The sequence below is a fragment of the Stenotrophomonas sp. YJH_SMC_20 genome (assembly GCF_059367845.1).
Genome location: NZ_JCAFRG010000013.1, coordinates 1 through 56,256, shown reverse-complemented (window position 1 = coordinate 56,256; position 56,256 = coordinate 1). Strand labels below are relative to the sequence as shown.

Here is a 56,256-nt window from a genome sequence, read left to right as displayed (position 1 = left end):
GTGGCACGGCGTGGCCTGGCTGGCGGTGGTGTGTGCGGGCGGCAGCCTGGCACTGCGTTTGAAGTAGGGGGGTGTTCGGCAGGGCTTGCAGCCCTGCACCTGCTGGGAGCCGGAGCCACAGCAACATCAACATCAACAACAACAGCGGGGTTCCTGTAGGGAGGCGGGGTGGCTCCGGTTGCGGGGGACGCCGTGAATCCCCAGTCCGGCCCAGCCGCTGGCGGCTGGGCGTTCGGGCGCTTGCGAAGCAATGCTTCGCAAGCGAAGCGCCCTCACCCATGGGGGCTCGGTCGCGCCTTGCTCGTGTGCGCTGTCCTGCGCACACGGCAAGACCGGGGTTGGGCGTCCTGCCCAACCCGCCCGAGGCATGCCTCGGGCCCAAGCCGCTCACGCCCCCGCAACCGGACCCACCCCGCCTTCGACAGGTTCCTGCGGTCTGTTGGAATGGCTCTTGGGGTCAGATCCGTTTTCCGGAGGAAAACGGATCTGACCCCAGATTGATTTCGATATCTGACAGAAGTGTCGACCAAGGTCGACACCTACCAACCGCCATCGGAATCTGTCAGAGGTGGGGCGGTGTCGGAGTGCGGGGTGTCAGCCGCATGGATGCGGCTGCCAAGCTTACAGGGACGTACTTGCAGCGTCCCCGCATTCCGACACCGCCCCGCCATCCCACGGAAAGCCCGCTTTTGCTGTTGAGGTTGCCGGCCAGCGGCCGCCACTACCGTGGGTGCAGGGCGCAGCCCTGCCGGACAACCCCCTAATCGTGACCGCTGTCGTCCAGGCTGATGATGCCGCGCCGCAGCGCCTGGGTTACCGCATGCGTGCGATCACCCACGCCGAGCTTGTCCATCAGGCTCTTCATGTGCGCCTTCACCGTCTGCTCGGAAATCTGCATGCGCTCGCCGATGCGCTTGTTCGACAGCCCTCCGGCCACGTGCCGCAGTACCTCGGTCTCGCGCGGTGACAAGCGATCTTCCACTACATGCGCGGCGATGCTGGCCGCCACGGCCGGGGGAATCGGTGCGCGCCGGCCACCGGCGACCATGCGGATGGTGTCGACCAGTTCATGGCGCAGCATGTCCTTCAGCAGGTACGCGCTGGCGCCGGCCTGCAGCGCCCGCACCGCACGTACGTCACCACGGTAGGTGGTCAGCACGATGATGCGCGCGCGCGGATCCGTCGCGCGGATCCGCACGATGGCTTCCACACCATCCAGGCGTGGCATCTGCAGGTCCATCAGTACCACGTCTGGCTGCAGCTGCTGATAGCGCGCGATGGCTTCCTCGCCATCGGCGGCCTCGCCGAGCAGGCGCAGGTCGGAATGGGCGCCCAGCAGCGCAGCCAGGCCGTCACGCAGCAACGGGTGATCATCGACCACCAGTACGCCGATCGGGGTAGGGGATTCAGTCATGGCTCGTTCTACTCCAGGGCCAGCGCCAACGCGATGGGCGGCGGTGATACAGGCGACGGGCGGGAACCGCCAGCGCGACCTCGGTACCCAGCCCGGGGCGGGTCCACAGCTGCAGTTCCGCGCCGAGGCGCTGGGCGCGCTCACGCATGCCCTGCAGGCCCCAATGGCCATGGCCGGCGTTCTCGTCGGCAATGCCGGCGCCGTCGTCGCGCACGTGCAGCAGGAAACAACGCGTGCCATAGGACAGTTCCACTTCAATGGCACTGGCATTGGCATGGCGCAACGCATTGCGGATGGCCTCGCGCCCGATCAGGAACACCTCTTCGGCCGCGTCGGCCTGCAGCGGTGGCGTCGCGCCTTCCACGGTCAGGCGCAGGGGATTGATGCCATGCCCGGCGTATTCGGCGTGCACGTCGGCCAGCGCCGAAGCGAGGTCGCGGCCCGCGAACGGCGCCTCGCGCAGCGCATTGACCCGCTCGCGACCCTCGGCCAGGTTGCGCTCGGCCAGCTGCATCGCTGACTCCAGCTGGCTGCGTACCGGTTCCGGTGTCTGCGCTGACTGGCTGATCGCGTGCAGGCGCAGGATCAGGCCCTGGCTACCCTGCAGCAGGGTGTCGTGCAGGTCGCGCGCGATGCGTTCGCGCTCGCCGTTGCGTTCCTGCAGTCGGGCGCGGAACAGTGCGGCCAGCTGCCCGCTGCGGATGCGTACCGCCAGCACCAGCAGTGCAAGCACGGCGGCGGTGCACAGCAGCTTGAACCACACGGTCTGCATGAAGGTGGGAGCGATGCGGAAGCTGCGGCTGGCCGGTGCGGTGCTCCAGATGCCGTCCTCGTTGGCGGCTTCCACCTCGAACCGGTAGCTGCCGGGCGCGAGGTTGGTGTAGTACGCACGTGTGCTGCTGCCAGCGTCCTGCCAGCCGTCATCCACGCCCGACAGGCGGTAGCGGTAGCGGTTGCGCTCCGGACGTGCCAACGACAGCGCCACGTAGTCAATCTGCAGCTGGCTGGTGCCGGCCGGGAGGCGCAGGCCATCGCGTAGCGGCGCGTGCTCGCTGCCATACAGCACCTCGCCGATGCGCACGCTGGGAGCCATCGTATTGACGTGCGAGCGGGTGGTGTCCAGCCAGGCCAGGCCCTGGTTGGTGGCCAGCCACAGCAGGCCGTCGTCGGCCAGGGCGGCGGTAGCGATCGGTCCGCTCTGCAGGGCGATGCCGGGCATGCCGTCGATGGCATCGAACAGGCGTGGCGTCACTGGCAGACCGGTGCGCAGGGCACGGCGCAGCAACCCGCTTTCCATCCGTACCAGGCCACGGCTGCCGTTTAGCCACAGGTGTCCATTGGCATCGGCGACCATGCCGGTGATGCCCTCCAGGACACCGGCCATGTCGGTGCGCACCGGAACGAACCGGCCGTTGCCCAGCCGTGCCGCCAGCCCCGCTTCGCCGGCGACCAGCAGAAGGTCCCGGTGGTGCAGCATCGCGGTGACCGGCCCTACCGACAGGCCGTTCCCGGCGTCGAAGGTCTCGGTGCCGTTCGCACCCAGGCGGCGCAGGCGGCCATCGGCATAGCCGAGCAGCAGCTGGCCATCGGCATCCAGCGCCAGCGATGAGCAGGCCTGCTCGGGCAGGCGGATTTCACGCTGCCACTGGTCATGCTGGTAGTGCAGCACCCCGCGTTCGCCGGTGCAGACCCAGGCCTGTCCGTCATCGGGGAACAACAGGGCATGCAGCGGCTGCCCGGTGAACGGCGCCGGCAGCGGGATCAGTGTGGTGTGGCCGGCGACCGTGCGTGCGAGGTTGACCCAGTCGAACTGCCAGATCGGCGTGGGTGCCTGGCGCGCGGCGGCCTGCAGCTGTGTGGCGCTGCCATCAAGCAGGGTGCGCCGCAGGTCGTAGGGCTTGAGGTCTTCGCCATAGCCATACACGCGGCCATCACTGGCCCGCACCAGCGAGCGGTACGGATCGCTTGGGCCCACCGCCAGGGTGTGGACGCTGCGTGCGCGGAAGCGGTTGAGGCCGAGATTGGTGCCAATCCAGAGATTGCCTTCGCGATCGACGATGATCGGCACTGCCGATGTGGCGGTCAGTCCTTGCGGCGAATCGAAGCGTTCCATGCGCACGGCCCGGGTGCCGTCGAAGGTGATGCGGGCGACGCCGCCATGCGGGCTCATCGTGGCCCACAGCGCGCCATCGGCAGTGAACTGCAGGCGCGCAGCAACCAGTTCCGGCAACCGCCGCGCCTCACGTTCGCTGTCTGCCAGCAGACCCTGCGCGTTGGCCAGCGGCGAGGTGCCGCGCACCCGGTCGGCCAGCCACACTTCACCCTGCGGGCTTTCGGCCAGCGTCGCCATCTGCGAGACCGCGATGCCGGTGTCCTCGAACGCGGTCTGGCCCGCCGCACGCATCCAGATCTTCAGGTCGGCCAGCACCCAGAACCTGCCCCGGCTGTCGTGCAGCACCCACTGCACACGGCGCTCTGGCAGGCCGGCAGCGGCCGGCAGTGGCTGCCAGCGATGTCCGTCAAAGCGGCGCAGCCCGCCATTGATCGCCGCCCAGAGCTGGCCCTGGCGATCCTGGCTGAAGCGTGGGACCACGCCGACCGGCACCCCCTGCTCGCGGCCGTAGCTGCGCAGCTGCCCATGCGTGAACTGGCTGATGCCGGCCTGGAAGTAGCCGATCCACAGCGCACCGCCGGCGGCATGCGCCAGCGTGACCATGTTGGTGGACGGGAACTGGCTGCCGGCGGGCGCCGCCTGCCGTTCGAAGCGACGGCCATCGAAGCGGTACAGGCCCGAGCCGGTAGCCAGCCACAACAGGCCCTCACGGTCCTGGGCAATGTCCCAGATATCGCCCGGCGCGCCCTGACCGACACGCCAGGCGGTGTGTTCGTAATCGGGCAGCCCGCCGCTCACCGGCGGGCGCTGCACGGCAAAGGCGGGCAGGGAGGTCAACAGCAGCAGGCACGTCAGCAGCGTCGGCAGGCGACGCACGGACGGGAAGGGGCGGCCACGCATGGCGCGCATTCTGGCAGGTGTGGGGCAGTCCGGGGTGACCCGAACGGGGTAGGCGGCGTGCGCCGGCGTCGGCTATCACGCCGGCATGCCCTCCGGAGCCCCGCCATGCAGCGCCTGTTCGTGATGTTCCCCGACCGCGGTCCGGGCATCGGCCTGCTGTGGTTGCGGTTGTGCCTGTCCGCTGCGCTGTTCACGCCCGGCATGCAGGCGGGCGGGTGGTCGGCGTTGTGCCTGCTGGCAGTGCTGATGCTCATGCTGGGTGCGTTGACGCCGCTGGCGGCGCTGATGGCGGCCGTGGGCATGTTCGCGCAGCAGGCGCCGTGGCCGCAGGCGGCGCTGCCATTGGCGCTGTTGATGCTGGGCCCTGGCGCCTATTCATTGGATGCGCGGTTGTTCGGGCGCCGCCTGCTCGGCCGTCGGCCTCCCCCATTCGGGTAGGTGCTGGCCTCGACCGACGGGGGTAGGGCATCACGCAGGGGTCACGCACCATGGGGCACCCCTTCGCGGCGTCCCGCATGGCCACCCTCTTCCCGCCTGATCCGCCCGCCGCTTCACTGGCACCGCAACAGGCCGCCGCGTTGCAGCGCGCCCTGCGCTATGTCGATGAGCATCTGTCGCAGCCGCTGCGGGTGACCGAGCTGGCGGCGGCCGCCTGCGTCAGCCGCTTCCATCTGGTACGCCTGTTCCGCGCCGGTACCGGCGCCAGCCCGCTGCGCTATGTCCGCCGCCGTCGCATCGAGCGCGCGCGCCAGTTGCTGCCGGGTGCGCAGCTGCCAATGGCCTGCCTGGCCCAGCAGCTGGGCTTCTTCGACCAGAGCCACTTCGTCCGCAGCTTCCGCGCGGAGACCGGCTGCAGCCCCGGCCAGTACGTTGCCGGCGATGCCGCCCTGTTGCATCCCCTTGATCGTGTTTCCAACGGAGTCCACCCATGAGCCTTGCCACCGCCACTCCCGCCCCGGCGCTGCTGTCGCCGACCGACCACGCCCTGGTGCTGATCGACTTCCAGTCGCAGATGGCGTTCGCCACCCATACCATCGACATCTCCGCGCTGCGCAACAACGTGTCGCTGATCGGCAAGGGCGCCAAGGGCTTCAATGTACCGGTGGTGCTGACCACAGTGGCCGAAGCATCGTTCTCCGGGCCGATGTTCCCGGAACTGCCGCAGATCCTTCCGGGCCAGACGGTGTTCGATCGCACCTCGATGAACACCTGGGAAGACCAGCCTGTGATCGATGAGATCAACCGCATCGGCAAGCGCCGTCTGGTCATCGCCGGCCTGTGGACCAGCGTCTGCATCGTCGGCCCGGCACTGTCGGCGCTGGCGCAGGGCTTTGAGGTGTATGTGATCACCGATGCCTGTGGCGATGTCAGCGAGGAAGCGCACGAGCGTGCGATCACCCGCATGGTACAGGCCGGCGCGGTGCCGATGACCAGCGTGCAGTACCTGCTCGAACTGCAGCGCGACTGGGCACGGGGTGAAACCTACGACCTGACCACCGGCATTGCGCGCGACCACGCCGGCGGCTACGGCATCGGCATCCAGTACGCCAAGCGGATGTTCGGTGCGCAGGAAGGCGGGCACTGAGCATGGGTGCCGGCCATGGTCTCGACCTGGCCCTGCTGATGCTGCGCGTGGCGGCAGGAGGCTTCCTGCTGCCGCACGCGCTGGGCAAGCTGTTCGGCTGGTTCGGGGGGCCGGGGCTTTCCGGCTTCGCCACCGAGCTGCGCGGTTTCGGGCTGCCGGCAGTGGCACCGTTGCCATTGCTGTTGGCCTTGCTGCAGGTGTTGTCCGGGCTGGCCGTGCTGCTGGGGTGGCAGACCCGCATCGCTGCGCTTGCGGCGGCTGCCTTCATCGGCTTCACCGTGCTGTTGGCCCTGCCCAAGGGCTGGTTCTGGATGCGCGGCGGCAGTGAGTACCCGTTGATGTGGACCACGGTGCTGCTGGCCCTCGCGCTGGCCGGCCCCGGCGCCTGGGCGCTGGACGGCCAACGCTTTCCGGGAGAATTCGCATGAGTCACGATCCCCTCGATCACGACCGCCGCAACGTGGTGCTGGCCAGCGGCGCCGCTGTTGCGCTCGGCCTGGCAGGTCGCGCCGTTGCCGCACTCGATTCCACTTCCAAGGAGCGTCGCATGAGCACGCTGGTCATCCGCAATGCCCGCATCACCACCCTCGACCCGCAGCAGCCGCATGCGCAGGCGCTGGCTGTACAGGAAGGCCGCATCGTCGCCGTCGGCAGCGACGAGGAGATCATGCGCGGCTGGGGCAATGAAGCGACGCTGATCGACGCGCAGGGCCGGCGCCTGCTGCCCGGCCTCAACGACAGCCATACCCACCTCATCCGTGGTGGCCTGAACTACAACCTGGAACTGCGCTGGGACGGCCTGCGTTCGCTGGGCGATGCCCTGGACATGCTGAAGGCCCAGGTAGACCGTACTCCCGCGCCGCAGTGGGTCCGCGTGGTCGGTGGCTTTACCGCCGCGCAGTTCAACGAGAAGCGCCTGCCGACGCTGCAGGAGCTCAACGACATCGCACCGGATACGCCGGTGTTCCTGCTGCACCTGTATGACCGCGCACTGCTCAACCGCGCCGCGCTGCGCGCCTGCGGCTACAGCAAGGACACACCGGATCCGCCGGGTGGCCAGATCGTGCGCGATTCGCTGGGCAACCCGACCGGGCTGCTGCTGGCCAAGCCCAACGCGCTGATCCTGTACGCCACGCTGGCCAAGGGCCCGCGCCTGCCGATCGAGTACCAGGCCAACTCGACGCGCCACTTCATGCGCGAACTGAACCGGCTTGGCATCACCTCGGTGATCGACGCCGGCGGTGGCTTCCAGAACTACCCCGAGGACTACCAGGTCATCGAGCAGCTGCATCGCGATGACCAGCTGACGGTGCGCATCGCCTACAACCTGTTCACCCAGAACAAGGGCAGGGAAGTGGATGACTTCCGTGGCTGGAGCGAGATCCTGCAGCCGCGCCAGGGCGATGGCCTGCTGCGCCACAACGGCGCGGGCGAGATGCTGGTGTTCTCCGCCGCCGACTTCGAACTGTTCAACGAGCCGCGCCCGGAACTGCCGCCGGAGCTGGAGCCCGAACTGCACGACGTGGTGAAGCTGCTGGTCGAGAAGCGCTGGCCGTTCCGCATCCACGCCACCTACGACGAGAGCATCACCCGCATCCTGGATGTATACGAACAGGTCAACCGCGAGGTGCCGTTCGATGGCCTGCACTGGTTCATCGACCACGCCGAGACCATCACTCCGCGCAATATCGAGCGCATCCGCGCGCTGGGTGGGGGTATCGCCGTGCAGCACCGCATGGCCTACCAGGGCGAAGCCTTCGTCGAGCGCTACGGCGTGCAGGCGGCGCGGCACACGCCGCCGGTCAAGCGCATGTTGGCCGAGGGCGTGCCGGTGGGCGCAGGCACCGACGCCACCCGCGTGGCCAGCTACAACCCGTGGGTGGCGTTGTCCTGGCTGGTGACCGGGCGCACCGTGGGCGGGTTGGCCCTGTATGGCGAGGAAAACCTGCTCGAACGCGAGCAGGCGCTGCGCCTGTGGACCCAGGGCAGCGCCTGGTTCTCCGGCGACGAAGCAGTGAAGGGGACATTGAAGGTTGGTCAGCTGGCCGACTTCATCCTGCTCTCGGCCGATTTCTTCCGCGTCGACGACGCGCAGATCGCCGACATCACCAGCATGCTGACCGTGGTCGGCGGGCGCATCGTGCACGCCGACGGCGATTATGCTGGGCTGGCGCCGCAGCTGCCGCCGGCGATGCCGGACTGGTCGCCGGTCAACCGGTTCGGTGGTTACCACGTTGGTGGTGCCGCCACCGGATTGGCTGCTGCCCATCGCCACCATCACGGTGTGGCCTGCAGTACGCATGGTGCTCACGGTCATGCCGCGCATCACGCGGCGCCGACCGATGACCTGGCCGGGTTCTGGGGCGCGATGGGATGCTCGTGCTTCGCGTTCTGAGCCTGGCGCTGCTGTCCATGCCCTCGCTGGCGCTGGCCTGCGAGGGCGGGCGCTGCAGCGACGCGGGCAACGGCGAGCTGCAACTGGACGCATCGCTGCGCCTGCGTGGCCTGTACTACGATCCGACCCGGTTCGGTATCGGCGGCGGCGAAGATGGCTATGGCCTGCTGCGCGCACTGGCTTCGGCCACCTATGTGGAGGACGCCTGGCAGGCAAAACTGCAGCTGGGCGTGCATGCCGAGAATGGCAAGGCAGGCGGCCCGGGCCGCACCGACCGTGGTGCCTTGGACGTGCAGCAGGCGTACTGGCGCTGGCAGCGCGGTGGCTTCCATGTGCAGCTCGGCCGGCAGGAAGCCGGCTATGGCAGCTCGCGGCTGTTGTCGGTACGCGATGGGCCGAACATCCGCCTGGCCTTCGATGGTGCGCGCCTGGGCTGGAAGGGGCGGCTCGGCACGCTTGACCTGATGGCCCTGCGGCCGGTCGAGAACCGGCCGGGTGCCTTTGATGATCGCAGCGAACACGGTGCGCACCTGTGGGGTGCCTATGCCACCGCGGCACGCGGGCAGGGCGTGGGACAGTGGGATCTGTACCTGCTGGACTATCGTCGCGAAGGTGCGCGCTTTGCGGCGGGCTCGGGAACCGAGCGCCGGCAGACACTCGGTGCGCGCTGGTTCGGCCAGTCAGGTCTGCTGGACTGGAACAGTGAGCTGGTGGCGCAGGGCGGTGAACTGCGTGCCGCCACCGGCCCACTCGACGTCCGTGCCTGGACGCTGGCGACCGACACGGGCTGGCGCTGGAGGGAGCGGCCGCTGCAACCGCGGCTGGGGCTGAAGGCCGACATCGCCAGTGGCGATGGCAACCTGCACGACCGGCGACTGGGCACCTTCAATGCACTGTTCCCGAAATCGGCCTACTTCAGCGAGGCCAGCCTGCTGGCCCCGGCCAATCTGATGGACCTGCAGCCGACCCTGGCCCTGCGCCTGCACGACGCGGTGACGACGGAACTGGGCGTACAGATGGCCTGGAAGCATCGTCGTGCCGATGCGGTCTACACCACGCCGGCGCCGCTGGTGGCGTTGCCGGGCAGCGCCGGTGGCGCGCGCCGCATCGGCACCCAGTACAAATCCGAAACCCGCTGGCAGGCCAGCGAACACTGGCAATGGCAGCTGCAGCTGGCCTGGGTCGACGCCGGTCCTGCACTGAAGCAGGCTGGAGGCCAGGACACGCTGTTCGCCTCGATCGTTGGAGCATGGCAATGGTGAACGCAACCGCGTCGCAACCCCCCGTACAGGACGCAGGTGCCTGGTCCCCGCTGAAGATCCAGATGTTCCGTTCGATCTGGCTGGCAATCCTGGCCAGCAACATCGGCACCTGGGTCAATGATGTAGCCGCCGCCTGGGTGATGGCCGAACGCACCGGTTCGCCGTTGATGGTGGCCCTGGTGCAATCTGCCACCACGGTGCCGATCGTGCTGCTGGCGCTCGCTGCCGGCACCCTGGCCGACATTGTCGATCGCCGGAAGTACCTGCTGGCGACCCAGGGCTGGATGCTGCTGGTGGCCGCAGCGATGGCCGCGTTGACCGCGATGGACCTGCTGACCCCGCAGTTGCTGGTGCTGCTGACCTTCTGCATGGGCTGTGGTGCGGCGATGGCAATGCCCGCGCAGGCCGCCATTGTCTCCGAGCTGGTACCGCAGCCGATGCTGGCCTCGGCGGTGGCGCTGAACTCGATCGGCATCAACATCGCGCGCTCGATCGGCCCGGCCATTGGTGGCGTGATCGTGGCGCAGCTGGGTGCGGTGTGGGCATTCGGCTTCAACGCCATCACCTTCGCCGCGATGCTGTTCGTGGTGTGGGGCTGGACGCGTGATCCCAAGCAGTCCAGCCTGCCACCGGAAGGTTTCGGTGCCGGCTTGAAGGCGGGCCTGCGTTACGCCAGCCGCGCCGGGCGGCTGCAGGCGGTGCTGATCAAGTCGGTCGGCTTCTTCTTCTTTGCCGCGGCGATGAACGCGCTGTTGCCGGTGGTGGTGCGTGGGCAGATGCATGGCGGGGCGGGGCAGTACGGCATGCTGCTGGGCTGCATCGGCATCGGCGCAGTGGGCGGTGCGCTGCTGCTGCCGAAGCTGCGTGCGCAGCTGGATCGTGACCTGTTGGTACTGCTGGCGACCTTGTCGCTGGCCCTGAGCCTGGTCGGGCTGGCGCTGACCCGCAGCTGGTACGTGCTTCCGGCGGTGATGCTGGTCAATGGATTTGCGTGGATCACCGTGCTGTCGTCGCTGCAGATCGCTGCGCAGACTGCGGTTCCGGCATGGGTACGTGCGCGTGCGCTGGCGCTGTACATCATGGTGTTCTCTGCCGGCATGGCCGCCGGCGGCCTGAGCTGGGGCGCGCTCGCACAGCGTACGTCGCCGGAGCTGGCGTTGCTGGTGGCTGCCGCAGGTGCGGTGATCGGCGGATTGCTGGTGTGGCGCGTGCGCATTGCTGGCACCGAGGATCTGAACCTGCGTCCGGCCGGGCACTGGCCGGCGCCGGAACTGTCGGTGCCGGTGTCGAATGATCGGGGGCCGGTGCTGGTTACCATCGAGTACCGCATCGACGATGCTGACCGTGCCACGTTCCAGGCGCAGATGCGCGCGCTGGGCACGATCCGTCGCCGCGACGGTGCGGTGGTCTGGGGTGTGGTCGAGGACGTGGCCAGCCCGGGCATCCACTTGGAGTATTTCGTGACCCCGTCGTGGCTGGAGCACCTGCGCCAGCACGAGCGCATCACCGCGGATGACAAGGCCATCCAGGAAGTGCTGCGGGAGCTGCATCGCGGCGAGCGCGCCCCCGTGGTGCGTCACTTCGTGGGAGGGCATGACCCGCTGCCAGCCGCCGTGCCGCATCACCACACCGACATCTGACCCGCCGGTGGTAGAGCCGGCCGCTGGCCGGCTGCGCGTGATCACGATGGATGATCGGGTTGCCGGCCAGCGGCCGGCACTACCGAAGGAGCGGCGGCGCCCTGGGGCGCCACCGCGGGACATCATTTGCGCGCGAACGCCAGCAGGTCGGCGTTGAACTGGTCGGCGTGGGTGATGGTCAGGCCATGCGGCGCACCGGCGTACACCTTCAGTTCGGCATCCTTGATGATCTGCGAGGACAGCTTGGCCGAGGCATCGAACGGCACGATCTGGTCGTCATCGCCGTGCACGACCAGCGCCGGCACGTCGATCTTCTTCAGGTCCTCGGTGTAGTCCACTTCCGAGAATTCGTGCACGCAGTCGTACTGGCCCTTGACGCCACCGAGCATGCCCTGCAGCCAGAACGCATCGCGCATGCCCTGGGTGACGTTGTTGCCATCGCGGTTGGCACCGAAGAACGGTGTGGTCAGGTCCTTGAAGAACTGCGAGCGGTCACCGCCCGTTCCCTTGCGGATGCCGTCGAACACCTCCAGCGGCGTGCCGGCCGGGTTGGCATCGGTCTTCAGCATCAGCGGCGGCACCGCGCCGACCAGCACCACCTTGGCCACGCGCGCGCTGCCGTGGCGGCCGACGTAGTGGGCCACTTCGCCGCCGCCGGTGGAATGGCCGACCAGGATCGCATCCTTCAGGTCCAGCGTCTCGAGCACTGCAGCCAGGTCATCGGCGTAGGTGTCCATGTTGTTGCCGTCCCAGGTCTGGCTGGAGCGTCCGTGGCTGCGGCGATCGTGGGCGACCACGCGGAAGCCGTTCTGGCCCATGAACAGCATCTGCGGATCCCAGGCATCGGACGACAGCGGCCAGCCGTGGGCGAAGACGATCGGCTGGCCGGTACCCCAATCCTTGTAGAAGATGCGGGCGCCGTCGGCGACGGTGATGAAGTTGCTCATTGTGGTTTCCTTGGCGGAAGGGAGGGACGGCCCCGGCGTGGATGCCGGAGCCTCCGGCAGTACAGCGCAGCGCCAGAGCGGCGACTTGCACGGCTGTGCTGGATTGCGCCGGATGTGACGCATATCGCTCTAGCACGAAGCCGTTCCGGCATTGACGATGGCGGCTGCCCTGTCGAGGAGCCTGCAATGTCGAATGCGTTCTGGAGCCTGTGGGTGTGCCTGCTGCTGACCACGGCGGCGCACGCCCGGACCAACGTCTACAAATGCGTGGACGGGCCGCATCCTGTCTACCAGCAGACGCCGTGCCAGGGGCGTGCGGAATGGCGCTGGGAGGTGCCGCCGGAGCCGCCTTCGACAGGTGCGACCGTGGCCAAGCCAGCGAGCCCGGCCTCAAGCCGTCCGCGTGTGGTGCAGCAGGGGCGTGCGCGGGCCGCTCTGATACCCATCAGCACCGATCCCGCCGCCTGTGAGCACGCGCGGCAGCAACGCGGGAAGGCGCTCGCCCAGGCCAAGCGCCTGGACTTCGTACAGCGGCGGCAGCTGGATGATGCGGTGCATGACGCGTGCCGTTGAATCCAGGTACCAGAAACGAAAACGGCGCCCAAGGGCGCCGTTGAGAGCAGATGCCAGGTGCCGGACCTCAGCGACCGTCGCTGGCCGTCGCCGGTGCCGGCGAGGGCACGCTGTCCGGCTTGGGCAGGCTCAGCTCCGGGTTGCCCTGTTCGGCCTGCAGGATCTGGATGCGGCGCTGCAGGGCGTCCAGCTGGCTGTTCGTGCTCTGCACGTCGCTGCTCAGGCTGACTGCCTGCTGCTGGGCCTGCTGCAGGGCCGCGCTGACCTGGGCCGACTGCGCCTGCTGCTGTTCCATTTCCTGCTGCAGGGTGCGCAGGCGTTCCTCGTTGTAGGCCACCAGGCGCTCGGTATAGCGCTTGCCGGCTTCCAGGCGGGTGGTGTCGATGTAGACCTGGGCAAGCTGCTCGGACTGTTGCGCGAAGGTGCGGTAGACACGCTCGGCGTTGTCGACGGCGTCAGTCTTGATCACCCGCCAGAAATTCTTCTCCTGGAACAGGGCGACGTAGTAGGTCAGGGTGTTGGCGTTGAACAGCAGGCTGGCGCCGTAATTGCCGTTGTAGGTGGTGCGCAGCTCGGTCAGCTGGCGGGCATCCATCAGCTGCTTGAGCTCGTCAACGGTATTGCGCACCACCGGTGCGCTATGAGCGGCCGGCTCTGCGGCAGCTTCGCGGTCGCCACGGGCAGCCATCGCCGCCGGTGCCACCAGCATCATGCTCACGGCCAGCAGTGCCGCGCCGTACGCGCGCCGGGCGAAGACCGCGCCCCCTGAAGTTTCTCGCATGTCTAGACCATCCACGGATGAGTGTGGGTTGAGATGAAAGTGGTTCCCCGCCGGGAGTCTAGCATGTGCGCGGGCGCCGCCAAGGGCGCCCGTCACGGGTCAGTAGACCAGCTGTGCGGCGCTGCACTGGATCGACTGCACGTTGACGTCGGTGCGCCCCAGCTCCAGGCCCAGCACGCTGGCCAGCAGGTTGGTCAGCAAGGTGCCGACGCTGTTGAGGACCGGGCGCAAGGCGGACAGGATCGGCTTCAGCAGCGTGCACAGCAGGCCACTGCAGCTGACCGTGCCATCGGGGTTGGTGACGCCGGTGCCGCCGGTGCCGTCAAGGAACCCGGCCGGCGCGGTCTGTATGTACGAGGCCAGGTTGTTGCGCACGCAGCCGTTGTAGTCGATCAGGTTGCCCAGCAGGCTGTCGCAGCGGTTGATCAGCAGGCCGCCCACCAGCGAGCCGAGCAGTCCATCGAGCACGCCCAGTCCTTGACCGGTGACCGTCACCTTGAACGCATCCCAGACCGGACCGTCCTTGTGGCAGGTGGACAGGTTCAGCAGGCCACAGGCGTAGGGCAGGCCTCCTGGTACGGTCCAGCTGTTGAGCGGGGCCAGTTGCCGGCTGGCGTCGCCATCGCGCAGCAGTGGAATCAACTTGTCCACCTCATACCGGGTGTTCGGCGGGAAGGTGGCCTGCAGGTAACGGTCGGCCAGGGCCTTGGCTGTGTCGTTGGCACTCATGCCCTGCTTGGGTGAACTGAGCATGCCCGACAGCACGCGCAGCAGCTCATTGACAAGGTCGGATACTGCGTTGCCGAGAGCAAGTGGATTGATGCGCGTCGAGCCGGTTTCGCCAGCGGCCAGGGTGAGGTTCTGCGAGCTGGTCAGGGCCGGCAGCGTGATCTTGTCGTTGATCAGGGGTTGTCCGAGCAGTTTCAGCAGCTGTTCGTTGTTCAGCGTCGCGTCGCAGACATTGTTCTTCGAGAAACGCTGCGATGGATCGACGTTGCCGACGCAGGCCCGCAGGACCGACGAATCCACCTGGATGGTGGCCCTGGGTGGATTGGCGCCACACTGGATTCCGGTCAGCGTTCCCATTCCGTTGGCGACATCGACATGCAGCGGCAGGTGCAGGCGCGTGCCCAGCAGGTTCAGAAGTGGCCCCAGTGCGAACAGGTTGTTGCTGTCCACGTCTGCCACCAGCCTTACCTGCGCGTTGTAGGCGCGGCTGCCGACACCGCCGATGGCGATCGATGGCGGCTCGACCACGCCGGCCTGGATCTTGATGCCCAGCAGGTCCAGCCCCTTGACCGCCACGCCGTTGCCATCGTTGGCGATGGAGATCGCAGTGTTGATCAGGTTGAGCACGTTGATCTGTGACTCCAGTGCACTGCCGACCGTGCCGTCGGGCGAGACGACTTCGGCGAAAAGGCCGCCGCCGCCGGACTGGCTGCCCAGCACGATGTTGAGCTTGTTGATGTCCAGCTGGGTGGCAACCAGGTCGGACAGGGCGCGCAGCTGCACGCCCACCGTGGAGTCGCGGCCGACCACGGTGGCGGTGGCGTCGACCAGCTGCGCCAGCGAAACCTTGTTGACCGACAGAAGCCGGTTGAAGTCAGCCACGCTGAGGTTGGCGCTGACCGGGATGTTCAACGCCTTGAGCAGGCCCGATGGCGTGATGTTGGCCTGGGCGAGGCCGTCATAGGAGAGCACGGTCGCGTTGGTCACATCCAGGCCGACCAGGCGCAGGGTCGACAACAGTACCGAGTCGCCATTGGTGCGCAGTAGCTGCGAACCGACCGCGAACACCGCAGTCGGTTCGGAACGGCGGGCCACGGCCTCCACGCTGACGGTGGGCAGGGTGGTGTTCTGCCCGAAGAACGGCAGCACGCTGCGCTGCGCGACGACCTGCACGGCGTTGCGCGGGTTGCTGGCATCGATGGTGGTGACGAAGCGGTTGGCGGTGGTGCGGTTGGCGCTCCAGTTGCCGCAGCGGATCTGCAGGCTCCCTTCGAACGTGTTCTGGGTGAGTGCGCTGTGCCGCGCAGCGCTGTTGTCGCTGTTGTCCGAGGTGCACAGCTCCAGTCGTTGCGCTCCGGCCAGTGCGGCCAGATCAGCAACTTTCTGCGCATCGCGCTTGGCCCAGAACAGGTAGCCGATCTCGATCAGGCCCAGCATCGCCAGCAACGCCAGCATGACCAGCATCATGGTGATCGACATGCCGCCCCGTGCGCGGCTGAAACTGAACTGGCGTGGGCGTTTCATGGCCTACCTCAGCGTCCGGATGAGGATGATCCCTTGGACTTGGCGACATCGGTCTCAAAAAAGTCCGGGATCTCGTGTTCGAAGCTCTTCATGTAGCGTGCGTAGCTCAGCGTCGCCTGGTCGCCGAGGATCGGCAGGTGCTGCCCGGCCTGCTGTCCGGACGCCTGCAGGCGGAACAGGTTGCGCGCGGTATCACCGATCTGGCTGCGGCCGGGTCGCGCGGTTGCAGCGTTGCCGTCGGTGATGTCCACTGCAGCAGGCGCCGCCTGCGGCACTGGTGCGGCCCGGGCCGCCAGGTCCACGGCGGGCAATGACTCGGACTGCAGCGGCTGCGCAGCCGGCGCTGCCGGTGTGCTGCGGCCAAGCATCTGTCCGGTGAGCGGCTGTTGCTGCGCCTGCACTGCGGCGGCCGGCAGCAGGCAGATCAGAGCGGGCAGCAGGCGTCGGGCCAGGGGCGTCGCGGTCATGGTGTGTTTCCGTTCGGGTGGTCGTTGGCGCTGAAGCGTTCCAGCATCGAGGGCGGCAGGCGCTGTGGATCGCGTTCGTCGCGGCTGTCGCGGCGCGGTTCCGCCGCCAGTCGCGTGACGCCGCGCGGGTTGTTGGTGGCGTCGCTGTCGACAGCGCGCACAGGGGGCGGCACGACCGCCGCAGCAGCCGCTGCGGCCTGGCGCTGCTGCAGGCGGGCCCGGATCTGCGCCGCCTGCTGCTGGATGCTGAGCCGGGTGTCCTTGTTGAGGTTGGCCTGCTGGGCGAGGCGCTCGGCGGTGGCGGTGTCGCCACGCAGCACCGCCCACAGGGCGAGGTTGGCGGTGGCCTTGGCATTGCCTGGGGACAGTTCCAGGGCCTTGGCCAAGGGTTCGCGCGCGCGCTCGAACTGCCCGGCGCGCAGCCTCGCATAGCCCAGATCGCCGAGATAGCTGGTATTCAACGGTTGCAGTTGGGTTGCCCGTGCCAGCGCCTGCTCGCTGCCGGCGTCATCGTCTCGGCGCGCGGCGATCAGGCCGAGCCCATGCGCGGCTGCGGCGGCCTGGGGGCCGCTGGAAAGCGCGCGGTACAGTGCGATCGCGGCATCGGCCTGGCCGGTCTCTCGCAGCGCATCGGCCTGCAGCAGCCGCAATGCCGGCGGGTCGCCGTAACGCTGGCGGAAGGCGTCGACGTGGGCGAGCGAGGCATACCACGCGCCTTGCTGCTGCATGCGCTCGATCAACTCCAGGTACGCATTGCGGCTGTCCTGCGGTGCCGGTTCGGGCGCAGCCAGGCTGGGCGCGCGCAGGTACTTCGGCGTGGTCGACCCACAACCACTGGTGATGGCAGCGAGGGCAAGCAGCAGGCAGGAGGTGCGCAGGGCAGGCATCAGGGCGATCCCATCTTGGACAGGGTGGTGGCCAGCGCGACCAGCGCCGGCCCAGCGAGGACCAGCATCAACGCTGGCAGCAGGGTCAGCATCATCACCACGGTCATCTTCACCGAGAGCTTGCCGACCTTTTCCTCCAACGTGTTGCGACGCTGCTCGCGCAGGCGGAGGCTGAACTGCCGCAGCGGCTCCTGCACCGCACCGCCATGGGCATGCACCTGCAGGATCAGCTGCATCAGGCTGGTCAGGTCATCGTCGGCATAGACCTCGCTCAGCCGCCGCAGGGACTGCGCGCGCGTGCGGCCATGGGTATAGGCGACATTGGCCTCCTGAAGTTCGCTGCCGAGTACCGGCAATGCATCGCGAAGCTTGTCGCCGAGCGTCTGCAGGCTCTGGTCCATGCTGAAGCCTACGCCCTGCAGCAGGCGCAGCAGGTCGATCAGCAGCGGTAGCTCGGTTTCGACTGCACGCCGGCGCCGCTTCACCCAGGAAGAGAGAACGAATTTGGGCAACAGCAGTCCAGCGGCCAAGGCACCGATGATCACCATGATCCTGGCCAGCCCGGTGACGCTGCTGAATGTCAGCACCAGTGCCAGCACCAGCACGGCCAGCAGCAGGCGCAGGCCGAGGTAGATGGCCGTACCGCGACGGGTGTTCCACCCGGCCAGATCCAACAGCAGCCGATCTTCATTGGCCAGCAATGCCGTTTCCAGGCGGCCGCCGCTGAGGGCACGGCCGAAGCGTTCGAGCCAGCCCAGCGAATCGTGCCGTGCAGGTTCGGTGTCACGGGACGTCTCGCGCGGCTGCAGGGCGGTCTTCAACGTGGCCGTTGTACGCTGCTCACGATGGCTGCGTATCCAGCCGCCGATACCCAGCAGGGCGATGCCGGCAGCCAGCACGAGCAGGGAGAGGGCGAACCAGGCGCTGGCGCTCATCGGTCGTCTCCGGCTGGGCGGGGGTTCATAGCGATTTGGCCAGGCGATACAGCAGGAAGCCGCCGACAAGCTCCATGCCCAGTGCAAGCAGCAGGATCTTGTGGCCAAGCGGATCGTGCAGCACCGGCTGGAAGAAGTCCGGGCTGGCGATCGCCATCAGCACCGCGCACGCTGGTGGCAGCAGGCCCAGCACCCACGCAGACATGCGTGTCTCGGAGGTCGTCGCCGAAAGCTCCTGCTGCGCCTGTTCCAGGTCGCGCATGAAATCACCCATGCGCTGCAGGATCTGGTCGGAGCGCCCGCCGATGCGCACGCTGACACCGATCACCACCGACAACACCTTCAGCACGTCCATGCGATAGGGTTGCGCGGCCTGCGCGAGTGCACGGTCCAACTCCATGCCGCTGCGCGCAAAGCGCACCGTGGTGTCCAACAGCCCGCGCAACGGCGCGCTGGTCTGCATCGACGCAACCTGGAACGCGGCCTGCAGGCTGTTGCCCAGTGCAGTCAGCCGCACCAGGTTGTCGAGGAAGTCCGGCAGCTGATGCAGCAGTTGCGCACGCAGCTTCGTGGTCCGCCGCATCACCCACAGCCAGCAGCCAAGCAGGTACAGCAGCAGGGTCAGCGGAAACATCCACGCGGTGCCCAGCCGCGCCATCGCTACCACCGACAGTACCAGCCCCGGTACCAGCAGCATGATGGGGATTTTCCAGCCGGTCTGCAGCCCTGCGCGCTGCAGCAGGCCATCCAGCGGCAGCACGCGGCGCCCGGTGCTGGCGGGCCGCGCCGGATCGTTGGCAGCGGTGACGGACGGCCCGGCGGGTGCCCCGCCCGTGGCGCTTCCGCGCGAAAGCTGCTGCTCGGCGTGCCGCATTGAAACCTGGCGTTGTTCACGGCTGCTGGCCGTGCCCCACAGCCAGGCTGCCAGCGCCAGCAGCACCGCGATGATGCTCAACATGCCCAGCAGCGCGCCGGTTCCCATGCTCAGAAGTCTCCGTAGAGCGATTCGCGCAGCTGTTGGCGGAACGGCTCCAGCTTGTGCGAGTGTGGATGGAAGCCCAGCCCGACCCAGCGATCGATCTCTTTGCCGTTGCCGTCGATCTGCAGTTCGTGGCGGAACATTTCCTGGGTGGTGATCAGGTTGTCGCTGACACCGGTGATCTCGGTGATCGATACCAGCACGCGGCGGCCGCTGCCCAGGCGCGAGATCTGCACGATGAAGTCGATGGCACTGGCGATCTGCCGGCGCAGGCTGTCCTCGCTGCCCTGGAAGCCGGCAAATCCAGCAAGCATCTCGATCCGGTACAGGCAGTCGCGTGGTGAATTGGCGTGGATGGTGGCCATCGAACCGTCGTGGCCGGTGTTCATGGCCTGCAGCATTTCCAGCACCTCGGCGCCACGCACCTCGCCCACCACGATGCGATCAGGGCGCATGCGCAGGCTGTTGCGGACCAGATCGCGGATGCTCACCGCGCCATGGCCTTCGGCGCCACCGATGCGGCTTTCCAGGCGGACCACATGGGGGTGGTTGAGCGAGAGTTCTGCGGTGTCCTCGACGGTGATCACGCGCTCGTTCGCGGGGACGTAGCTGGCCAGGGCGTTCAGCAGCGAGGTCTTGCCGGAGCTGGTGCCGCCGGATACCAGGATGTTGCAGCGGCCCAGCACCATCGCCTTCAGCAGGGCGTGCATCGGTTCGTCGAAGGTGCCCTTGGCCAGCAGTTCATCGGGAGTGAATGGATCCTTGCGGAACTTGCGGATGGACACCATCGGTCCGTCCACGGCCAGCGGCGAGATGATCGCGTTGAGACGGCCACCGTTGGGCAAACGCGCATCGACCATCGGGTTGGAGTCATCCAGGCGGCGCCCGAGCGGGGCCAGGATACGTCGCAGGATGCGCAGCAGGTGCGTATCGTCGGTGAATCGCTGGGTGGCCCGCTTGAGCTGGCCACCCTGGGAAACATGCACATCCTTGAAACCGTTGATCAGGATGTCTTCGATGGACGGGTCGTGCAGCAGGTCGTCCAGCGGGCCAAAGCCGGTCAGCTCCTTGACCAGGCCGTCGGCGACCACCTGCATCTCTTCTTCGTTGATCGGGATGCGCCACTCCTGGATGAAGCCCACCGTCTGCACCTGCACCCAGCGGGCGATGGTGTCGGGCGCCCAGGAATCGATGTCGATGCGCTCGTCCTCGATGCTGTTGAGCAGGTGCTCATGCGCTGCCGACAGCACCTTCTGGTACTGCTCGGTCTGCGCGAACGGCTGATGGCCCGGCGTGCTTTCGGGCAGCACCGGCCGGGCAACGGCATGCGGGAAAGGGGTTACCTTGTCTTCCATTGCGATCCACCCAGGGCAAGGGAGAGTCTTTCCCGCAGGCCCTGCGCCTGCACCCGGCAAGCGGCCGGGTCCAGGCGCGAAACCAGTGGGGCGAGGGCACGCAGATAGGGGTCACGCGGCGCATCCTGCAGCAGCAGGTGGCCCTGGCTCGCTGACAGGCGCACGCGGGGGCGCTCGGGAAGCGTGGCCAGCAGGGGCACCTCGAAGCGGCGCGCAATCTGCTCCGGGCTCATTCCGCTGCTGTCATCGTGGCGGTTGATCACCAGCTGCAGCCGCTTCTCGCGTTCGCGTTGCCCGGCAAGGTGCTTCAGTGCCTGATCGAGCGACACCAGCGTGGCGATCGAGGCATCTGTGACCAGCCAGATCTCGTCGGCCTGGTCCAGCAGCAGCGGTGGCAGCTGGCGCACCGGGCAGCCGCCGGCATCACACAGCACGCTGGCGAACACGGTGCGCAGGCGCTGCAGCAGCGCACCCGGATCGGACGGCGGCACCGCGTCGCTTCCGCTGGCGCGGTCCAGCAGCACCAGCCCGGAATCGTGCCGGGCCATGGCCGTGCGGGCGAGGGTGGCGTCGATGCGGCTGGCGTTGCGCAGGGCGTCTTCGTAATGGAAGCGGCTGTCCAGGTTGAGGTACAGCGCAAGGTCACCCGAAGGCTGGGCCAGTTCCATCAGCAGGCCGTCCTGCTGCACTGCCTCGCCCTGTGCCAGCGCACGGGTCTGCTGTGCCAGCACCGAAAGGTGCGCGGCCATCGTACTGGTGCCGACCCCGGCGCGCACGCCCAGCAGGACGATCAGGCGCGCCTTGTGCGCGTGCTGCGCGGCGGCAGCTGGTCGTGGTGACAGGGCACGACGCAGTGCGGCCTCGACACCGGCGTTGTCGCTGTCCAGGTCCAGTACGTCACGCAGGCCCGCCCGCAGTGCGATGACGACGCCCTCTACCTGTCCGGCACTGGTGGCACCGACGGCAACCAGTGCGAGGTCCGGTTCTGTCTGTTGCAGTTGCTGCGCCAGCACGCTGGAGGCGGCGGCATGCTCGGGGCGGAAGTCGAGCAGCACAAGGTTCTGCGGCCCGCGGTGCAGGTCCTGGGCGGAGGTCGGGGCGCTGCTGTCCTGCCAGTGCAGGGTGGTGGTCGGCGGCAGTTTGGCCGCCAGCCGGGGCAGCAGTTCGCGATCCATTCCGTACAGGACCAGGTTCATCGGCGGTCCTTGCGGATGCAGCGGCTGGGCAGTGGCGTAGGGCATGGGCGTGGTATCGCAGGCATCATGGAATCAGCGTGAGAAGCCGGGTACCGGGTCCTGGCTGATTGGACCCAGCAGCCAAGCGCCCCATTCGGGCATGTGCGGCTTGGCTTCGCGGTCGCCGGGCAGTGGCAGTTCGGTGTTGCGGGCCAGCGGCTTCACCAGGCGTGGCGTGACGATGATCACCAGCTCCTTGTCCTGGCGCTTGTAGTCGAAGTTGCGGAAGAACGAGCCGATGACCGGCAGGTCACCCAGCAGCGGAATCTTGCCGACGCTGGAAACCACGTTGGAACTGACCAGGCCACCGATCACGAAGCTCTCGCCATCGCCCAGCTCGACCGTGGTGTCGGCGCGGCGGGTGGTGATCGATGGAATCTGCACGCCATTGAGCGCGATGGCGTTGCTGTAGTCCAGGTCGCTGGCTTCCGGCGCGACTTTCAAGGCGATGCGGTTCGGCGCCAGTACCGTCGGTGTCACGGTCAGGCCGATGCCGAAGGGCTTGTAGGTGATCGTGGTGGTGCCCAGCCCCTGCGGCTCCAGGATTGGCAGCTCGCCGCCGGCAAGGAAGCTGGCGCTCTGGCCGGACAATGCGACGAGGGTAGGTTCGGCCAGCACGCGCGCCATGCCATTGCTCTGCAGCAGGTCGACGTCGGCATTCCACAGGCCCTTGGTCGAGCCGAACACCAGGCGGAACGCCGAAGAAATGGGCGATTCGGCTTCGTTGCTGGAGTTGCCTTCCTGCATGCCGGGCAGGATGCCGGTGTTGCCCGGCAGCTGGCCGCCCGGGCGGGCGAATCCGTAGGCGAAGTTGCCATTGCGGTTCTGGAAGCTGATGCCGATCTGCTTCAGAGCGGTCTTGTTGAATTCGACCACCTTGACCTCGACCTGCACGACGCCGCCGCTGCTTACCGTCGATGCGTCGGCAAGCAGTCCGTCCTTGCCCAGGGCCATCGCGGCGGTCTTCTGTTCCTGCATGTGCGACAGCACACTGTCGGTGCTTCCCTGCAGCAGGCCCTGATTGTCCTGCTGGGTGAACACCAGTCCGTTCGCGCCCGCGTCGGCCGCGCCCTGCACCGCGCTTTGTACCCGCACCTGCAGGCGCTGTGGCTCGGCCTGCTTGCGGTGCCAGAGCAGGAGCGTGGTGGTGCCCGGTGCCTTGCCGACCAGCAGTGCCTGGCGCTGGCCGCGCAGCATCACGATATCGGCCACGCCCGGGTCGGCAATGGCCACCCGCTCCAGGTCACCCGGCAGGGGCCAGGGGCGCTGCTCGCGCGTCTGCAGTACCAGGTCGTCGGCGGCCACGCTCGTCGCCGGTGCCAGCAGCACCAGCAGCAGGGCCAGCCAGCGCTGGCGGGGGGAAGGGCGTGGACTGCGGCGACGTTCGGTCATGGATGCGCTCGATGCAGGTCAAAGGGAACCACGGGGGGCGGAGCTGTCACCTCGGATGATTTCGATACCCGATGCGCGCGGGGCGCTGCGCCGGGGTGCGGGTGTGCGTGCCGTGGCATCCTGGGTGCTGCGGGCCGGCATGTTGCTGCGGCCGGCCAATGCATCACCGTCGATGCCGGCGTAGGCGTGATTCTCCGGCCGTTGCAGCGCAAGCTGCTGTTCCGCATCCAGCCCCCGCAGCGGATCGATCACACCGCGTGCCTGCGGGAACAGCGCCAGATCGGGCTGGCCGGGATCGGCAGGGTTGCGCAGGGCCAGGAACAGTTTGCCCTGCTGCGCACCCAGCAACAGCCGGTTGGCGTCGGCCACCGGTACCGCCAGTACCGCGCTGCGTGCCGGCTGGGTGGTCTCGCTTCCCGTGCTCTGGGTGCTGCTGCTTCCGGTGATGTCGGCGGCGCGTGGATCGTTGCGCGCATCGGCTTCAGTGCTGGCGACAGCGCCAGCGTTGGCCAGGGCGATGTCCTGCTGGCCATAGCTGAGCACGCGCAGGCGCGACAACAGCAGGCGCGTCTGTGCTGCATCGGCCGGCCCGCTGGCGTTGGGTTGGGCGTTGCGCAGGTTGAGGAACACGTCGACAAAATCGCCCGGCACGATGCGGTTGCCGGCACCCACCAACTCGTCAACCGGTACCGCGAGTGCGCGCTCTCCGGGGCGCAGCTGCAGCGAGAATCCCTGCGCAAGCGCATTGCTGCTGATTGCCGTGCCTTCGGCAATGTCCTGCACCGGCACCTTTCCCACCACGGCGGAAATGCTGGAGGCGGCACCGGCAACCGGGGCGCTGCGCTGCGCCAGGCGCAGTCCATTGGCAGAAATGGGTTCGCCGGCCGGCAGTCGCGCCACCGCCTCCACCACGGTGATTGCCCGGGTTTCGCTCTGCGCGGCCGGGGCAGCCGTGGCTGGCGCGGCTTGCCTGCGCCCGATCATCAGGGCGATGACCGCCAGCAGCACGGCCAACCCGATCAGGGCGACGGCGGCGATGCGGGTCAACTTGAGCATGGAACCGTCTCCTGTAGCGATCGTCAGTTGCCGCTGCCGAGGTCGAGTTGCGCGACCGCCACGCTGCGGATGGGAGCCCGCATTACCCACTTGTAGAGCGTGGCGGTGCCGGGCAGGAAGGGATGGCTTGCGTAGTCGTAGCTGACGGTCACGGTCATGCACTGGGCGCTGGCCAGTCCGGCGCAGGGCGCCTGCGCGGAAACCAGGATGGCGTTGCTTCCCCCATTGCTGCAGTCGACGGACTGCCCGGAGAAGTTCAGCAGCCACTGCATCGAGCTGCGCGCCGCAATACACGCCGCGGTACGACGTTCATTGGCGCTGCCATAGCGCAGCGATGCGCGCGCACCCTCGGCCGAAGCGGTTGCCAGCGTCTGCTGGGCCGCCATGATCATCACGCCGGAGAACGTAAACAGCAGCAGTGGCAGCAGGCCCAGCATGAGCATCAAGGCGAACTCGATGCTGGCCGCACCACGTTGCCGGCGCGGGTTGGGGGTGTTCATGGCACACCTCCATACGTAGTGATGAGGATCCAGGCGATGGCCGACACGGCCAGGTAGGCTGCATAGGGAATGCCATGGCGTCCCTGGCGGGCGTTCTGCATGTCGCGCAGCGCCGGGTGTGAATGCCACTGCGAACTGGCCCGGTTCAGCTGGGCTTGCAGGCCGATGGGCAGTACTGGACCCACCCGGCGTGACGCCAGCACCAACGCGGCATGTGCGCCCGCTGCGAGGCTGGCCGCGATCCAGATCGGCAGCAGTGTCTGCCAGCCCAGCATCAATCCCAGCACGGAAAAGAACTTGACATCCCCGGCGCCCATCCAGCGCAACGCATGGAACGGCAGCAATGCGACCAGGCCGAGCGCCGCGCCGGCAACGTGGGAAGCCCACGGCAGGCGCGGCGCGTTGAACTGTCCGGCGATGAGCACGACAACGGTGATCGCGCATGCGGACAGCAGCCAGGCGTTGGGCACCCGCCGGGCGTACAGATCGCTGATCGCGATCCGCAGGCATACGCCGATGGCCAATAAACCCAGCAGTGTCATCGCACACTCCGTCGCCCGTCAGTGGACGCTCAGCAGTTGCTGTCCCTGATCCAATCCAGGAGGCGGCTCAGGCGGGCGTGCTGCCTGAAGCCTTGTTGGCAAGCTTGGTGAGATTCTCAAAGAGCGTGCTGAAGAATGTCTGGATCTGCGTACTGCCCAGTGCGATCAGCACTCCCGCAATCACAGCGGCCAGCAGCCCGTACTCGAGCGCGGTGACACCATCTTCTTCCTTCAGGAACTTGCGGATCGATGCGTTCATGACGATTGTCTCCCTCTACCTGTCTGCTACAGGACACCTGTTGGGCGGTGGCCCGGCTCCGCCGGGATCGTCCGTGGACCTCCGCACGTCCTGGCGGAGGAGGCAAGGCGGGATGGACCCGCTGTGCTCAAGCAGGGTGATCGCTTCCAGGCGGGACGCCGTTCGCACAACCGCGACCGCGCGGCGCGGGGCCGGTGGTCGACGTGTCGAGCGATACGTGCATGGTCATGCTGTCCCCCTGGGTGCGGTCATTATCAAAGACCGGATCACCGTGTTATCGACTTTGCCTGAATGGCGGCCGGCTGCAACCGGAACCTATATGCAAATTCGGCAGAATCCCTTCGGTCCTTAATTTTTCGCGCGGGTTCTGTGACGGAAATCCGTTCGCTCGCACAACGATTCATCGACGTGCAGATAATGTGATTTTGGTTTCAGTCGAATGCGAGAACTGTGCCAATCACGTCAGCATGATTTTCACGTCTGTATCCATCCTATTCAACGCGGGGCAGATGTTTACCCCGCTGAATTATCGGGCATACTCGTATTCAAGTACTCGCGTTTCTTTTGGGGTGCGTGCGTTGGCGGCGCGCATCCCGGTGATGGAAGAGATTCCATGAGAGGTGCGCGCCCTGTCAGGCAGTGGGGGCCGTATCGCACGACGGATAATCGGGGGACGACACTGTCATGGTCGATGGTGGGGTAGGAGACAGCGACGACAGCGGCCTGCGGTCGATCGACCTGGCGACGCTGAGCGGCGTGCTTCGTGTATGTGATGTTGAACTGCTACTGCTCGATGGCAATGGGCCACGGGCGGCCTTCGCTTCACGCGTGCACGAGGAGGCGTTGTTCTGCAGCATCAGCTGTGGATTCCATTGCCGTGGCCGCTTCATGCTGCCGCCGGACTGGGCGATGCTCGGCTATCTGCACGCCACCGATGAGACGCTGAGCTGGTGCCATGGTGTACCGCTTGCGGCGGGTATGGCGTTGACCGTGATGCCGGAGGGCATCAGCGAGTTCACCCTGAGCCCTGGCACGCACATGACGCTGATGCTGGTGCCGGCGGCGCGCGTGCAGCGCAAGCTGACCGAACTGAGCCTGCGCAGCACGCCACCGGCTGGGCAGGCACTCTCGTTGTTCAGCCTGGCCAACGAAGCAGCGCCGTTGGCGCGCCATTATCAGCAGCTGCACCTGCAGCTGGGGCAGGGTTCCGGCCTGCAGCCGGAAGAAGCCGAGCGGCTGCTGCATGAGCATGTGCAGGCACTGCTGGGCGCGGGTACCGCCGACCGCCCGGGCTGCAGCCGTGCGCGGCGCACACATTATCTGATTGCTCAGCGTGCCGAGAATTTCATGCGGCTCAACCTGCGCCGCAACATCTACATGAATGAAATCTGCGATGCCGCTGGCGTCAGCGAGCGCGGCCTGCGTTATGCATTCGAGGACCTGTTCGGCACTTCGCCGAACCGGTACCTCTCCATGCTGCGCCTGTGTGCCGCCTGCCGGAGCCTGTCGATGGCCGATTCCAGCCGCCGCTCGGTGAAGGCCATCGCGCTCAGCTGCGGGCTTTGGGACCTCTCGCGCTTCGCTGACAATTATCGCAAGGTATTCGGCGAACTGCCGCGCGATACCCTGATGCGCGCGCCCGCGCAGATCGGCCAGCCGGCCTGAGCCAAGGTCCCGCAAGGGTTTCCACGGCATTTATGCCGGAATTGCGCATCCGTTTGCCGATCATGCTGCCGCTTCTGCATAGACGGCTGCCGATTCCGGCCGTGGATTTGCCGGAATGCGCGATTGCCGTGCCGGATTGAAGTGCGCCACCGCCGTTGCAAACGCTGAAATGTCAGTCACCTGCCTTACGGCAAGTCCACTGACATTCCAGTTGTTCGCCTACGGGGGAAATGCTCATGAACCGCATCTACCGGCGTGTATGGAACCGCCAGCTCAATGCTCTGGTTGTGGCCTCGGAACTGGCCACTGGCGACAGCGGCGGCAGCGCCGCCCGCGATCCGCGCAGTGCTCTGCTGATGCCGACTGCCCTGGCCCTTGCCCTGTTGTGTGCGCTGGCCAGCGGGCATGCAGGCGCAACCGAATCCAATCAGTCGCTGCGCGACCTGCAGGCGCTCGCAGCCAAGTACGCGCAGCCGATGCCGGTCAAGGTCGACGCGGAAGTGGCGCTGGCTGCCGCATCGCGCCAGGCGCAGAGCAGTCCGGCGATCAGCGCTGACGCGCGTGTCGGCCTGCAGCTGAGTAGGAACTCGCTGCCGATCGTACGCGACGTGCTGCCGGCCACCGTGCAGGTGAAGCTGGCGGCGAGCGCTGCGCCGAAGCAGGTCGCGGTTCCTGCGCTGGCTGCCGATGTCCGCGCCAATGTCGGGCTGGGTCATGCAGCGTCCAGTGTGGCGAAGATTGATGCATCGCTGGCGGCCAACGTTGCGCCGTCCGCGCATGCGCCGCTCGGTGTGGCTGCGGATGCCCAGGCGAAGGCCGGCGTTGGCATCGCCGGTACCCAGGTGGCCTCGATCGATACCGGTGCCAAGGCGGCCGCCGCTGTTGCTGGCGCACCGGCTGGCTCGCTGTCCGGCCTCAAGGCGTCCGTTGACGGCAAGGTGGATTCGCAGCTGAAGCTGGCGGGCCACCAGATCGACGACCAGGGGCAGGTCAAGGCGACGGCGGCGGTCACGCTGCCGGCCAAGGAGGAGCTGCCGGGCGAGACTCATGATCGTGCGATCACCGCGGCCTTCGATACCGGTGTTGCCGGCAAAGTGCGCGTGCAGGCGCCGCGTGGCCACGAAGTCGTGGCCGACCGCAATCTGAAGCTGGCCGGCCAAGCGACCGTGGCGGCGCAGAACAGCGCGCTGGGCGTCGATGGCCTGGTGGGCGGCGTTGTCGGCGCGGCAGGCGGCGCCGTAGGTGGCGTGCTTGATGGCACCGTAGGCAACACGGTTGGTGCGGTCGGCGGCGCCTTGCACGGCACGGTTGGAACGGTAGGCGAAGCACTGGGCAGCACGCTCGATGGCACCGTTGGAACTGTCGGTAGCGCGGTGGGTGGTGCAGTGAACGGGGCTGTTGGCACGGTTGGTGCAGTTGGCGGAACCGTGGGTGGTGCACTCAACGGCACGGCCGGTTCGGTCGGTAGCACCGTCGGTGGCGCGCTCAACGATGCAGTTGGCACCCTCGGTGCCGTTGGCGGTGCCGTGGGCGGCACGCTCAACAATACAGCGGGTGCAGTGGGCAGCACCGTCGGCGGTGTCCTCAATGGCGCTACAGGTGGCAGCCTCGGCGGCCTGGGTGGCCTGCTGGGCGATACGCTGGGCAATGTCGGCAGTGCCGTAGGCAACCTGCTCAACGGCAACCTCAACGGCACCATCGGCAATCTCGGCAGTGCCGTAGGGGGGCTGGTCGGCGGCACGCTTGGCGGGCTCGGCCTGACCCAACCCTCGGCCATACCGCCCACCAGCCCAAAGGCGCCGGCGCCGGCCGACCCGAACGCGGGCCTGATCATCGGCACCGGTGGCCTGGTCGGCAATGTCGGCCAGCTCATCGGGCCGACCACCAGCAGCCTGTTCGGCGGCGACGGCTACCTGAGCAACGGCAATCTCAAGCTCAGCAACGCCAACGTGATGCAGACCTACTCGACGGTCAATGTGCTGGGCCTGCCGGTGGTCAACCTGTCGCCGGTCGGTAGCACCCTCAATGGCCTCGGCGGCGCCGTCACCGGCGGCAGCTCGCACCTGACGCTCATTGGCGGCGTTACCTCGGACAGTTACATCTACAACATCAACAACGGCAATCCGGGTGGCCTGCTCGGGCTGCTGCTGCCAACGGATTCGCCGGAATGGGCGGCGAAGTGCCTGGACATCGCGCTGGCCGACATCTCCTGCTGGGCCGTCAACGCGGCACAGGACTACCAGGTGCTGATGGGTGATGGCGCCTTCGCCAACGGTTCGAAGGAAGTGGTGATCGGCGCCAATGCACGGCACGAACTGCCCAGGGTCGATGCCAACGTTGCCTTCCCGGGCGATGGCGTGAACGATCCCACCAACCCGACCGGCGTCCCGACCGCAGACTACGCTGCGCGCATGGGCCATTCGGTGATCGTCGGTGACAGTGCCGTCGGTACCGCCAACGGCCAGACCCTGCTGGGTGCTGAAGCCACCTCCAACCAGGCGAACTCGGTCGCACTGGGCTACCGTTCGGCTGCACTGCGCGGCGCGCAGGCCAGCTACAGCGCTTATGGCCTCACTGCACCGCAGGTCTCGGCCGGCGAAGTATCGGTGGGCACCGCCGGTGGCGGCGAGCGCCAGATCACCAACGTGGCTGCCGGCAGCGTCAACACCGATGCGGTCAATGTGGCCCAGTTGAAGGGCGCCATCAGCCTGATCGATGATGTGGCGGCAGCTGCGGTGACCTACGACCTGGACGGTGCCGGCAACCCGAACTACCGTCGGGTGACGCTTGGCGCGGGCACTGGCACCACCACCATCGGCAACCTGGCCGGCGGCGCGGTCACCGCGGGCAGCCTGGAAGCAGTCAACGGTGGCCAACTGGCTGCGACCAATGCCGCCATCGCCAGCTTCTTCGGTGGCCGCGCCGCGTTCGATCCGGCCAGCGGTGCCTTCACTGCGCCGCTGTTCGAGATCAGCACGATCTCCACCACCGGCGCCATCGCCCAGGGCCTGTACACCAACGCCACCGATGCCTTCGCGGCGGTGGATGGTTCGCTGGTCAACCTCAACACGCAGATCACCGATATCCGCAACGGCGGTACCAAGTACCTGCGGGTGAACTCGACCGGTACCGAGGCCGTGGCCACCGGCGCCGACTCGATCGCGGTTGGTACCAATGCCCGCGCCACCGCCTCCAACAGCATCGCAGTGGGCGCCGGCAGCCTGGCTGACCGTGCCAACAGCGTATCCATCGGTGCCGCCGGTGCCGAGCGCCAGGTCACCAACATGGCGGCCGGTACCGCAGCGACCGATGCGGTCAACCTGGGCCAGCTGCAGGCCTCGGAGCAGGGCGCCCTGCGCTATGACCTCAACGGCGACGGCAGCGTCAACTACGCCAGTGCCACGCTGGGCCAGAGCGGCACCGCCACCACGCTGCGCAACCTGGGCCCGGGCCAGGTCAGTGCCACCAGCAGCGAGGCCATCAACGGTGCCCAGCTGTTTGCGGCCAACCAGGCCGTTGCCACCCACCTCGGAGGTGGCGCGGCGGTCAACGCCAGCGGCGTACTGACCGCGCCGACCTATTCGATCAATAACGTTGCCGCCAACGGCACGATCACCAAGGGCAACTACAACGACGTCGGTACCGCCTTCGACGCGGTCAGCAATTCACTGGCCAATGTGGCCGACCAGACCGGCGAGATCGACAAGCTGGCCGTGAAGTACGACGTCGACGGCAGCGGCAACGTGCTCAACAGCGTGACGCTGACGGGCACCGGCAGCGGTGCGGTGAAGATCACCAACGTCGCCGCCGGCAGCATCCTGGCCGGCAGCAGCGACGCCATCACCGGCGACCAGCTGTTCAGCACGAACAGCACCATCGCCACCTACTTCGGTGGCACCACCGCCTACAACGGCACCACCAACGCGTGGACCACGCCGACGTTCAGCATCTCCAGCATCGCCACCGATGGCACCTTCACCAGCGGCGACTACAACAACGTCACCGCCGCCTTCACCGCTGTCGACGGCTCGCTGAAGGTCCTCAACCAGCGCATCACCAATGGCGGTGGTGGCAGTGCGTACCTGGCGGTCAACTCAACGGCGGCCGCAGCCACCGCGGCGGGTGCGGAAGCGGTGGCGGTCGGCCCGCAGGCCAGCGCAGCCGGTGCGAACAGCGTGGCGGTCGGCAACGGTGCCAGCAGCAGTGCCGGCAACAGCGTGGCGCTGGGTGCCGGTTCGGTCGCCAGCGTCGGTGCACAGAGCGGCTACACCGGCGCCTACGGGCAGACCGGTGCCAGCAATTCGGCCGGTGAGGTCTCGGTCGGCAGCAGTGGCAGCGAACGCAAGATCACCCACGTAGCCGATGGCTCGGACACCTATGACGCGACCAATGTCGGCCAACTGAAGAACGGCGTGAACTACGCCATCGACGAGTCGAAGAAGTACACCGACCAGAAGATCCAGAACATCACCAACGTGGCCGGCAGCTTCCGCGCCAACAACACCAACAACCTGGCCGATCCGTCTGCCAGCGGCGCCAACTCGGCCGCCGGTGGTGCAGGCTCCACTGCCGCCGGTGCCAACTCGACCGCGCTGGGCAATGGTTCGCAGGCGCAGGCCGACAACTCGGTGGCATTGGGTGCGGGTTCGGTCGCGAACAGGGCCAACACGGTCTCTGTCGGTGCCGCCGGTGCCGAACGCCAGGTGGTCAACGTGGCAGACGGCTCGCAGGCCACCGATGCGGTCAACGTGCGCCAGCTGCAGGCTTCGCAGCAGGGCACGATCCGCTACGACACCACGGTGAACGGTGCGACCAATTACAACAGCGTCACGCTGGGATCCACCAGCAGCGGCCCGACCACGGTCCGCAACGTTGCCGCCGGCACCGCCGGTACCGACGCGGTCAATGTGGACCAGTTGAAGTCGGGCATGGCGCAGACCCTGGACTGGTCCAAGGCCTACACCGACGAGCGCATGGGCGGCTTCGAGCGCGACCTGCGCAAGACCGACAATCGTGCTTCGGCCGGTATCGCTTCGGCGATGGCCACCGCAGCGCTGCCGCAGCCCAGCGAGGCGGGCCGCAGCATGGCCTCGATCGCCGCCGGCAGCTACAACGGCGAATCGGGCGTGGCGGTCGGTATCTCCGGTGTCTCCGAAGGCGGCCGCTGGATCTACAAGTTCAGCGGTTCGACCAACAGCCGTGGCGAGGCCGGTGTGGCCGTCGGTGCCGGCATCCAGTGGTGATCCCCGCCGCCGGGCCGCACCCGCGGCCCGGCATCGCGGAAACGTCTACAGGGGGAACGACATGAAACAGCATCGCATCGCCCGCGCCGGCCAATGTGCCGCCACGCTGGGCCTGATCCTGGGGATGGGCCTGCTGGCCGCCTGCCGCAGCCATGCGCCGGCCGCCGACGGTCCTGCCGAAGCCACCGCCGTGCACTTCCCGGAGGCCTCCAAGGCCTCGCTGAAGGAAGGCATCTATCCCGACGTCGCCGACCTGCGCCGCTTCGCGCCGGGCATGAGCAAGCGGCAGTTGTACACGCTGCTGGGCACGCCGCATTTCAATGAAGGCATGTGGGGCGTGCGCGAGTGGAACTACCTGTTCAACTTCCGCACCGCGCAGGGCGCGGAGTACTTCACCTGCCAGTTCCAGGTCCGCTTTGACAGCAAGGGCATTGCCCAGGCGGGGTACTGGAAGCCGGAATCGTGCGCGGCCGTGCTGGAGCCGCCGCGGCCACCGGCCCCGCCGGCACCGGCACCGCTGCCAGAACAGCCGCTGCGGCTGTCTGCCGACGCGCTGTTCGGCTTCGACAGCGCTGTACTCAGCGCCGAGGGCCAGCAGGCGGTGCAGGGCATCCTGGCGCAGGTGCGTGAAGCCGCACAGGTGCAGTCGATCCGGGTGACCGGCTACACCGACCGTATCGGCAGTGCCAGCTACAACCAGACCCTGTCGCAGCGCCGCGCCGAGGCCGTGCGCAGCGCGCTGGTGCAGGGCGGCGTGCCTGCAGCCAGCATCAGCGCCGAAGGACGCGGCGCGGCCGAGCCGATCGTGCAGTGCGAGCAGCGCAATCGGCGCGAGCTGATCGCCTGCCTGGCGCCAAACCGTCGCGTGCAGATCGCCGGAGTGGCACAGCCGCGCTGAAATTCCCTCACCGGGGCCAGGCCCCGGTCCCGAGTCCCCCCTGACCGCCGGCAGGCGTGGCAACGTCTCCCCCGTCGTCCACGCCTGCCTGCGGCTCAGGTCTTCTAACGGTGCACGCGATGAACGCTCAATTCCTGCCTCTTTCCATGAAGACGGAAACCACACTCAGCGTGTACGGCCAGCTCGGCAACCATGCCGTGGTACGCATTCCCGGGCGGCGCCTGCCAGGCCTGATCCTGCAGGCCGATACCGTGGCCGGGTTCCTTGCCCAGCTGCAGGAGGCCCAGGCCTGCCTGCGCAGCGGCCGCGCGCAGCGTACCGATGCGGAGCTGGACATGCTGATCGACGTGCTACAGCAGTGGTATGCGTTGATCGAATCTCGTCTGGCCGACGCCGGCGAGGCGCTGTAGACGACAGAAGGGGACGGAGGGGATTAAGTCGTTTCCGGCACGACACGGGCATGTGCGACTTAATCCCCTCCGTTCCCTTTTCTGTGTCATGCGCGTGCGCGGATCAACCAGCAGGCAGCACCCACGCGGACCCGATCGCCCTCGATGAATGGTGTGAATGCTGCCAGCGCCTGGTCGCGCAGCCCGGCGGCCTCCGCTTCGGGCAGCGCCCGCAGCGCCTGGCCCACCGGGCCCAGCTGGCCGACGTAGGTCGGCAGCTCATCGCGTGCGATCGAACACGGAAGGTCCACCGCAACCACCTCCACATCCTTCCAGCCGGCAGCCTGCAACAGGCGCTGCACGCGTTGGCCATCTGCGAAGGCGAACTGTCCCGGGGCACCGGGTGCGCGCGGCGGAAGCTCAAGCGCATCGCCGATCGCGCGCTCGGCCGTGGTCATGAATGGATTCTCGTCAGCGCTGCGCCAGGCAATGAAACGCAGGCCGGCACCCGGTCGCGCCGCGCGGCGCAGGTTGACGAAGGCGGCCTCGGTATCTTCGAAGAACATCACGCCCAAACGAGATTGGATCCAGTCGAAGTGCGCGGTGGGCAACGGATGCTGCTGTGCGTCGGCGACGATGAAGTCTGCGTCCAGCCCTGCCGCCTCGGCGCGTTGACGGGCCAGCGCCAGCATCGGCGCGGAGATGTCCAGGCCGGTGCAGTGCGCCGACGGGCGTGCGGCGGCTGATGCCAGCAGGCTGGCCCCGGTACCGCAGCCGATGTCGAGCAGTTGCGTGACGGTTTCCGGAAGTTCGGCCACGAGCAGGTCGGCCATCGGCTGGAACAGGCCATCGAGAATGGCCTGCTGCGCAACCCAGACCTGGCCGCCAGGGCCGTTCCACAGGGCGTTCTGATCAAGGGGGGGGGTGCTGGCCATGGCCTTGCCTCGGTGGGTAGTTGCCCATAGGTTGGCGCTTGAAGGTCACTTGAGGTCAAGCCCGTGCGCGAACTGGATATTGGCGAGGTGGTCAAGCGCAGCGGCGTGCCGGCCTCGACCCTGCGCTACTACGAACAACTTGGGCTGCTGCAGGCACTGGGCCGTCGCGGCCTGCGCCGGCAGTACGACGAGCAGGTGCTGGAACGGCTCGCGTTGATCGGCCTCGGCCAGGCGGCCGGTCTGTCGCTGCAGCAGATCGGGGCATCGCTGCCACTGCAGCGCGGGTGCATCTCCCTGGACCGGGAGGCCCTGCTGGCGCAGGCCGATGTGCTGCAGCGGCAGATCACCCGGCTGCAACGGGTGCGCCGGCACCTGCAACGCGCGGCGGCCTGCCCGCAGGCGGAGGACGCCCGGAAGTGCGGTTCGTTCCAGAAACTGCTGCGTGCGCAGCAGCGCATGGCGGGTCGGTGAGAGAAGCATCCACGCATGGCGTGGATCTACTTCACCACGACCTCGGTAGATCCACGCCATGCGTGGATGGAATCAATCGCGGGTACTGACTTCCCAGGTGGCATGCAGCACGCCCGGCACGTGCTCCATCCGCGCCAGCACCACGTCCAGCTCATCGGCACTCACCGCCGTACTGACCAGCACCGCGATCACATCGGTTGGTGCATCGGCATGCTCGACCACCTGCACATCACCGACCGGGTACTGCGCTGCTTCCAGCGCATCGACCAACCGCTCACGCACCCGTGGTACGGCTTCGGAATCCACGCTCAGGCGCACCTCGTAGGTGGCTTCCGTGGCGGCTTCGTTGATCGGGATGCGGTTGATCGCATTCACCAGCGGCCGCAGCAGGGTATTGCCGGCGATGATCAGCACGGTCAGCAGCACGCCCTCGGCCAGCATGTCCGCGCCGGTGCAGCTGCCGACCGCCGCCGAGCACCACAGGGTGGCGGCGGTGTTCAGGCCGCGCACGTTCATGCCCTCTTTCATGATCACGCCGGCGCCGAGGAAGCCGACCCCGGAGACTACGTAGGAGATCACCCGCACCGCCTCGGCGCTGCCGGCGATGCGCATGCCGAGGTCGACGAAGGCGGCGGCGCCTACGGCCACCAGCACATTGGTGCGCAGGCCGGCGGTGCGTTGCCGGTACTGGCGCTCGGCGCCGATCAGCGTGCCCAGCACGAAGGCGGCCAGCAGGCTGACCACGGTGTCGGCGAAGGGACCGGCCTGGAAGGTCTCAATGAAGCGCATGGCCGGAGTCTACCCGGTCGAGGTGACAGTAGATCCACGCCATGCGTGGATTTCCAGCGGTCCACGCCACGCGTGGTTAGTCAGCGTGCCAGAAACGACTTAATCCCCTCCGTCCCCTTTTTGCGGGGTCAGTCGGTGTCCTCGACGCGCTCGCCCATCAGCTCGCGCTGGCGCTTGTCCAGTTCCTCGGCGTAGCGCTTGCGCACGAAGGCTTCGGAGACGACGCCCAGCACCTGGCCGTCGGCGCCGACCACCGCCAGTTCGTCGGCCTGGGTCTGGTCGAAACGCTGCATCACGCTGACCACGTCCGCGGCCGGCGACAGTGAAACGTCACGGTTCTCGGCCAGCTCGCCGATCATGGTCTCCGGTTTCACGCCATCGCCGTAGACCCGTGGAATCTGCACGATGCCAGCGTAGTGGCCCTCGCTGTCGATCAGGATCACCCGGCTGCCCGAGCCCAGCGGGAAGCGCTGGCGGAACGCGGCGGCATCGAGATCGGCCGGAGTAGTGGCCACGCCCTTGCGCATCAGCCGGCCGGCGTTGAGGTTCTGCACCCAGCCCACGTCGCGGGCGCTCTTGATGGTCTCGCCGCGCAGATGCATGCGCCAGGTCGAGAACGAGTAGCCGAACCACTGCCGCACCAGCGTGCTGGACACCAGTACCGCGCTCATCACCACGCTGGTCAGCAGGAAATCGTGCGTGCCTTCCAGCACCAGCATGGCCATGGTCATCGGCGCGCCAACGACGGCAGCAGCCAGCGCGGCCATGCCGGCCAGCGCGGCCGAGGTGGCGTCGATCACCGGAACGCCGGTGGCCATGCCCAGCAGTCCGGCGAACAGCGCGCCGACCAGGGTGCCCATGAACAGCGAGGCGAAGAACAGGCCGCCACGGAAGCCGAAGCCCAGCGAGATGCCCGAGGCCAGGCACTTCAGGGTCAACAGGCCGCCGATCCAGATCAGCGGCAGGTGCGTGGTCAGGTCCAGATGCAGGGCGCCGTGGCCGGACGACAGCACCTGCGGGCTGGCCAGTGCCAGTGGAATCAGCAGCAGTCCACCGACCACCGGCCGACCCCACGCGGGCAGGGGGCTGCGCTTGACCGTGCCTTCGATCGAGGCGATCAGCCGCATGATGGCGATGCCGACCATCGCGCAGCAGCAGCCCAGCAGGCCGTAGATCGCGTAGTCGGCGGCGCGCACGTCGATGGTCGAGGCCGCTGGCAGTAGATAGGCTTCGATGCCGGCCTGGTCGGCCACGAACGCGCCGGCCAGCGCTGCGACGGCCACCGGTGCCAGCGCAGCGGGGGTGTAGGCGCCGATGACGATCTCGAAGGCGTAGAACGCACCGGCCAGCGGCGCACCGAAGGCGGCAGCAATGGCACCGGCAGCGCCGGCGCCGACCAGGATGCGTACATCGTTGCGGCGCAGGCGCATCACCCGGCCAAGCTGCGAACCGCTGCCGGCGCCCATCTGCGTGTACGACGCCTCCAGCCCCACAGATGCGCCGCAGCCGTTGGACAGCAGGGTCTGGGTCAGCACGATCAGGTTGTCGCGCATCGACATGCGGCCGCCGTGCAGCGCATTGGCTTCCACCGCATCGAGCAGTGGCCGTTTCAGTCGCGTCGCCGCCAGGCTGACCAGGCCGACCAGCAGCCCGCCCAGTGGCAGCACCAGTAGCGCGGTCCAGGTCAGCGAGGGCAGGGAGCTCAGCCGCATGCCGTCGTCCAGCCCATACAACGTGCCCTGCAGCCAGCGCGCGATGCCCGACTGCAGCAGGGTCAGGTAGCCGGCGATCAAGCCGACCAGCAACGCCAGCGCGATGAACCACAGGTCGCTGCCACGCAGGCGCAGGCGCAGGCCCTGGAAGGCCAGATGCAGGCGCGATGGCGAAACGGGCGAAGACATGGTGGCGGCATGATACGCCGCCACCGTGAGCGCCACCGTCACCGCATCGGGTGGCTACCGCCTCAGAAGCGATAGCGGCCCTGCACGTAGAACGTGCGCGGCGCGGCCACCATGCGGCCGGCGTTGCCATCAACGTTGCGGGTGTACCAGCGCTTGTCGGCCAGGTTGTTCACGCCCAGCGCAATCTCGCTGTCGCCCAGGCCCGGCACCTGCCAGGCCACCTGCGCGTTCCACAGGCGCACGCCCGGCACGCGACCCACGCGCGCATCGGCGGTTTCTTCCCAGGTGTTGGCGGCGTCGGAGAACTGGCCGCTCTGGTGGGTGCTGGAGACGTTGAAGGTCCAGCCGGCCAGCGCGTAGCGGGCGCCGATGCTGTCGGTGTCGCGCGAGTAGAACGGCACGTCCAGGCCACGGTTGTCGCCGGACTGCTGGATCGCCTTGGTCCAGGTGTAGTTGGCGTACAGCTCCAGCCCGGCCAGCGCGCCGTCCTCGGCGAAGTGGTACTCCAGTGCGCTCTCCACACCCTTGTGGTCGGTGGCACCAATGTTCTGGAAGGTGGGCGGGGTGATGCCCGGCACCTGCAGGATCTGGTTGTCGAAGCGCATCTTGAACACGGTCACTTCCGCGCGCAGTGCCCCATCCTGCCAGCGTGCGCCCAGCTCGGTGGTCCTGGCCACTTCCGGGTTCAGCGGATTGCTGGCGGTCTGCGAATTGAGCTGGATGTTCTGTACCGGTCCGAACGAGGTGGTGTAGTTGCCGAACACGGTCAGCTGCGGGGTCAGCAGGTAGGCGATGTTGATCGAGGGCAGGGCCTTGTCGTTGCGGCTGCTGTAGGTCGCCGCGCCCGCGGCCTGGCGGCGGGCCATGTCGATCCATTCCATGCGCACGCCCGGGGTGATCCGCCACTGGCCGATGGCGATGCGGTCGTCGATGTAGAGCGCATGGGCATCGGTGGCGTTGTCGAACCGGGTGGTGGCACTGGTCACGCCGGTGCGTCGGGCGACGGTGTAGCTGCGGTCGTTGCCACGTTCGCGCAGGAAGCGGTAGCCCGCGGTGATGTCGTGCACGCTGGCGCCCCAGTGCAGGCGCTGGGTGTAGCGCGGCTCGATGCCGAGCACGCGGTAGTCACGCGGCTGCACGGTCAGCTGGGTGTTGGCGGCGTTGATCAGCGAGCTGGCACGGGTGCTCTCGTTGTAATAGGCCAGCACCTCGAACTCGCTGTTGGCCGACAGCGTGTTGGTGTAGCCCAGGTCGATGCCGGTGCGGTGGCCCTTCCAGAAATCGGTCGGCCGGGTGTTCTGGAACGGATCGGCCTCGTACTGCGCACGGGTCAGGCCGCCCGGCGTCAGCGAGCGTACGTCGTAGTAGGACAGCTTGGCACGCAGCTCCTGCTGTTCGTCGATGGCGTAGGCGAACTTCAGCGCGAGATCGTTGAAGCGGTCATCGCTGCCCTGGCGCCAGCCGCGACCATCCTGGCCGGAGTACAGCAGGGCGGCGCCCAGATCGTTGTCGCCGGTACCGCCAAGGAAGGCGTTGTACTGGGCGCTGTCGCCGCCGCCATGGTCGTAGGCGGTGTAGCGCACGCCGGCTTCGCCGTGCAGGCCGGCCTCGGTGGGAATGGCGCGGGTGCTGAAGTTGATGATGCCACCGACGTTCTGCGGCCCGTAGCGCACCGCGCCGCCGCCGCGCACCACGTCGATCGACTCGATGTTGGACAGGCTGGTCGGCGCGAACGACAGCTGTGGCTGGCCATACGGCGCCACCGCCAGCGGCACGCCGTCCAACAGGACGGTCGAGCGCGGCGAGTAGCGCCCGGTGAGGCCGCGCACGCCGATGTTCAGCGACACCGAACTGCCAGCGGTGCCGGAGTTGTCGGTGACCTGCACACCCGGAATACGGCGCATGGCATCGCCGATGCTGGCCGCGCCGCTGGCCTCGATGCGCTGGCGGTCGACCACGGTGCGCGCGCCGGCAAAGCGCTTGACGCTGTCATGCAGGCCGGTACCCAGCCAGCTGCCGGAGACCTGGATGCTGTCCAGCGTGGTAGCGCCGTCCTGGGCGAAGGCACGGGTGGTCGGGAGCAGGCACAGGGCGAGGGCGGCGGCCAGGGGCAGGCGGGCCGGTTGCAGGGCGAGGATGGGCATCGGTGCAGGCTGTGGAAGGTCGTAAATGAGAATTATTGCTGATTCCATTCGCTATTGGAATGCGCCTCCGGTTCATGCCGATGCCCCGGTGATAGAGTGGGCGATTGCTTACTGACTCGCTGAGATCTGCCATGTCCCAAGCCGCTTTCTACCCCGTCGGAACCCCTGGCCAGCCGTGGGGAGCGGCGGAACGGGAGGTGTGGCGTGGCCGCCAGCAGCGCCTGCGTCGCTATGACGAGGAGGTGCTGCCCCGCATCGAGGCGCTGGCTTCGCGCTTCGACAAGGTGGCCTATGGCCAGCTCGACTACGCTGGCGAGACCTACACTCTGTTCGCCCTGCGCAGCCGCGATTGGAACACGGCGCTGCCGGCTGCCCTGGTTACCGGTGGCGTGCACGGTTATGAGACCAGCGGCGTGATGGGCGCGCTGGAATTCCTCGAAAAGCACGCCGCCGACTACGCCGACAAGGCCAATCTGCTGGTGGCACCGTGCGTGAATCCGTGGGGCTTCGAGCGCATCAACCGCTGGAACTTCGATGCGATCGACCCGAACCGCAATTTCCGCGCCGATGGCCCGGCCCGCGAGTCGACCGCGCTGATGGAGCTGATCGCACCGATCAAGGACCAGTTCGTGCTGCACATCGACCTGCACGAGACCACCGACAGCGACGAGAGCGAGTTCCGCCCGGCGCTGGCCGCGCGTGACGGCAAGCCGTTCGAGCCGGGCCTGATTCCCGATGGCTTCTACTTGGTGGACGACAGCGAGAACCCACAACCGGCCTTCCAGCAGGCGGTGATTGCCGCGGTGGAGAAGGTCACCCACATCGCGCCGGCCGACGACAAGGGCGAGATCATCGGTTCGCCGGTGGTGGCCCACGGCGTGATCGAGTATCCGCTGGTGAAGCTCGGACTGTGCGCGGGCATCACCGGTGCGAAGTTCACCACCACCACCGAGGTCTACCCGGACAGCCCACGGGCGACCCCGCAGCAGTGCAACGACGCCCAGGTGGCGGCGGTGTGCGCGGCGTTGGATTACGCGCTCGCCCATCGTTGACCGGTAGTGCCGGCCGTTGGCCGGCAACCACGCGACAACAGGATTGCCGGCCAGCGGCCGGCGCTACCTCACCCCAACGCGTCGGCCCACCACAGCGCCGCTGGCCCCGGCGGCGTGTCGCGGCGCCACAGCAGGTCGCTGTGGATGCGCCGCGGCCACCCGGGCAGGGTCAGTTCCACCAGTTGCCCGCGGTCGTAGCGCTGCACCAATGCGCGGGGCAGCTCGGCCCAGCCGATGCCGTCCTCGGCCATCTCCATCACCATCAGGTAGTCGGTGGCGGTCCACGCCAGCCCGGTAACCGCCCGCGCATGGTCGACCTCCGCGCTCAATCGCACCTGCCGGTACCGTGCCAGCTGGGAAGCTGCGCGACGGCCGGCGTCGGCCAGCGCATGGTCGCGCGCCACATACACCGACAGTTCGCTGTGATGGGCCAACGGCCGTGCCACCAGACCATCCGGGTAGCTTTCCTGGCGCGGCAGCAGGCCCAGCGCGGCGCGACCACTGCCGACCAGTTCCAGCACGTCTTCGCCTTCGGCATCCAGCCATTCCAGTTCGATCTCGGGGAACGCTTCGGCAAAGCGCTGCAACACGCGCTGCTCCGGATCGAGCTGATACACGTCGGAGAACACCACGGTCAGCCGCGCTTCGACCGGGGCGGCCAGCCGCACGCTCAACTGCTGCAGGCGGGTATCGGCGGCGAGGATTTCCTGGGCATGGACGAGCACCTGGTGCCCGGCTTCGGTCAGCTGCGGGTAGCGTCCACTGCGGTCGAACAGGCTGACGCCCAGGTCCGCCTCCAGGTGGGCGATGGCGGTGCTGACCGTTGATTGGGTCTTGCGCAGGCGCCGCGCCGCCGCCGAGAACGATCCGAGCGCGGCCGCTTCGACGAACGCCTGCAGGGATTCAGGGGAATAGGGCATTGATCCATCGCTCCCATCGATGGTATCCATTTTGAATCGACCGTAAAAGGCGATGATACTGTCCGCCGTCGCCCCCTGTCTGCGGGGCATCCACGCACGGCGTGGATCTACTGAGGGCGGGGCGCTGTCCGCGTCCCGCAAGGAGTTTCACATGTCCCGTACTGTTCCCGCCCGTGGCGCGCTGGTCGCCTGGGCCTGCCTGACCGTGGCGATCGTTGCCGAAGTGGTCGGCACCTCGTTCATGGCCCATGCCGCCCGCGATGGTGGCTGGACCGGCTACCTGATCATGGCCGGCGCGCTGGCGTTGTCCTACTTCTTCCTGGCGCAGTCGGTGCGCCGCATTGCTGTGGGCGTGGCCTATGCGGTGTGGGAAGGCCTGGGCCTGACCCTGCTGACCGTGGTCGGCCTCACCGTGTTTGGCGAGAGTCTGTCGCTGCAGCAGCTGGCCGGCCTCGTGCTGGCGGTGGTCGGCATCGTCTGTGTCACCCTCGGGGAGGCGCACTGATGAATACCCTGGCCCTGTTTTTCGTGATCTGTTCTGCGCTGATCGACGTTGCCGCCAACATGATGGTGGCCAAGTCGGAGGGCTTCCGCCGCTGGCGCTGGGGCGTCGGTGCGATCGTCATGGTCTGGATCGCCTTCGCCCTGCTGGGCCAGGCGGTGCGCTACATGGACCTGGCCACCGCCTATGCGATGTGGGGTGCAATCGGCGTGATCGGTACCGCCACTTGCGGCCGCCTGCTGTTCGGCAACCGCCTGCGCCCGATCGGCTGGATCGGCATCGCGCTGGTCACGGCGGCGGTACTGCTGCTCAGCACCGCCAAGTAGCAGCACGCCTTGTCGCGAGCTGGGCGGCGATTGTGCAGCGATTTGCGAAGTCGCCCCTGCTCATCGACACTGCGGTTTTCCACATGGAGTGCCCGCATGTTCAGCCACATCACCGTAGGAACGAACGACATGGAGGCCGCGCGTCGCTTCTACGACGCCCTGTTCGCCGCGATGGGGGCACGTGCGGGCGTATTCGACGAGAAGGGACGGCTGCTGTACTTCAAGGATGGGCGGATGTTCGGTGTAACCGCGCCGATCGATGGGCAGCCAGCGTGCCATGCCAACGGTGGCACCATCGGTTTCAGTCTGGGCAGTGCAGAGGCCGTGCGTGCCTGGCAGGAAGCTGGCGTGGCTCACGGTGGTACCGCCATCGAAGATCCCCCCGGCGTCCGCAACATGTCCGGTCGGCAGGTGTTCCTGGCCTATCTGCGTGACCCGGATGGCAACAAGCTGTGTGCGGTGCATGTGATGTCGTGATTGGACAGGACGCGCGTGGCCGCACCGCAGCCCGCGCGGCCAAGGTTGCGCTCCGGCGCGCGCGTGATAACACGGAATGGTGGGCCGGGCCTGTGACCACAGGCCGCAACTTCATGCTCTGTCCACTGCGGTTCAGCCAGAATCGGTCGGCTAACCCTTTGATCTACCGGAGAACGCCGCCCCATGGATGTACTGGAGCCGCAACAATCCCCGGTGCGCACCCTTCGGCCTGTGTTCGCCTTCGCGGCGATCGTTGTCGTGGCGTTCGCGCTGTTCGTCAGCCTGTTCCCGCTGGGGGCAGGCCGCCTTCTGCTGAAGGCACAGGACTGGGCCGCTCTCAACGTCGGCTGGTATTACCTGCTGGCGATGACCCTGTACCTGGTGTTCGTGGTGGGCGTGGCGCTGTCCAAGTACGGTGGCATCAAGCTGGGTGCCGACCATGACGAGCCGGAGTTCAGTTACCTCTCCTGGGCCGGCATGCTGTTCGCGGCGGGCATCAGCATCACGCTGTTCTTCTTCTGCGTTTCCGAACCGCTGACCCACTACCTGCAGCCGCCGCAGGGCGATCCGGCCGCGGGCGAGGCCGGTGCGCGCCAGGCCATGCAGCTGCTGTTCCTGCATTGGGGCCTGCATGGCTGGGGTGTGTTCGCGCTGGCGGCGATGGCGATGGCCTACTTCGCCTTCCGCCACAACCTGCCGCTGGCGCTGCGCTCGGCGCTGTACCCGCTGATTGGCAAGCGCATCAACGGCCCGATCGGCTACACCGTGGACGCGCTGGGCATCGTCGCCACCGTGTTCGGCATCGGCGCCGACATGGGCTTCGGGGTGCTGCACCTCAATGCCGGGCTGGCGCACCTGTTCAACATCCCGCATTCCAACCTGGTGCAGATCATCCTGGTGGTCAGCATGATGGGCGCGGCCGTGGCCGTGGCCGTGTCCGGCGTCGAGAAGGGCGTGCGCTGGATGGCCAACATCAACATGCTGCTGGCGATCGCGCTGGTGCTGTTCATGCTGTGCGCCGGGCCGACGCAGTACCTGTTCGGCACGCTGATGCAGAACCTGGGCGACTACCTCGGCAGCGTGGTCGGCAAGAGTTTCGATGTGTATGCCTACGGCGGCCGACCGGAATGGCTGGGCGGCTGGACGGTGTTCTACTGGGCCTGGTGGATCGGCTGGGCGCCCTTTGTCGGGCTGTTCATCGCGCGCATCTCGCGCGGCCGCACCATCCGCGAATTCGTGTTCGGCGTGCTGCTGATCCCGCTGGGTTTCACCCTGGCGTGGCTGTCGATCTTCGGCAACAGCGCGCTGGACCAGGTGCTGCACCACGGCCAGCAACAGTTGGCGCAGCTGGCGGTGGATGATCCACCGACCGTGCTGTATGCGCTGCTGGACGGCTACCCCTGGAGCCGCGCGGTGATCACGGTGACAGTGCTGGTCAGCTTCATCTTCTTCGTGACCTCGGCCGACTCGGGGGCGGTGGTGTTGTCCACGCTGTCCTCGCACGGCGGTGCGCCGGAGGATGATGGTCCGCGTTGGCTGCGCGTGTTCTGGGGCACGGTGATCGCGGTGCTGACCGCCGGGTTGCTGCTGGCCGGCAGCATCGATGCGCTGAAGTCGGCGGTGGTGCTGGCGTCGTTGCCGTTCTCGGCGATCCTGTTGTTGATGATGTGGGGGCTGACCCGCGCCTTCAGTGACGAGTCGCACCGCAAGCGCGCGCTGCAATACCGGCCGTCGCCGTTGATCGGAGACGATCGCCACCACCAGGGCTGGCGCCAGCGCCTGAGCCAGGCGATGCATTTCCCGGTGCGCGACCAGGTCTACCGCTTCATGGATGACACGGTGAAGCCGGCGATGGAAGCGGTGGCCGAGCAGCTGCGCGGGCAGGGCTGGGACGTGGCCACGCGCTTCGAGGCGGGCGACATGGAGTTGACGGTCAACCATGGCGAGCAGCAGGACTTCCTGTACCGGGTGATCCTGAGCGGTTACCTGACCCCGTCGTTCGCCGCACAGCAGCTGCGCAACCAGCGCTACTACCGCGCCGAGGTGCACCTGTTCGAAGGCAGCCAGGACTACGACCTGGTGGGCTACAGCCGCAAGCAGATCATCAACGACATCATCAGCCAGTACGAACGACACCTGCAGTTCCTGCACCTGAGCCGGTGATGCGGTGGGTGCGGACCGTTGGTCCGCACCCCCCTGTAGAGCCGAGCCCGCGCTCGGCTCCTCGGTGTCGGAAGAGCAGCCAAGCATGGCTCGGCTCTACAGTGGCAATCAGAACCTGTAACGAGCGCCCAGCGAGACGAACTGCCCGCGCAGGTTGTACTGGCTGATGTCGAACCCATTGGATCCACCGGCGGGGTCGAACGGCGGGTCCTTGTCGGTCAGGTTCAGCACCGACAGCGACAGCGTGGTGTTGGGAATACCTTCGTACGCTACGTACAGGTCCAGCTGGTGATACGGCTTGATGCGGTCGCGCAGGCCCGGGTTGCTGGTTGCCGTCGCCACACGCTGGTCGTAGCCGCTCACGTACTGCAGGCTCAGCGTACTGCTCCAGTCGCCCACCGCCCAGTTCAACGAGGTGGTGCCGCGGGTGCGAGGCAGCGCGCCGTGGCGGTTGTTGCCGGCGCCTTCGTACGGTGCCTGGCCGGCTACCAGCGGCTGCTTGAAACTGAGCAGGTGGGTCCAGCTGCCGGCCACGGTGAAGTTGCCCCAGCCGTCGGTACGGAAGGTGCGGCTGGCGTCCAGATCCAGCCCCGAAGTGGTCAACTCCCCTTGGTTGGCGTACTGGTTGGTGATGAACTGGATGCGTCCCTGCGCATCACGTTGCACGCGACCGGGGAACAGCGTCGGGTTGTCGACGATGAACTGCGCGCTGTCCGGCTTGACCAGGTTGTCCTGCTCGATGCGGTACCAGTCCAGGCCGATGCTGGTATCGCCATCCGGCGACCACACCGCACCCAGGTTGAAGTTGCGCGAGCGTTCGGCCTTCAGGTCCGGATTGCCGGTGCGGATGTTGGTCACACCACGGCTGCCGCCGGGCTGCAGCGGATCCAGTGGATCGATCACCGAGCCGTAGCTGACGGTCTGGCCGGGCGCGATCTCCGGCAACGAGGGCGCGCGGAACCCGCGCGAGAACGAGCCACGCAGCAGCAGGCTGTCCAACGGCTGCCAGCGCAGCGCCACCTTCGGCGAGAACGCCTTGCCGAAGTCATCGTAGTGATCGCCGCGGCCGGCCACCTGCAGCTCCAACGTGCGGTGCAGTGGCACGCTCAGTTCGGCATAGGCGGCACTGACCTGGCGCTCGCCGTTGACCACGTTGATGGCCGGGCGCAGTTCGGTGCCCGACAGCACCTGTGCACTGGTACGCGCATCCAGCGATTCCTTGCGGAACTCGGCGCCCCAGGCGAAGCCGACCGCACCGGCCGGCAGCTCTCACAGCGAGGTCGAGGCCTTCACGTTCAACGCGTGCAGCCTGTACCAGCCCGGGCGCTTGGTCTGCAGGCGCAGTGCATCCAGCGCGCCCGGCGTGCTGGACGGGTTGAGGAAGTTGTAGCTGCCATCGCGCAGGATCTGTTCGAACGCGTAGCGGTTGACGAAATTGTCCACGTACTCGCGCTGTGCACTCTGCGAGGTCAGCGCCGCCACTTCCCAGTCCCAGCGTTCACCGCTGCCGCGCACGCCCGCCAGGGCGCGGTAGAACACCTGCGTGTTGTCCTTCAGGCGCGGGCCGAGATCGAAGAAGGTGTACTCGAACGGCAGTGGCGTGCTGCCCGGGTTGTTGGGATGGCCGACCGGCAGCACCGCCGGCACGTCGATGAGCGTGCCGGTAGCCGGGTTGTAGGCACGCAGGCCGGGGCCAACGGTCAGCGGCGCACTGAAGATCTGGTCGGCCTTGTTGTGGCTGTACAGCACGTCGGCGAAGGCTTCGACGCTGTCGTTGAAGCGGTAGGTCGCGCTCAACGACGCCTGCAGGCGCTCGGCGCCGGGCTGCAAGGTCTTGAACGGCTGCGCGTTGAAGGCGCAGGCCTGGCCGGGCAGGGTGCTGCCGAAATCGCTGTAGGGACGCAGCTGACTGCCATCCGGGCAGTTGGCGAACGGTTGCGGCGCGCGCGGGTTGGACAGCCAATTGCCACCGGCGGTGGACCAGCCGGCCAGGCGTCCGCCGGGCTTGTCGCGGAAATCGCCGCTGCGGGTATAGGCGCGCTGGTCGGCGTCGAGGCGATCACGCTTGAGCAGGTCCAGCCCGAACAGCACGTTCCAGCCCTGCTGCTCCAGGTCGCCGAAGCCGGCCAGCAGGTTGGCCTTGCGTTCGTCCAGGCCGCCCTGGGTGGCGGTACCGAAGCCGCCGCCCACTTCCACGCCCTGGAAGTTCCTGCGCAGGATGATGTTGATGACACCGGCGATGGCGTCGGAGCCATACACCGCCGAGGCGCCGTCCTTCAGCACTTCGATGCGTTCCACCGCGCTGATCGGCAGCGCGTTGAGGTCGACGAAGGTGTCCTGGGTATTGAGCGCGAAGCCGAAGTTGGACACGCGGTAGCCGTTGACCAGCACCAGTGTGTTCTTCGGCGACAGGCCACGCAGGCCGATCGAGGCCGAGCCGGCGGCGAAGCTGCCGGTGTACTGCTCGTCGAAGCTGTTGCCGGCATTGGCCGACAGGTTGCGCAGCACGTCGGTGAGGGTGGAGCGGCCGGTTTGCTCGATCTGTTCGCGGCTGACGATCTGCACCGGGTTCGGCCCGGCGGTATCGCTGCGCTTGATGTTGGAACCGGTCACCAGCACGGTGCCGAGGGTGGTGCTGTCCTTGCCGGTGTCGGCGGATTCAGCGGCGCCGGCTGCGCCGGCGGTGAGGCCCAGCGCGATCGTGCCGGCAAGCAGGTTCAGGGTGGTGCGGTACATGGAAGCGACAACGCCGAACGGGGGAGGAGCCGTCAGTACCGCATGCAGGTACATGCGCCTTCCAATGACGAAAGCGCATTCAGTTATACATCACAGGTTCTTAACGAAAGTAAGCGCTCTCGGCGGCGCGGTCTGTGCTTCGGTGGGTGCGGACCGATCTTTGGTGGGTGCGGACCGTTGGTCCGCACGCCCCTGTAGAGCCGAGCCTACGCTCGGCTCCACACACTGGCCGGAAATCAGCCGAGCATGGCTCGGCTCTACAGAACGCAATGTCAGACGATCACGGCCGCAGCAGCACCTTGCCGTTGCGGCCCGAACCGGCGCCGGCCTTCGCCGCCTGGGCGATGTCGTCCAGCGCGAAGATCTTCTCCACCGGCAAGGTCAGTTCGCCGCTGGCCGCACGCTTCAGCAGCTCACCCACCAGCCGGCGCTTGTCTTCCACGGCCATCGCCTGGCTGACCTTGCTGCCCCAGAAGCCCTTCACCGTGGCCTCCTTGTAGATCAGGCCGCCGGCCGGGATGCGCATCGGTTCGCCGCTCATCACCCCGAACGACACCAGCGTGCCGTGGTGGCCGAGCAGGTCGACCAGGTCACCGCTGGCGTCGCCGCCGATGGAATCCACGGCCGCCGCCGCCTGTGCTTCGCCGGTCGCTTCACGCACGCGATCCTTCCAGCCGTCCACCGAGGTGTCGAACACATGATCGATACCCAGCGCCTGCAACTGTGCGACGGCATCCGCATTGCGCACCAGGTTGGCTACATGCACGCCACGCGCCCGCGCCAGCATCGCCAGCGACTTGCCCACCGCGCCGTTGGCGGTGTTCTGCACGATCCACTGGCCCGCCTCGACGTGCAGGAACTCCAGCAGCATCAGCGCGCTCAGCGGCATGGCGATCAGCTGCGCGGCCATTTCGTCGGGGATCGCCTCCGGCATCGGAATCACCATGCGTACCGGCGCGATGAAGGCCTCGGCCCAGGTACCGTGTACCGAGGCTGCGGCGACGCGCTGGCCGATCTGCAGGCCGTCGACACCATCGCCGAGTGCATCGACCACGCCCAGCGCTTCACTGCCACCGATCGCCGGCAGGGTCGGCTTGTAGCCGTAGAGGCCGCGCACGGTCAGCAGGTCGTGATTGTGGATCGAGGCCAGCACGGTACGGATGCGCACCTCGCCGGGGCCGGGCTCAGGCAGCGGCGCATCGGCAATGGCAAGGACGTCGGCCGGGTTGCCGAAGGAGGGGTACTGGGCAGCGCGCATGGGTGGTGTTCCGGGGAAAGTGGATGTTGTACCGAACTGGGGCCGCAGGGGCTGTCGACAAGGCGCCGCAGCTGCAACACGGCATCCTGCGACTGATCGTCGCGGCATGTCGTGATTGCCGCATCTTGTGTTGACGGTTCGGATTATCCCCACTATGTTGTGGTCGTCACTCCCGGTCAGCCGCCGCCGCCGGACATGCAGCAAACGTCCCGCGGCCCGCCTCTGATGGCTTGCCGTGTCGACGCGGCCGCCATCGTGCGGACGCAGGTCGCCCCCACGGCCCGGATACCGGCCGCAGGCGCAGGCAGATGCCGACGACCTACGTTCCCGTGCCCTGGCAATCCACCCGTTCGCCCCGTGCGCCGGTATCGCGTTCAGGGCCGCCATGGCATCGACCGCCAAAGCGCGTGCGAGCCTGGAGTTCCACCACCATGACCGACAGTACCTTCCGCATGGCCGATCTGGCCGGCGCCGGCGACGCCTTGCGCGCCGGTGGCGAGCGCGTGCCGACCTGGATCACCAAGGAGGCCGGCAACCGCCGCCTGCCGTTCGAGGCCGAGCGCCTGCAGCGCAGCATCGACGCCGTGCATGCCGAGTTCCCGCAGCTGGACGTGAGCGACTATCGCCGCGTGGTGCAGGCAATGGTCGAGCGCAAGCCCAGCATCAGCGCCGATGACCTGGTCGATCTGTTGATCCGCGAGGCCGAATCGCGGGTGGACCTGGTCGCGCCCGAGTGGGAACAGTTCGCCGCGCGCATCTACCTGCGCCGCCTGTACAAGCGTGCCAGCCGCAACCGCTTCTACGATGTCAGCCTGAAGTACGGCTCCTACGTGGGCCTGCAGGAAAGCCTCGCCGATCGTGGTATCTACAGCAACGACATCCTGCGCTGCTATTCCAAGGAAGAGCTGCAGCAGGCCGGTGAGATGATCGATCCGGAACGCGACCGCCTGTTCGCCTACAACGGCCTGTACCTGCTGGCCACGCGCTATCTGGCCAGCGACCGCAGCCGCGAGGTCTATGAACTGCCGCAGGAGCGCTGGCTGACCATTGCGCTGTACCTGATGCAGGAGGAAAAGCCGCGCGAACGCCGCATGCAGCTGGTTGGCGAGGCGTACTGGGCGCTGTCCAACCTGTACATGACCGTGGCCACGCCGACGCTGGCAAATGCCGGCAAGGTGGGCGGCCAGCTGTCCAGCTGCTTCATCGACACGGTGGACGACAGCCTGCAGGGCATCTATGACTCCAACACCGATATCGCGCGCGTGTCCAAGCACGGCGGCGGCGTCGGTGCCTACCTGGGCTACGTGCGCAGCAGCGGCGCACCGATCCGTGGCGTGGCCAACTCCTCCGGCGGCGTGGTGCCGTGGATCAAGCAGCTCAACAACACGGCGGTGTCGGTTGATCAGCTTGGCCAGCGCAAGGGCGCAGTGGCGGTGTACCTGGACATCTGGCACCGCGATATCGAGGCCTTCCTGGATCTGCGCCTGAACAACGGCGACCAGCGCCTGCGCGCGCACGATGTGTTCACCTCGGTGTGCGTACCCGACCTGTTCATGGAAGCGGTGGAACGCCGCGCCGACTGGTACCTGTTTGACCCGCACGAGGTGAAGCAGGCCAAGGGCTGGTACCTGCAGGACTTCTACGATGAGACGCGCGGCGCGGGCAGCTTCCGTGACCGCTACGCCGAACTGGTGGCCGATGAGCGCATCAGCCGCCGAACGGTGAAGGCCATCGATCTGTTCAAGCGGATCATGCTCAGCCAGCTGGAGACCGGCAACCCGTTCCTGTTCTACCGCGACGAGGTCAATCGCCGGAATCCGAACAAGCACGCGGGCATGATCTATTCCAGCAACTTGTGCACCGAGATCCTGCAGAACATGAGTCCGACGCGGATGATCCAGGAGATCGTCAGCGGCGACCAGATCGTCACCACACGCCGCGCCGGTGACTTCGTGGTCTGCAACCTGTCCTCGATCAACCTCGGCCGGGCGATCAGCGCACCGGATGACCTGCTGGCCACCGATGTGCTGGAGCGCCTGATCCCGATCCAGGTGCGCATGCTCGACAACGTGATCGACCTCAATGCGTTGCCGGTGCCGCAGGCCACGATCACCAACCGCAAGTACCGCGCCATCGGCCTGGGCACGTTCGGTTGGCACCACCTGCTGGCGCAGCAGGCGATCCAGTGGGAATCTCCGGATGCCGAAGTATTGGCCGACCATCTCTACGAACGCATCAACTTCCTGACCATCCAGGCCAGCGCGCAACTGGCGCAGGAGAAGGGCAGCTATCCGATGTTCGCCGGCAGCGATTGGCACAACGGACGCTACTTCAGTGACCGCGGCTACAGCGGCGCGGCCTGGGACAGCCTGGCCCGCGAGGTCGCCACGCACGGCCTGCGCAACGGCTGGTTGCTGGCCGTCGCGCCGAACATGAGCACCGCGCAGATTGCCGGTTCCACCGCATCGATCGACCCGATCTACAGCGCGTTCTACTACGAGGAAAAGAAGGATTTCCGGCGGCCGGTGGCGGCGCCGGGCCTGTCGCTGGAAACCTGGCCGTACTACGAGAAGGGCGCCTACAAGGTCGACCAGTTCGCCAGCGTGCGCCAGAACGCGCGCCGCCAGCGGCATGTCGACCAGTCGATCAGTTTCAACCTGTATGTGCCCAGCACCATCCGTGCGAGCACGCTGCTGGAGCTGCACCTGAGCGCCTGGCGCGAAGGCCTGAAGACCACCTACTACGTGCGCTCCAACGACATCGACATCAGCGAATGCGAATGGTGCTCCAGCTGATCGCTGCGCCTCTTGTAGAGCCGAGCCCGCGCTCGGCTCAGACGCGAAGAGCAGCCGAGCATGGGCTCGGCGCTACATCCGCAATGCACGTAATACGAAGGTAAACGACCATGGCAACCCCCCTCGACCGCATCAAGATCCTCGAACCACGCCACCCCAACCGCAGCACCGGCATCATCAACGGCCAGACCAGCGGCATCCTCAACTGGAACGATATCCCGTACCCGTCGTTCTATCGGGCCTACAAGGAGCTGTCGACCAACTTCTGGATTCCCGACGAAGTGGACATGAAGCTGGATGCGCGCCAGTACGGCGAGCTGTCAGGGCGCGAAAAGAACGCCTACGATTCAATCATCGGCCTGCTGGCCACGCTGGATTCACCGCAGACGCGCTTCATCTACAACGTGGCCGAGTACATCACCGACCCGGCCGCGCATGCCAACGCAGCCATCATCGGCCAGCAGGAAGTGATCCACAACGAGAGCTACAGCTACGTGCTGGCCTCGATCACCGACCTGCCGAACCAGAACCGCATCTTCGAGATCGCTCGCACCCACCCGACCATCATCAAGCGCAATGCCCCGATCATGGGTGCGTATGACGATTTCATGCGCGAGAAGACCGCCGAGACCCTGCTCAAGTCGTTGATCCAGTCCTCGATCCTGGAGGGCATCAATTTCTATTCCGGGTTCGCGTACTTCTACAACATGGTGCGGCAGAACCGCATGAACGGCACCGGCAAGATCATCAGCTTCATCAATCGCGACGAGCTGGCCCATACCAAGTTCATCAGCGAGCTGATCCGCGCCATCATCGGCGAAAACCCCGAGCTGCAGACCAATGAGCTGACCGCCTACGTACACCAATCGTTCGAGCATGCCATCGAGCTGGAGACGCAGTGGTCGTCGGAGGTGCTGGATGGCATCGATGGCATCGACGTGGACGAGATGACGCGCTACGTGAAGTACCGGGCCAACAAGATGGCCGGCATGCTCGGCATCGAGCGCCTGTACAGCGACACCACTGACAACGTGATGCCGTGGATCAAGGCCTACGCCGACAACTTCACCGAGACCAAGACCGACTTCTTCGAGATGCGCAATGCAAGTTACAAGAAGACCAACGTCGACAACGGCTTCGACGATCTCTGAGCCTGGCGCCGTGCTGAGCATCCTGATGGTGGTCGCCTCCTTGAGCGGCAACACCCGCGAACTCGGCCGGCAGATCGCCGAACGCTGCCGCGTTGCCGGTCATGCGGTGTACTGGCAGGAGGCCGACGACCTGCGCCAGGCACCGCCGCTGGCGGCCGATGAGGCCGACCTGGTGCTGCTGGGCTGCTGGACCGACAACGCCGGCCGCACGCCAGCGGAGATGAAGGCATGGGTGGCCGGCATCGCCGAGCGCGGCGAGCGGCCACGGCAGCTGGCGGTGTTCGGCACCGGTGAAACGCAGTGGGGGCAGGAGTACTACTGCGGCGCCGTGCACCGGCTGATCCGCTATTTCCGCAGCGACTACCCGCCGCTGGAGATCGAACAGATGCCGCATGGCCAACGCCATGCCGGGACCATCGATGCCTGGACCGATGCGGTCCTGGCCCATTACTGGAGCAACACCGATGCAGATCATCGACGCCACCACGCCTGAGCAGTTCCGGCAGCTGCTGGCCGAGCACCCGCGGGTGCTGGTGGATTTCCACAAGGACCAGTGCCCGGGGTGCCGGATGCTGGAGATGTCGTTGCACCGGGTGGCCAACAGCGTGGCGGGGCAGGGCACGACCCTGCTGCGCGTGCAGCTGGAAGTGCTGGGTGAGGCGTTCTTCAGGGAGCTGGGGCTGCGGCAGACGCCGACGCTGTCCCTGTTCCGTGATGGTAACGAACGCACGCGCCTGGCCGGGTTCCAGTCGCCGCAGCAGATCGAGGCCGCGATCGCGCTGCATTTGTAGAGCCGAGCCCATGCTCGACTGCCGTTCGCGCGGTGAGCGATGAGTCGAGCATGGCTCGACTCTACAAGGGCATCCACGCGTGGCGTGGATCTACCGGGGCAGGGTCCGTGCTTTGGCGTCAGGCTCCGCTGAAGGTATCCACCAGCAGCTTCACGTTCAGCACCACGATCACCAGCGCGATCACCCAGGCGATCGCGCCGAGCCAGCGCGGTGCCACCAGCGCCCCCATCGTCACCTTGTCGGTCACGATCCGCACCAACGGGATGATCGCAAACGGCAGCTGCATCGACAGCACCACCTGGCTCAGCACCAGCAGCTTCACCGCGCCCTGGTCGCCGAACAGCATGATCACCACCACCACCGGAATGATCGCCAGTGCGCGCGTGATCAGCCGACGCAGCCACGGCGGCAGGCGCAGGTGCAGGAAGCCTTCCATCACGATCTGGCCGGCCAGCGTCGCAGTCACCGTCGAATTCAGGCCCGACGCCAGCAGGGCCACCGCGAACAACGTCGCCGCCGCCCCCACGCCCAGCATCGGCGCCAGCAGCTGGTGCGCCTGCTCGATGTCTTCCACGTCGAATCGGCCATTGGCATGGAACACCGCCGCTGCCAGGATCAGGATGCTGGCGTTGATGAACAGTGCCAGGGTCAGCGCGAGGGTGCTATCGGTCACCGCCCAGCGCAGCGCGCTGCGGCGGCCTTCGTCGGTACGCGGGTAGGCGCGGGTCTGCACGATGGACGAATGCAGGTAGAGATTGTGCGGCATCACCGTGGCACCGATGATGCCGATCGCGATGTACAGCGCGTGCGGATCGGTCACTACCTGCGCGCGCGGAATGAAGCCGCCCAGCACCGCCATCACTGACGGCGCAGCCATCGCGATCTGCACCATGAAGCAGGCGAAGATCACCATCAGCAGCGCGATCACGAAGGCTTCCAGCGCACGGAAGCCGCGGTTCATCAGCAGCAGAACCAGCAGCGTATCCAGCGCAGTGATGACCGCGCCCCAGAGCAGTGGCAGGTCGAACAGCAGCTTCAATGCGATCGCGGTGCCGATCACCTCGGCCAGGTCGCAGGCGATGATCGCTGCCTCGCACAGCGCCCACAGCGCCAGGTTCACCGGCTTCGGGTACCGCGCGCGGCAGGCCTGCGCCAGATCCATGCCGGTGGCGATGCCCAGCCGTGCCGACAGCGCCTGCAGGATCACCGCCATCAGGTTGGAGATGAGGATGACCGACAGCAGCAGGTAGCCGAAGCGCGAACCGCCGGCGAGGTCGGTGGCCCAGTTGCCCGGGTCCATGTAGCCGACCGAGATCATGTAACCCGGGCCGAGGAAGGCCAGCAGGCGGAACCACCAGTGACCCTTGTCGGGCACCGCCACCGAGGCATTGAGCGCGCCCAGGCTGGCCGGGGTGGAGGCCGAAGGGTCGTGGGGTGCCAGGGTGTTCATGGGTCCGAATATAGCTCCTGCTATAGTCATTAGCAATGTGAAACAATCGTCTTTATCGCGTTACTGGTCCAGAATTCAGTTTCAAACCCGGAGTAGACCGGAAGGACAGGCGCAGGCGTGGGCAAGACCGACGATTCGACATCGCTGAAAAGCACCCCCTTGATCGAGGCTGAGCGCCAGGTCGAGAGCTTCCGGCAAGTGCGCGAAGCGCACCGGATGGAGCTGGTGGAGGACTATGTCGAGCTGATCTCGGACCTGCTGGCCGACGGCGGCGAGGCCCGCCAGGTCGACATCGCCACCCGCCTGGGCGTGGCCCAGCCCACCGTGGCGAAGATGCTGCGGCGCCTGGCCCGCGATGGCTGGGTGGTGCAGCGACCGTACCGCGGCGTGTTCCTGACCCCGGAAGGCGAGGCGCTGGCCCATGCCAGCCGCCAGCGGCACCAGACCGTGGAGCGTTTCCTGCTGGCGCTGGGCGTGGACCCTGATACGGCACGGCGTGATGCGGAGGGTATCGAGCACCATGTGAGCGAGCAGACGCTGGCGCTGTTCGAGGCGTTCGTGCGCAAGGCCGAGGGCGGCTGAGCCACGTTTCCTGTAGAGCCGAGATCCTATGTTCGTGGTCAAGCCTGCTGGAAGCAGGCTTGACCCACTTTCAGCATGGCCGGGTCAAAGTCCCGGCCGCTCTTGAAGACGCCCCAAGCGATCCTGGCCAGCTTTCTGGCCAGGATGT

The 56,256-nt window shown here is 67.1% G+C and carries 49 protein-coding genes and 1 pseudogene (1 of these 50 only partly in view); 24 read left to right on the top strand and 26 right to left on the bottom strand.

Features of this window, described 5'->3' with window-relative positions:
- Window positions 1–67: the 3' portion of an MFS transporter gene (locus tag AC5P6A_RS18750; protein ID WP_346715262.1), read on the top strand. The gene continues 1,127 nt to the left of window position 1, outside the view; the window shows 67 of its 1,194 coding nt (coding positions 1,128–1,194); its start codon lies off the left edge, out of view; it ends in the stop codon at window positions 65–67.
- 693 nt (window positions 68–760) lie between these two features.
- Here AC5P6A_RS18750 and AC5P6A_RS18745 read toward each other — a convergent pair.
- Together AC5P6A_RS18745 and AC5P6A_RS18740 are read right to left on the bottom strand one after the other, a co-directional pair.
- A complete protein-coding gene (locus AC5P6A_RS18745) occupies window positions 761–1,414 on the bottom strand; it encodes a response regulator (RefSeq protein WP_346715263.1) in 654 nt (217 codons plus the stop codon).
- Window positions 1,407–4,436, bottom strand: a complete 3,030-nt coding sequence (locus AC5P6A_RS18740) for a sensor histidine kinase (RefSeq protein ID WP_346715264.1) — start codon at window positions 4,434–4,436, stop codon at window positions 1,407–1,409. Before AC5P6A_RS18740 ends, AC5P6A_RS18745 begins: the two co-directional genes overlap by 8 nt.
- 96 nt (window positions 4,437–4,532) lie before the next feature.
- On the opposite strand from AC5P6A_RS18740, the gene AC5P6A_RS18735 reads away from it, so the two are divergent.
- From AC5P6A_RS18735 to AC5P6A_RS18705, 7 genes are all read left to right on the top strand, one after another.
- Window positions 4,533–4,865, top strand: a complete 333-nt coding sequence (locus AC5P6A_RS18735; RefSeq protein WP_346715265.1) for a hypothetical protein — start codon at window positions 4,533–4,535, stop codon at window positions 4,863–4,865.
- 50 nt (window positions 4,866–4,915) lie between these two features.
- A complete protein-coding gene (locus AC5P6A_RS18730; protein ID WP_050562701.1) occupies window positions 4,916–5,359 on the top strand; it encodes a helix-turn-helix transcriptional regulator in 444 nt (147 codons plus the stop codon).
- On the top strand, window positions 5,356–6,012 hold the full coding sequence (locus tag AC5P6A_RS18725) for a hydrolase (RefSeq protein WP_346715266.1): 657 nt from the start codon (window positions 5,356–5,358) through the stop codon (window positions 6,010–6,012). Before AC5P6A_RS18730 ends, AC5P6A_RS18725 begins: the two co-directional genes overlap by 4 nt.
- 2 nt (window positions 6,013–6,014) lie before the next feature.
- Complete coding sequence (locus AC5P6A_RS18720) at window positions 6,015–6,440, top strand: DoxX family protein (RefSeq protein WP_346715267.1); 426 nt, start codon at window positions 6,015–6,017, stop codon at window positions 6,438–6,440.
- Window positions 6,441–6,559: 119 nt separating this feature from the next.
- Window positions 6,560–8,407, top strand: a complete 1,848-nt coding sequence (locus tag AC5P6A_RS18715) for an amidohydrolase (protein ID WP_346715277.1) — start codon at window positions 6,560–6,562, stop codon at window positions 8,405–8,407.
- Window positions 8,386–9,669, top strand: a complete 1,284-nt coding sequence (locus AC5P6A_RS18710; RefSeq protein ID WP_346715268.1) for an alginate export family protein — start codon at window positions 8,386–8,388, stop codon at window positions 9,667–9,669. Before AC5P6A_RS18715 ends, AC5P6A_RS18710 begins: the two co-directional genes overlap by 22 nt.
- The gene (locus tag AC5P6A_RS18705; protein ID WP_346715269.1) at window positions 9,663–11,309 is read left to right on the top strand and encodes an MFS transporter; all 1,647 of its coding nucleotides are present in this window, start codon (window positions 9,663–9,665) and stop codon (window positions 11,307–11,309) included. Before AC5P6A_RS18710 ends, AC5P6A_RS18705 begins: the two co-directional genes overlap by 7 nt.
- 122 nt (window positions 11,310–11,431) lie before the next feature.
- Here AC5P6A_RS18705 and AC5P6A_RS18700 read toward each other — a convergent pair whose 3' ends face one another.
- Window positions 11,432–12,256 (bottom strand): alpha/beta fold hydrolase, encoded by an 825-nt coding sequence (locus AC5P6A_RS18700; protein WP_180877665.1) that lies wholly within the window; start codon window positions 12,254–12,256, stop codon window positions 11,432–11,434.
- A gap of 186 nt (window positions 12,257–12,442) precedes the next feature.
- On the opposite strand from AC5P6A_RS18700, the gene AC5P6A_RS18695 reads away from it, so the two are divergent.
- Window positions 12,443–12,829, top strand: a complete 387-nt coding sequence (locus AC5P6A_RS18695; RefSeq protein WP_155029728.1) for a hypothetical protein — start codon at window positions 12,443–12,445, stop codon at window positions 12,827–12,829.
- A gap of 67 nt (window positions 12,830–12,896) precedes the next feature.
- Here the strand turns inward: AC5P6A_RS18695 and AC5P6A_RS18690 are convergent, their stop codons facing one another.
- The 13 genes from AC5P6A_RS18690 to AC5P6A_RS18630 form a co-directional block, all read right to left on the bottom strand.
- A complete protein-coding gene (locus tag AC5P6A_RS18690) occupies window positions 12,897–13,610 on the bottom strand; it encodes a DUF2968 domain-containing protein (protein WP_180877666.1) in 714 nt (237 codons plus the stop codon).
- Window positions 13,611–13,709: 99 nt separating this feature from the next.
- Window positions 13,710–15,863, bottom strand: coding sequence for a TadG family pilus assembly protein (locus tag AC5P6A_RS18685; RefSeq protein ID WP_164145124.1), 2,154 nt, complete (start codon window positions 15,861–15,863; stop codon window positions 13,710–13,712).
- An 8-nt stretch (window positions 15,864–15,871) separates the two neighbouring features.
- Entirely contained in the window at window positions 15,872–16,330 is a 459-nt protein-coding gene (locus AC5P6A_RS18680) for a DUF3613 domain-containing protein (protein ID WP_180877667.1), read from the bottom strand.
- Window positions 16,327–17,217, bottom strand: coding sequence for a tetratricopeptide repeat protein (locus AC5P6A_RS18675; RefSeq protein WP_058982759.1), 891 nt, complete (start codon window positions 17,215–17,217; stop codon window positions 16,327–16,329). Before AC5P6A_RS18675 ends, AC5P6A_RS18680 begins: the two co-directional genes overlap by 4 nt.
- Window positions 17,217–18,152 (bottom strand): type II secretion system F family protein, encoded by a 936-nt coding sequence (locus AC5P6A_RS18670; protein WP_495222361.1) that lies wholly within the window; start codon window positions 18,150–18,152, stop codon window positions 17,217–17,219. Before AC5P6A_RS18670 ends, AC5P6A_RS18675 begins: the two co-directional genes overlap by 1 nt.
- A gap of 25 nt (window positions 18,153–18,177) precedes the next feature.
- Window positions 18,178–19,134, bottom strand: a complete 957-nt coding sequence (locus tag AC5P6A_RS18665; RefSeq protein ID WP_134735559.1) for a type II secretion system F family protein — start codon at window positions 19,132–19,134, stop codon at window positions 18,178–18,180.
- A 2-nt stretch (window positions 19,135–19,136) separates the two neighbouring features.
- Window positions 19,137–20,486: a TadA family conjugal transfer-associated ATPase gene (locus AC5P6A_RS18660; RefSeq protein WP_019659962.1), complete on the bottom strand. Its 1,350-nt coding sequence runs from the start codon at window positions 20,484–20,486 to the stop codon at window positions 19,137–19,139.
- Window positions 20,471–21,727, bottom strand: coding sequence for a CpaE/TadZ family protein (locus tag AC5P6A_RS18655; RefSeq protein ID WP_019659961.1), 1,257 nt, complete (start codon window positions 21,725–21,727; stop codon window positions 20,471–20,473). The genes AC5P6A_RS18660 and AC5P6A_RS18655 overlap by 16 nt, the downstream gene beginning before the upstream one ends.
- A gap of 27 nt (window positions 21,728–21,754) precedes the next feature.
- Complete coding sequence (locus tag AC5P6A_RS18650) at window positions 21,755–23,113, bottom strand: type II and III secretion system protein family protein (protein ID WP_111102426.1); 1,359 nt, start codon at window positions 23,111–23,113, stop codon at window positions 21,755–21,757.
- An 18-nt stretch (window positions 23,114–23,131) separates the two neighbouring features.
- Window positions 23,132–24,169: a Flp pilus assembly protein CpaB gene (gene cpaB, locus AC5P6A_RS18645; protein WP_346715270.1), complete on the bottom strand. Its 1,038-nt coding sequence runs from the start codon at window positions 24,167–24,169 to the stop codon at window positions 23,132–23,134.
- 23 nt (window positions 24,170–24,192) lie between these two features.
- Window positions 24,193–24,669 carry a TadE/TadG family type IV pilus assembly protein gene (locus AC5P6A_RS18640; RefSeq protein WP_058982316.1) on the bottom strand — a complete coding sequence of 159 codons (477 nt, stop codon included), beginning with the start codon at window positions 24,667–24,669 and terminating at the stop codon, window positions 24,193–24,195.
- Window positions 24,666–25,211 (bottom strand): A24 family peptidase, encoded by a 546-nt coding sequence (locus tag AC5P6A_RS18635; RefSeq protein ID WP_058982314.1) that lies wholly within the window; start codon window positions 25,209–25,211, stop codon window positions 24,666–24,668. Before AC5P6A_RS18635 ends, AC5P6A_RS18640 begins: the two co-directional genes overlap by 4 nt.
- A gap of 67 nt (window positions 25,212–25,278) precedes the next feature.
- Window positions 25,279–25,470: a Flp family type IVb pilin gene (locus tag AC5P6A_RS18630; RefSeq protein WP_021204284.1), complete on the bottom strand. Its 192-nt coding sequence runs from the start codon at window positions 25,468–25,470 to the stop codon at window positions 25,279–25,281.
- 684 nt (window positions 25,471–26,154) lie between these two features.
- Here AC5P6A_RS18630 and AC5P6A_RS18625 point away from each other — a divergent pair.
- The 4 genes from AC5P6A_RS18625 to AC5P6A_RS18610 all read left to right on the top strand — a co-directional run bounded on the left by AC5P6A_RS18625 (window position 26,155) and on the right by AC5P6A_RS18610 (window position 33,686).
- On the top strand, window positions 26,155–27,135 hold the full coding sequence (locus AC5P6A_RS18625) for an AraC family transcriptional regulator (RefSeq protein WP_021204283.1): 981 nt from the start codon (window positions 26,155–26,157) through the stop codon (window positions 27,133–27,135).
- 236 nt (window positions 27,136–27,371) lie between these two features.
- Window positions 27,372–32,378: a YadA-like family protein gene (locus tag AC5P6A_RS18620; RefSeq protein WP_346715271.1), complete on the top strand. Its 5,007-nt coding sequence runs from the start codon at window positions 27,372–27,374 to the stop codon at window positions 32,376–32,378.
- A gap of 61 nt (window positions 32,379–32,439) precedes the next feature.
- Entirely contained in the window at window positions 32,440–33,276 is an 837-nt protein-coding gene (locus AC5P6A_RS18615) for an OmpA family protein (RefSeq protein ID WP_171952717.1), read from the top strand.
- A gap of 119 nt (window positions 33,277–33,395) precedes the next feature.
- Window positions 33,396–33,686 carry a DUF6959 family protein gene (locus AC5P6A_RS18610; RefSeq protein ID WP_019659952.1) on the top strand — a complete coding sequence of 97 codons (291 nt, stop codon included), beginning with the start codon at window positions 33,396–33,398 and terminating at the stop codon, window positions 33,684–33,686.
- Window positions 33,687–33,772: 86 nt separating this feature from the next.
- On the opposite strand, the gene AC5P6A_RS18605 is transcribed toward AC5P6A_RS18610, so the two are convergent.
- The gene (locus AC5P6A_RS18605) at window positions 33,773–34,600 is read right to left on the bottom strand and encodes a class I SAM-dependent methyltransferase (protein ID WP_171952716.1); all 828 of its coding nucleotides are present in this window, start codon (window positions 34,598–34,600) and stop codon (window positions 33,773–33,775) included.
- Between the two features lie 63 nt (window positions 34,601–34,663).
- Here AC5P6A_RS18605 and AC5P6A_RS18600 point away from each other — a divergent pair, with 63 nt between their 5' ends.
- Entirely contained in the window at window positions 34,664–35,071 is a 408-nt protein-coding gene (locus AC5P6A_RS18600; protein ID WP_019659950.1) for a MerR family transcriptional regulator, read from the top strand.
- Between the two features lie 72 nt (window positions 35,072–35,143).
- Here the strand turns inward: AC5P6A_RS18600 and AC5P6A_RS18595 are convergent, their stop codons facing one another.
- The 3 genes from AC5P6A_RS18595 to AC5P6A_RS18585 form a co-directional block, all read right to left on the bottom strand.
- A complete protein-coding gene (locus AC5P6A_RS18595) occupies window positions 35,144–35,860 on the bottom strand; it encodes an MgtC/SapB family protein (protein ID WP_171952715.1) in 717 nt (238 codons plus the stop codon).
- A 128-nt stretch (window positions 35,861–35,988) separates the two neighbouring features.
- Complete coding sequence (locus tag AC5P6A_RS18590) at window positions 35,989–37,761, bottom strand: chloride channel protein (RefSeq protein ID WP_227844730.1); 1,773 nt, start codon at window positions 37,759–37,761, stop codon at window positions 35,989–35,991.
- Between the two features lie 62 nt (window positions 37,762–37,823).
- Window positions 37,824–39,905, bottom strand: coding sequence for a TonB-dependent receptor family protein (locus AC5P6A_RS18585; protein WP_346715272.1), 2,082 nt, complete (start codon window positions 39,903–39,905; stop codon window positions 37,824–37,826).
- A 131-nt stretch (window positions 39,906–40,036) separates the two neighbouring features.
- Here AC5P6A_RS18585 and AC5P6A_RS18580 point away from each other — a divergent pair, with 131 nt between their 5' ends.
- The gene (locus tag AC5P6A_RS18580) at window positions 40,037–40,957 is read left to right on the top strand and encodes a M14 family metallopeptidase (RefSeq protein WP_346715273.1); all 921 of its coding nucleotides are present in this window, start codon (window positions 40,037–40,039) and stop codon (window positions 40,955–40,957) included.
- A 68-nt stretch (window positions 40,958–41,025) separates the two neighbouring features.
- On the opposite strand, the gene AC5P6A_RS18575 is transcribed toward AC5P6A_RS18580, so the two are convergent.
- On the bottom strand, window positions 41,026–41,877 hold the full coding sequence (locus AC5P6A_RS18575) for a LysR family transcriptional regulator (protein ID WP_019659946.1): 852 nt from the start codon (window positions 41,875–41,877) through the stop codon (window positions 41,026–41,028).
- 151 nt (window positions 41,878–42,028) lie between these two features.
- On the opposite strand from AC5P6A_RS18575, the gene AC5P6A_RS18570 reads away from it, so the two are divergent.
- The 4 genes from AC5P6A_RS18570 (at window position 42,029) to betT (ending at window position 45,345) form a co-directional block, all read left to right on the top strand.
- Window positions 42,029–42,382 (top strand): SMR family transporter, encoded by a 354-nt coding sequence (locus AC5P6A_RS18570; protein WP_010485170.1) that lies wholly within the window; start codon window positions 42,029–42,031, stop codon window positions 42,380–42,382.
- Window positions 42,382–42,705, top strand: a complete 324-nt coding sequence (locus AC5P6A_RS18565; RefSeq protein ID WP_227844726.1) for a DMT family transporter — start codon at window positions 42,382–42,384, stop codon at window positions 42,703–42,705. The genes AC5P6A_RS18570 and AC5P6A_RS18565 overlap by 1 nt, the downstream gene beginning before the upstream one ends.
- Before the next feature lie 96 nt (window positions 42,706–42,801).
- Window positions 42,802–43,182 carry a VOC family protein gene (locus tag AC5P6A_RS18560; protein WP_058982339.1) on the top strand — a complete coding sequence of 127 codons (381 nt, stop codon included), beginning with the start codon at window positions 42,802–42,804 and terminating at the stop codon, window positions 43,180–43,182.
- A 183-nt stretch (window positions 43,183–43,365) separates the two neighbouring features.
- Entirely contained in the window at window positions 43,366–45,345 is a 1,980-nt protein-coding gene (gene betT, locus AC5P6A_RS18555; RefSeq protein ID WP_495222360.1) for a choline BCCT transporter BetT, read from the top strand.
- A gap of 108 nt (window positions 45,346–45,453) precedes the next feature.
- On the opposite strand, the gene AC5P6A_RS18550 is transcribed toward betT, so the two are convergent.
- From AC5P6A_RS18550 to AC5P6A_RS18540, 3 genes are all read right to left on the bottom strand, one after another.
- Window positions 45,454–46,611 (bottom strand): TonB-dependent receptor domain-containing protein, encoded by a 1,158-nt coding sequence (locus AC5P6A_RS18550; RefSeq protein ID WP_346715278.1) that lies wholly within the window; start codon window positions 46,609–46,611, stop codon window positions 45,454–45,456.
- A 3-nt stretch (window positions 46,612–46,614) separates the two neighbouring features.
- Window positions 46,615–48,135: a TonB-dependent receptor plug domain-containing protein gene (locus AC5P6A_RS18545; protein WP_346715275.1), complete on the bottom strand. Its 1,521-nt coding sequence runs from the start codon at window positions 48,133–48,135 to the stop codon at window positions 46,615–46,617.
- Window positions 48,136–48,361: 226 nt separating this feature from the next.
- The gene (locus AC5P6A_RS18540; protein WP_346715276.1) at window positions 48,362–49,339 is read right to left on the bottom strand and encodes a zinc-binding dehydrogenase; all 978 of its coding nucleotides are present in this window, start codon (window positions 49,337–49,339) and stop codon (window positions 48,362–48,364) included.
- A gap of 452 nt (window positions 49,340–49,791) precedes the next feature.
- Between AC5P6A_RS18540 and AC5P6A_RS18535 the strand changes: the two genes are divergently transcribed.
- The 4 genes from AC5P6A_RS18535 (at window position 49,792) to AC5P6A_RS18520 (ending at window position 54,076) form a co-directional block, all read left to right on the top strand.
- Window positions 49,792–52,134: a ribonucleoside-diphosphate reductase subunit alpha gene (locus AC5P6A_RS18535; protein WP_346715279.1), complete on the top strand. Its 2,343-nt coding sequence runs from the start codon at window positions 49,792–49,794 to the stop codon at window positions 52,132–52,134.
- A 110-nt stretch (window positions 52,135–52,244) separates the two neighbouring features.
- Entirely contained in the window at window positions 52,245–53,285 is a 1,041-nt protein-coding gene (locus AC5P6A_RS18530) for a ribonucleotide-diphosphate reductase subunit beta (protein ID WP_111102417.1), read from the top strand.
- 25 nt (window positions 53,286–53,310) lie between these two features.
- Window positions 53,311–53,778 carry a flavodoxin gene (locus tag AC5P6A_RS18525; protein ID WP_155030445.1) on the top strand — a complete coding sequence of 156 codons (468 nt, stop codon included), beginning with the start codon at window positions 53,311–53,313 and terminating at the stop codon, window positions 53,776–53,778.
- Entirely contained in the window at window positions 53,750–54,076 is a 327-nt protein-coding gene (locus AC5P6A_RS18520; protein ID WP_155029708.1) for a thioredoxin family protein, read from the top strand. The genes AC5P6A_RS18525 and AC5P6A_RS18520 overlap by 29 nt, the downstream gene beginning before the upstream one ends.
- 118 nt (window positions 54,077–54,194) lie before the next feature.
- On the opposite strand, the gene AC5P6A_RS18515 is transcribed toward AC5P6A_RS18520, so the two are convergent.
- The gene (locus AC5P6A_RS18515; protein WP_346475063.1) at window positions 54,195–55,526 is read right to left on the bottom strand and encodes an Nramp family divalent metal transporter; all 1,332 of its coding nucleotides are present in this window, start codon (window positions 55,524–55,526) and stop codon (window positions 54,195–54,197) included.
- 117 nt (window positions 55,527–55,643) lie between these two features.
- Here AC5P6A_RS18515 and mntR point away from each other — a divergent pair, with 117 nt between their 5' ends.
- Complete coding sequence (mntR, locus tag AC5P6A_RS18510) at window positions 55,644–56,108, top strand: manganese-binding transcriptional regulator MntR (RefSeq protein ID WP_019659934.1); 465 nt, start codon at window positions 55,644–55,646, stop codon at window positions 56,106–56,108.
- 38 nt (window positions 56,109–56,146) lie between these two features.
- Here mntR and AC5P6A_RS18505 read toward each other — a convergent pair.
- A pseudogene (locus AC5P6A_RS18505) lies at window positions 56,147–56,256 on the bottom strand (IS110 family transposase); the annotation flags it as partial.

What these genes read in the sequence shown, in the direction of transcription:
- AC5P6A_RS18745 (WP_346715263.1), bottom strand. Translation starts at nt 1,414, where the DNA reads ATGACTGAATCCCCTACCCCGATCGGCGTACTGGTGGTCGATGATCAC.
- AC5P6A_RS18740 (WP_346715264.1), bottom strand. Translation starts at nt 4,436, where the DNA reads ATGCGCGCCATGCGTGGCCGCCCCTTCCCGTCCGTGCGTCGCCTGCCG.
- AC5P6A_RS18735 (WP_346715265.1), top strand. Translation starts at nt 4,533, where the DNA reads ATGCAGCGCCTGTTCGTGATGTTCCCCGACCGCGGTCCGGGCATCGGC.
- AC5P6A_RS18730 (WP_050562701.1), top strand. Translation starts at nt 4,916, where the DNA reads ATGGGGCACCCCTTCGCGGCGTCCCGCATGGCCACCCTCTTCCCGCCT.
- AC5P6A_RS18725 (WP_346715266.1), top strand. Translation starts at nt 5,356, where the DNA reads ATGAGCCTTGCCACCGCCACTCCCGCCCCGGCGCTGCTGTCGCCGACC.
- AC5P6A_RS18720 (WP_346715267.1), top strand. Translation starts at nt 6,015, where the DNA reads ATGGGTGCCGGCCATGGTCTCGACCTGGCCCTGCTGATGCTGCGCGTG.
- AC5P6A_RS18715 (WP_346715277.1), top strand. Translation starts at nt 6,560, where the DNA reads ATGAGCACGCTGGTCATCCGCAATGCCCGCATCACCACCCTCGACCCG.
- AC5P6A_RS18710 (WP_346715268.1), top strand. Translation starts at nt 8,386, where the DNA reads ATGCTCGTGCTTCGCGTTCTGAGCCTGGCGCTGCTGTCCATGCCCTCG.
- AC5P6A_RS18705 (WP_346715269.1), top strand. Translation starts at nt 9,663, where the DNA reads ATGGTGAACGCAACCGCGTCGCAACCCCCCGTACAGGACGCAGGTGCC.
- AC5P6A_RS18700 (WP_180877665.1), bottom strand. Translation starts at nt 12,256, where the DNA reads ATGAGCAACTTCATCACCGTCGCCGACGGCGCCCGCATCTTCTACAAG.
- AC5P6A_RS18695 (WP_155029728.1), top strand. Translation starts at nt 12,443, where the DNA reads ATGTCGAATGCGTTCTGGAGCCTGTGGGTGTGCCTGCTGCTGACCACG.
- AC5P6A_RS18690 (WP_180877666.1), bottom strand. Translation starts at nt 13,610, where the DNA reads ATGCGAGAAACTTCAGGGGGCGCGGTCTTCGCCCGGCGCGCGTACGGC.
- AC5P6A_RS18685 (WP_164145124.1), bottom strand. Translation starts at nt 15,863, where the DNA reads ATGAAACGCCCACGCCAGTTCAGTTTCAGCCGCGCACGGGGCGGCATG.
- AC5P6A_RS18680 (WP_180877667.1), bottom strand. Translation starts at nt 16,330, where the DNA reads ATGACCGCGACGCCCCTGGCCCGACGCCTGCTGCCCGCTCTGATCTGC.
- AC5P6A_RS18675 (WP_058982759.1), bottom strand. Translation starts at nt 17,217, where the DNA reads ATGCCTGCCCTGCGCACCTCCTGCCTGCTGCTTGCCCTCGCTGCCATC.
- AC5P6A_RS18670 (WP_495222361.1), bottom strand. Translation starts at nt 18,152, where the DNA reads ATGAGCGCCAGCGCCTGGTTCGCCCTCTCCCTGCTCGTGCTGGCTGCC.
- AC5P6A_RS18665 (WP_134735559.1), bottom strand. Translation starts at nt 19,134, where the DNA reads ATGGGAACCGGCGCGCTGCTGGGCATGTTGAGCATCATCGCGGTGCTG.
- AC5P6A_RS18660 (WP_019659962.1), bottom strand. Translation starts at nt 20,486, where the DNA reads ATGGAAGACAAGGTAACCCCTTTCCCGCATGCCGTTGCCCGGCCGGTG.
- AC5P6A_RS18655 (WP_019659961.1), bottom strand. Translation starts at nt 21,727, where the DNA reads ATGCCCTACGCCACTGCCCAGCCGCTGCATCCGCAAGGACCGCCGATG.
- AC5P6A_RS18650 (WP_111102426.1), bottom strand. Translation starts at nt 23,113, where the DNA reads ATGACCGAACGTCGCCGCAGTCCACGCCCTTCCCCCCGCCAGCGCTGG.
- cpaB (WP_346715270.1), bottom strand. Translation starts at nt 24,169, where the DNA reads ATGCTCAAGTTGACCCGCATCGCCGCCGTCGCCCTGATCGGGTTGGCC.
- AC5P6A_RS18640 (WP_058982316.1), bottom strand. Translation starts at nt 24,669, where the DNA reads ATGAACACCCCCAACCCGCGCCGGCAACGTGGTGCGGCCAGCATCGAG.
- AC5P6A_RS18635 (WP_058982314.1), bottom strand. Translation starts at nt 25,211, where the DNA reads ATGACACTGCTGGGTTTATTGGCCATCGGCGTATGCCTGCGGATCGCG.
- AC5P6A_RS18630 (WP_021204284.1), bottom strand. Translation starts at nt 25,470, where the DNA reads ATGAACGCATCGATCCGCAAGTTCCTGAAGGAAGAAGATGGTGTCACC.
- AC5P6A_RS18625 (WP_021204283.1), top strand. Translation starts at nt 26,155, where the DNA reads ATGGTCGATGGTGGGGTAGGAGACAGCGACGACAGCGGCCTGCGGTCG.
- AC5P6A_RS18620 (WP_346715271.1), top strand. Translation starts at nt 27,372, where the DNA reads ATGAACCGCATCTACCGGCGTGTATGGAACCGCCAGCTCAATGCTCTG.
- AC5P6A_RS18615 (WP_171952717.1), top strand. Translation starts at nt 32,440, where the DNA reads ATGAAACAGCATCGCATCGCCCGCGCCGGCCAATGTGCCGCCACGCTG.
- AC5P6A_RS18610 (WP_019659952.1), top strand. Translation starts at nt 33,396, where the DNA reads ATGAACGCTCAATTCCTGCCTCTTTCCATGAAGACGGAAACCACACTC.
- AC5P6A_RS18605 (WP_171952716.1), bottom strand. Translation starts at nt 34,600, where the DNA reads ATGGCCAGCACCCCCCCCCTTGATCAGAACGCCCTGTGGAACGGCCCT.
- AC5P6A_RS18595 (WP_171952715.1), bottom strand. Translation starts at nt 35,860, where the DNA reads ATGCGCTTCATTGAGACCTTCCAGGCCGGTCCCTTCGCCGACACCGTG.
- AC5P6A_RS18590 (WP_227844730.1), bottom strand. Translation starts at nt 37,761, where the DNA reads ATGTCTTCGCCCGTTTCGCCATCGCGCCTGCATCTGGCCTTCCAGGGC.
- AC5P6A_RS18585 (WP_346715272.1), bottom strand. Translation starts at nt 39,905, where the DNA reads ATGCCCATCCTCGCCCTGCAACCGGCCCGCCTGCCCCTGGCCGCCGCC.
- AC5P6A_RS18580 (WP_346715273.1), top strand. Translation starts at nt 40,037, where the DNA reads ATGTCCCAAGCCGCTTTCTACCCCGTCGGAACCCCTGGCCAGCCGTGG.
- AC5P6A_RS18575 (WP_019659946.1), bottom strand. Translation starts at nt 41,877, where the DNA reads ATGCCCTATTCCCCTGAATCCCTGCAGGCGTTCGTCGAAGCGGCCGCG.
- AC5P6A_RS18570 (WP_010485170.1), top strand. Translation starts at nt 42,029, where the DNA reads ATGTCCCGTACTGTTCCCGCCCGTGGCGCGCTGGTCGCCTGGGCCTGC.
- AC5P6A_RS18565 (WP_227844726.1), top strand. Translation starts at nt 42,382, where the DNA reads ATGAATACCCTGGCCCTGTTTTTCGTGATCTGTTCTGCGCTGATCGAC.
- AC5P6A_RS18560 (WP_058982339.1), top strand. Translation starts at nt 42,802, where the DNA reads ATGTTCAGCCACATCACCGTAGGAACGAACGACATGGAGGCCGCGCGT.
- betT (WP_495222360.1), top strand. Translation starts at nt 43,366, where the DNA reads ATGGATGTACTGGAGCCGCAACAATCCCCGGTGCGCACCCTTCGGCCT.
- AC5P6A_RS18545 (WP_346715275.1), bottom strand. Translation starts at nt 48,135, where the DNA reads ATGTACCTGCATGCGGTACTGACGGCTCCTCCCCCGTTCGGCGTTGTC.
- AC5P6A_RS18540 (WP_346715276.1), bottom strand. Translation starts at nt 49,339, where the DNA reads ATGCGCGCTGCCCAGTACCCCTCCTTCGGCAACCCGGCCGACGTCCTT.
- AC5P6A_RS18535 (WP_346715279.1), top strand. Translation starts at nt 49,792, where the DNA reads ATGGCCGATCTGGCCGGCGCCGGCGACGCCTTGCGCGCCGGTGGCGAG.
- AC5P6A_RS18530 (WP_111102417.1), top strand. Translation starts at nt 52,245, where the DNA reads ATGGCAACCCCCCTCGACCGCATCAAGATCCTCGAACCACGCCACCCC.
- AC5P6A_RS18525 (WP_155030445.1), top strand. Translation starts at nt 53,311, where the DNA reads ATGGTGGTCGCCTCCTTGAGCGGCAACACCCGCGAACTCGGCCGGCAG.
- AC5P6A_RS18520 (WP_155029708.1), top strand. Translation starts at nt 53,750, where the DNA reads ATGCAGATCATCGACGCCACCACGCCTGAGCAGTTCCGGCAGCTGCTG.
- AC5P6A_RS18515 (WP_346475063.1), bottom strand. Translation starts at nt 55,526, where the DNA reads ATGAACACCCTGGCACCCCACGACCCTTCGGCCTCCACCCCGGCCAGC.